Here is a 57671-nt window from a genome sequence, read left to right on the forward strand (position 1 = left end):
TCCGCTGCTGCCCCCGACGCGCCACCGCGATCGTCAAAGCCATCCTCGCCCTACATCACGTCCAGACCAGCCAAAACCCACGATGAAAAGCGCTCCGTGGTGGAAAACCCGTCCGTCCTGGAGATCGCCCTCATTCGCCGAAGCCGGATCCCGCTGGCCTGTACCAGCGGGCAGTTGCGGGCCGTGGACCACGTCCTACTGCAACTGGCCATCCGCTGCGGAGCACACATCCGATACGCCGGCGACATCGACACCGCCGGCCTGCAGATTGCCGACGCGGTCGTCCGTCTCTACAACGCCGAGCTGCTCGCCATGGATCCGATGACCGTACATGCGGCCACCAAGGCGTCCTCAAAAAGCGGCGAAGATCCGACCGGCTCCACCGACGGGCAGAACATCGTCGTCTTTCAGGAACACGACGTAGTCCTGGCCAGGATTTTCGGCAAGATGTAGCACATCCATTCGGCAGTCCCAGAATTCTCACCTGCCCAGGTCCGTCCGGTGGGCGGCGCACCGCGCTTGCCGGCGACCTGGCGGTGGCCCGGCGCCCAGGTGGACGGGCGAGGGTGTGCCTCCCGTGGCCAAGGGCGCCGAGGGTCGGGATGCCCACATCATCCGACACCAAGATCCTTTGAAGACACCGCCAAGCCCCGCTTGCTGAACTCGGTCAGGTCCACGTCCGCCGATATGGCCTTTTTCTGGGTCAGGTCGGACATCTAGCGCTACCGAGGCCGAGGCACGAATCGGCCATTACCGGCCCGAAGGTGAAGCAAACGTCGAGTGGCTCGTTCTGTCTGCGAGGCCTTTCCCGGAGGGTAGGTCCTTTTCTGAGTCAGGGTGAATATGCCGGGTTCTGTCTCGGCGGCGATCGTCAGCTCAACCGGCTCAGCAGTGAACGGTTCTGGAGGACCGCCTTCCCGCTGGCTGCGAGGGTGATCACGGTGCCGGCGAGGACCACCGCAAACAACGTTTTGCGGTGGTCCAGCCGGTCTAGGAACGCCTTGTTTCTGCCGTCGGCTTCGGTCAGCCGTTCAGCGACCAGCAAACGCTGGCCGATCAGACGGTCTCGCTGGTCCGGATCGAGATCGTCTCTCTGCAACTGCGCGTCGATCCCCGCACCTACCGCCTGCCACTCGCGCATCACCTGGTCCTGGCTCTTGTCGTTCGACGCCAGCGTCGCCTGGTGCACTTCACCGAGCGAGGTCGTCGTGTCGGTCACCAGACGCGCAGCTTCTGGAAACTTCTCCAGGAACACTCGGGTCGTGTTCTCGTCCATGGTCGACACCAGGTCCATGTGCACCTCGCCCGTCACGTTTGGATTTCCGCAGCAGGCAGTGTATCCGGGGCGTGCTCCTCCCACCGTTCCATGAAACCGCCCGTCCACCGCGGTGCCGGCGATCGTGCCCCAGACGCTGCACGTGGACGGTCGAGTAGATCCTGACCCTGTTTCGCCAATCGAGATCCGTGGTTTGCCGAAACAAGCCCACGATTGCCGCGTCAGTGGCCGTGCCTGCCCATAGAGTCTTGTGCTCGGGGCCGTGCCGCGGTGGGACCCGGGCGGACCGCGACGAAGGCGTTGCCCGGCTGTGGGACGGGGCGGCACCGGCGTCATCGGCACCGATGGTCTTCACTTCGATGAGTCAGCTGGGCGGGGAAGGACGACAGGTAGCAGCGAGAGCCTGACCACGCGTTGGCGATCCCCGTGCGCATGGAGGAGGTAGTCACGACGGCGCGAAGGCTCCGCGGGCGTAATGGCCTGAAGAAGCCTGGAGTGCTTGGCCAGGCAGGCTGCGGCGCTGTCGATCACCGCGCTGGTGTCCATTCGGTCACGGATGAACAGCATCAACGCGACTCGGGTGTCAGCTGTCGGAGGTGTGCCCGGCCGCGAGCTGTGGCGACCATGGCTGCTCGGTGCCTGCTCGGAGGTCGGGGAACTGACGCGGATGAACCGCTACCCGCGCGGATTCGACCGGAGGTGCGGGATCCGCTTGCCCATCGATGGGCGAGAATTGATGGCTTCGCCACGACGTAGACCTGCAAGAACGCAACCGGATGGGGACGGACTGTCGGGCTTGCGGTCGGACGAGTTTCGGTCGAGTGTTGGTCGTAGAGGTGTGTGCTTGTGGCTTTGCACTACGGATCAGAAGGTTAGGGGTTCGAGTCCCTTCGGGCGCACAAGATCGACAATGCCCTGACCTGCGGTTCCGCAGGTCAGGGCATTGTTCGCTTCTGTCCATGAGGGACGGTTGGCTGCTCGGTGGCTGCTCGTGCGACGAGCATCCCCTGCGTGTCGGACTGTCTGGGGGCGTCCGGTCGAGTTCGCGCGAGCTTGACGATGCCGAAATTCCTACCCTCCTCAATTAATCCACGAAAATTGATTGAGTGCGTGGATAGGCGGGTGGGGTGAGGGCGTGGTTCCGCATCTTGCCGTCGAGTTGGACCAGCGCGGCTTTGCGTTGCGGTACGAGAAGGTGAGCTTGGGGCCGCCAGCGATGACGACGATCTCGTTGAGCCCTGGGGGCATCCGGATCTGGCTCCCCTCTGTGTCAAGACGCTGCCGGGAGGAGAGTTCTATCCTGGGTGGCGGCGGGTCCGGGAAGTGACTTCTCCGAAGAGCCGGCTGGGGGATGTGAGTCGGTCACGCTGGAGCCAGTTGTCGTTCCCTGTTGTCCTCCCGGGCCCGCTGCCGTGGCCGCTGTGGTGTCGTTGATCATGGTCCGGTAGATGATGTCGGACAGGCGTCGTTTCAGCGCCCGCATCGCCTCCATCGATGTCTTGCCGGCTGCCTTCTTGCGGTCGTAGTAGGCGCGGCCTTCGGTGGGGTTGCGTAGCTGGACGGTGGCCATGATGTGCAGCACCCGGTTGATCTGACGGTTGCCTGCTCGGGAGAGTCGGTGGCGGACCTGTTCGCCGGAGGACGCGTCGATGGGGGCGGTGCCGTTCCAGGAGGCGAAGTGAGCCCGGTTCGGGAACCGGGTGATGTCGCCGACCTCGACCAGCAGCCGGGCGGCGCCGGACGGTCCGATGCCGTGCAAATCCATCAAGGTGGTGCCAGTGGACGCCACCAGATCCTTCAACTCTTTGTCTGCCTCCTTGGAACGTCGGTAGACCCGTTCGAGGTCACCGATCAGCTCCGCAGCGACCCGCCGTCGGGCCTTACCGACCGCGTCACGGGGCCGGACGGTGGCCAGCAGCGCCTTGGCCTGGGCGGCGGACAGGCTCTTCTTCGCCCCACCCGGGATGAGTTCCAGCAGCAGTTGATGCAGCTGGGACACCATCCGGGTGTGATCCTCACCCAGACAGCGGCGCCGGTCGACCAGAATCCGCAGCAGAGCCAGTTGCTCATCATTGACCACCGGGCGCAGCCCGGTCATGCGGGTACCGACCAGCGCGATGGAGTGCGCGTCGGTGGCGTCGGTCTTGCGGCCCTGACCGGTGGCGAACACCCGCGCCCTGGCGGACAACTTCGGCGGCACGTCGACGACCTGCTCACCATCGGCCAGCAGCCGGGTGGCGATGTGCCGGCCGATGCCCTGGCAGCCCTCGATCGCCCAGACCCGGTCCGGCCACTGCGTGGCGTAGGTCCTCATCGCCGTGTAGCCGCCGCGGTCGGTGTCGAACCGGCCGCCGCCGACGATGGTCTCGTCGCCGGCCATGACCTCGATCGTTGCCGAGCGCTTGTGCGGGTCCATCCCGATGACCACACGATCTGACGTGAGACTCAACGCGTCCTCCGATGCTCGATCCACCTGTGTTGTCGAGCCGGGAGGGCAACGCTACTTCGAGCCGAGCAAACCCCTCTTGAGCCTCTCCCTGCCCTGAGGCGACGCCCGGGCCGCGCAGGCCAAATGAGAGCCACACGACCAGCGTGGGCAGCCGATGAGAGAGCGACAGCCCGGGCGCCTCGACCGAAGCCTGGCCGGGCCACGGTCGCAGGTCAATGAAACAAGTAGCCGATGAGCGAGCACTTGTCGGGCTTCGGGCCATCAGCGCGGTGGGCGTCCATCGCTCGTCCATCGCTGTGCGGTGCGGGTTCCCCTGCGGATCGGCTACCTGCGCAGGGCGTGGACCGGGGAGGAGGTCGTGGCCTATGGGGTCGGGGTGCTGAGGACCCGAAGCGCTCCTTCGGTCAGGATGTGGCTCGCCTTGACCGCCGCAGGGACGTTCGGCGCGTCCAACCATTCGGGGTCGTGGTCGGGTTCCCATCCGACGATGTCGGTCGCGATGGCCAATGCCTCATCGTCGGGGGAGCGCACGAGGGCGTGCGCCAGGTTCAGGTAGGCACCTTGCAGCGTCCCGTCGAACTCGTCGGCCATGTCGGCGATACGGGCGGCGATGGGGTGTGCGTGGTGGGGGTACAGCGCGGTCAGGCACGCCAATGCGTAGCGGACGGCGGCGGGTTCGATGTCCCACCGGGCGAGCAGCGCGGGAAGCTGCCCACCGACGGTGCGGTGCACCTGCTGGACCTGTTCGTCGACGGCGGGTGGCCGGCCTTTGGCAGCGGCGTAGTCGGCGTCGCCGAGGAACTCCTCGGCGCGCCGGCCGGCCGCGATGAGCAGCCACACGTGCAGGTCGAGCCGCTGGTGTGCCGGCAGCGCCCCGGCGACGATCATGCGGGTCAGGAACGGTAACGCCGGCGCGGTCGCCGAGTAGCAGGTGCCCTGGTGCAGCAGGTCGTCGCCGAACAGTTCGTCGAGCGTCTGCTCCCAGTTGCCGTATGGGTCCGCCAGTGCCCGCACCAGGCCGGGAACATTGTCGGCGGGCCCGTGGGCGTGCTCCAGATCCGCCCAGGCGATCTCGTCCAACCCGGACAGGTCGATCGGCACGTCCCTGACCTGGTCGGGCGTCAGTGCCAGGCTCGCGGGCGGCGGTGCCTCACCGATGACAACGTCGGGCACCGGCGGCCGGGCACCGGGGTTGGTGTACTCGATCGCGGCGCCCGTCGGCCGGATCCGCGCGAGCAGCGAAGGGTCACAGCGGCTACCGCCGTCGGGATAGCCGGCGTGCCGACGTGCCACCACGGCAGCCTGCCGCCCGACCGCGTCGATAGCACGGTGCCCGGCGGCGTCCGGCGGGTAAGGGCCCTCGTCGAAGGCCATGACGGCCCACCCGGCCGTATGGCGGGCCGGTCCGGCGGTGACCAGGGAGAAGCCGTACCCGGCCAATTCCTCTGCCAGCGCCCGCGCCTCGTCCTCGCCCGGCACCACGAAAGCGTGGGTGCCGGCCACCGCAGACCAACCAGTCAATGCCTCGGATCCTTCCACGATCGTCGCCCACCAGCGATCGCCCACTGCTCGGGCAACGGGGAAGCCGCTGCCGTCCCCTTCGGCTCCCACACAGGTCCGGGCGTTGGCGCCGCGCCACCAGCCGCTTGGCCTTCCACCACATATAAAGGGTGAGTGCTCATCAATGAGCACGAAGAGTAGCGCCACGGAGGAGCCCTACCGGGCGCGGGTTCCCGCTGACGTTGACGCCCCAGACAAGGTCGCCTACGGCCTGACCTGGCGGCAACTGGCCATCCGCGCCGCCGCCGGAATGCTGTTCTACACCGCTGGACGGTCCAGCCGTGGGCGGTGCGGTCGGTTTCGGTGCTGTCCAGCCAGTTCTGCCGTGCTCGGTGGGCGGCGGTCTAGGCCGTGTTTCATAGCTCGGGTCGGAGCCACGCGTTGATCGCGGCGATGTGGACCGTGGCCTGGTAGCGCACGGCGAGCTTGTCGAACCTGGTGGCCATGGCTCGATGGCGTTTGAGCTGGTTGATGCCGCACTCCACGGCGTGACGTTGCTGGTAGATGTGGGCGTCGAAGGTCGGCGGTCGGCCGCCCTTGGACCCCTTTCTGCGCCGGCTTGCGGCCTGATCGATCTTGATCGGGATCGTGGCCGGGATACCACGTCGGCGTAGGTGCTCACGGTTGGCGCGGGAGCTGTGTCCGCGAGGACCCGGTCGGGTCGAGTGCGGGGCCGGCCGCCGTCGGGCCGGGGGACCCGGATGCGGGCCAGGACCCGGGTGAACTGCGGACTGTCACCGCGCTGCCCGCCAGTCAGCAGCATCGACAGCGGCTTGCGGCCCTACTCGCAGGCCAGGCGCAGTGTGGTGGTCCAGCCACCCCGCGACCGACCCAGAGCATGATCAGCTGGCTCGTCCTCGACCCCACCGGGTGGCTCCTTCTGCAACACGGGTCGGGTGCGGGCACCGGCGGCGTGCTGATGCGCCCGAGCAATCGTCGAATCGACGCTGACGTCCCAGGTGATCAGACCGGCGGCGTCGGCGCGGGTCTGCAACCCGGTGACGAACCGCTGCCACACCCCGGCACGCTGCCAACGGCGGAACAGCCCGTAGACCGTCTGCCAGGGCCCGTAACACTCCGGAACATCCCGCCAGGGCGAGCCCACCCGGACCCGCCACCGAATCCCATCGATGAGCTGCCGTTTACTCCACTTCAGCGGTCGCCCTGGCTTCTTGCCCCTCGGCAGCAGCGGTTCCAGCGCCGCCCACTGCACGTCAGTCAGGTCGAACCACCTCGTCACCGGTATGGTGGCCACGAGGTCTCCGTGCTGATGGTATGTCTTGGTCGATGAACCATCTACCGGAGACCTCACTGCGTATCGATCACCGACACGCCGAGATCTCCCTGGCCGGGGCTGACTGGCCAACCTCAGCTATGAAACACGGCCTAGTAGTGCTTTGTTAGGTCGGCGTGTCGTGGGGTGGTCTGGGTGGTCCGGGGTAGTTCGATGTTGCGGTGACCCCTGACGAGCTTTCGGTTGTACGGCAACGGCTTGAGGCGTTTGCTGCGGACGTGTTCACCCCGCTGGTGCGGTCGGATCAGCGGGTCAAGGGTGAGACGTATCTGCGGGGGCTGTTGTTGGACGGGCGGCGTAAGTCGATGCAGCCGATGGCGCAGCGGCTCGGGGTGGATCATCAGGGCTTGCAGCAGTTCGTAACGACCTCGACGTGGGACACCACGGAGGTGCGGATGCGGCTGGCCCGCCGGGCGGTCGACGTGGTCGGGCCGGCGGCGTGGGTGGTCGACGACACCGGTTTCCCGAAGGACGGCAAGGGCTCACCGGGTGTGGCCAGGCAGTACTCCGGCACGTTGGGCAAGGTGGCGAACTGCCAGATCGGGGTAAGCGTCCACGCGGTCACCGACACCGCATCGTGCCCTCTGGACTGGCGGCTGTTCCTGCCGATGTCGTGGGACGAGCAGAGCGTCGATGAAGCCGACCGCCCCGAGGTGGCCGCTCGCCGGGCCCGGTGCGGGATACCTGCCAACGAGCATCACCGGCCGAAGTGGGCACTCGTGGTGGAGATGCTCGACGAGCTGGCCGAGCACGGGCTGCGCCCACCGCTGCTGGCCGCCGACGCCGGCTACGGCGACAACAGCCAGTTCCGCAGCGCCCTGGACCAGCGTGGGATCGGCTACATCATGCAGGTCAAAGGCGACGCCCTCGCCCACAAGCCGGACGTGCAACCCGTGCCACGGGTCTGGTCCGGGCGGGGCCGACCACCCACTCGCACCGACCCGCGCTACCCCAAGACCGCGGTCAGCCTGACCGAACACCTCAGCGCCGCCGGACGCGACACCGCAGAGACGATCACCTGGCGGGAAGGCTCGAAAGGCACGATGAGCTCCCAGTTCGTCTTCCTGCGGGTGCGCCCGGCCGGGCACCGCGTCGCCCGCGACACCGACGGCACCCTGCCCGAGCGGTGGCTGATCGCCCAGTGGCCCGACGACCAGCCCGAGCCAATCAAGTACTGGCTGTCCAGCCTGCCCGCCACCACCAGCCACACCGACCTGGTCCGCTACGGCAAGATCCGCTGGCGCATCGAACACGACTACCGCGAACTGAAGACCGGCCTCGGCCTGGACCACTTCGAAGGCCGCTCCTGGATCGGCTGGCACCGCCACGTCACCCTCGTCACCGCCGCGCACCTGTTCATCACCGAACTACGCCTGGACCCAAAAGCGGCTGCGCCGGCCTGACCCTCTACACGGTCATCCGCGAGCTGCAACGACTCCTCGCGACCTGGACCGGCGCCTGCCTCACCTGCCACCAACCCGTGAAACCGCTACACCCCAACAAACGCCACCGAACCTAACATAGCACTACTAGCCGTTGACATCATCGGCGAAGGGTATTCACCGTTCGTCGTGCCGAACGAGGGGCCGGACTTCGAAGTCCCACCGCCGTGAGTGCGCTGTGGACGGTGACGACGAAGTGCAGGGATCTGCCGCTGAGCGGGTGCGCTACCTGCTGGCCGCTGCCTTACGCTGGGTGGCTGGACTTCGGTCCGGCCGACGTCCCGAACTGCCGATGTCAGCGTGTCTGAGCTCAGGGGACCGCAAGAAGATCTTCACACTCCCCGGCTATCGCTTTGCGGCAGTCGCAAGTGGCGGTTCGCCACTATACGTGGGGTGGGGTGACGGTGTTCGTGGGGAATTTCTGGTGGGACATGTCGCGATTGCGGAGGATCTCGTTCTGATGGTCACGGACCCACTGCACGAGGCCGCTCGCGGCCTCGTGCAGTGAGCGGCCGAGTGGCGTCAGTGCGTATTCGACCCTCGGGGGGACTTCCGGGTACGCGGTCCTGGTCGCCAACCCGTCGCGGGTGAGGGCGCGTAGCGTCTGGCTGAGCATCCGCTGGGAGATGCCAGTGACCTGCTCGTGCAGCGCGGTGAAGCGCAGCGGGCCGGACGCCAGAACTGTGATGGTCCACAGCGTCCACTTGTCACCCACCCGTGCCAGCACGTCGCGGCCGAGTTCGATCGTCTGGGTACAGTCTGGCGCGCCCCCGCGTGGTGCATGTTCGGTACTGAGACGGCTTGTCATCGTCTTCTGTTCCTCGTGCGTCAGTAGCTGACTTCGAAGTGCGTGTGGGAGAGCCGGACTAAAACCGCTGGATGCGCGTTTCTTACTGATCGTAACTGACGTGTGGTCACCCGTTCGTGGCCATGACGGTGGGAGGATGACATGGTCCTGCACGACACCTTCACGATCTCGCGGCACCTCGACGTACCGCCGAACGAGGTCTTCACCGCGTTCGCCGACACTGCGATCAGGCAGCGGTGGTTCCGGCTTCCCGGCAGCGAAGCCTCTTACGAGCACGACTTCCGGGTCGGCGGTGGCGAGATGGCGCGCAGCACCTTCACCGGGCTGGACACGGCGCCCGAGCGACTGGAGTACCGGTCGCGGTACATCGACATCGCGGACGCACACCGGATCGTCTACAGCTACGAGGCTGTCGTCGACGGCGAACTGCGATGGATCTCGCTGGTCACCGTCCGCCTCGAAGCCGAGACAGACGGAACCCGCCTGGAACGGACCGAACAGGTGACCTTCCTCAGATACGCGGGGAACGGCAGTACGGACCTGGCGCACCTACGCGGCGGGAGTGTGCTGCAACTGAACGGCCTCGACGCGGCCCTGCAATCCGGCCATCGGCGTCAGTAATTCGCAGTGCACGGCCTTCTAAGCACCTCGCGCGTGAGGATCTCGACCGATCCGTTGATGATCTCGATGGTGACGGTGCCGCCTTCGGTCGGCGCCACGACGCCTATCGCGGGGTCGTACGCGGGCACGGTCAGCGAGTTGTCGGTCATGGCGGGCATCTTGCCTGAGGGTGATGGGTTCCGCTCATGGCCGCCGACCGCGTGCCACGGACGGTGACTGCTCTCGAGCCAGCCAGCGTCCGGACGTGGCCGAGATGAGGGAGGCGTTCGTTGGTGAGTCACCGTAGTGCTGCTGCGAGGTCTGCGGCGTTGTCGAACGCCGGTGCGGCCCTTTCGGACTCGTCTTTCGTGAGCGTGACGGACTGGGCGCGGGCCAGCATCTCGGTCGCGGTCTTCGGATCGTGCAGCACCATCGCGAGTTCGGCGCGGTAGACGAGGACCTCCACCTGCTCGACCGGGTCGTCGTCGGTTTGCGGGCGGGCCAACGCGCCGTCGAGGATCCGAACGGCCTGTCCGACGTTTCCCCGGGAATCGGCCTGCACGACAGCATTCGCTAGGGCCTTGGCCAGCCGCCCGGCAGGCGTGGTGGCCGGCATGGGCGCGGTGGCGGCGCCCCGAAAGACGCGGATCCAGTTGCCACCCGGGTCGATGACACTGAATCCGCCCACCCCGTCGGCGTTCTTCCGCGCCCTGGGCCGGGTCATCCGCGGCGTTCCGGACACCAGTACCTTGCCGTACGCGGCGCGCATGCCGGCGGCGAATGCCCGGTGTAGTCCCTCGATGTCCGTGGTGAGTACGAGACAGGAGCCATAGGACTGCTGCGGGTCGAATCCGGGGATCTCGAAGAACTGTAGATGCAGGTCTTCCCGCTGCACCGCCACGCACGGGTTGGGCTTGCGCTGCTTGTACGTGGTGCGGAAGCCGAGAACTCCGTAGAAGGTTTCGATGTCGTCAATGGATGCGCACGGCAGCAGGGGAACGGTCCGCTCGTTGGTCATGCCTCCTTCCTAGGCGTCGCGGGGTGTCCGTCGCCCATGGAAATAGCCGATCATCGTTGTCGGCCATCCGATCGGCTGATGGCCCAGAACGCAACCCTGCCGGGCCGAGCCCCCAGCGGTTGGCCAGTGGGCCCCGGTGTACGCGATCGTCATCGAGGCACCGGCGGGCTGGTCCTGGACGAGGAGTGGGCCGAACCACGGCCGGGTACGTACCTCTCCGGCACGATGCCGCACTACGATGCCCCGCATGCGGTGGGAGACCGGAGTGATCGCGGCAGTGGTGTTGTGCGTCGACATCGTCGATCCGAACCTGCCCGACCTGCGGATCGTGACCCCGACCCGGCCGGCCGGCACCGTCCCCGTCGAGACTGGCTGACCTCATGAGCCCCGGTGGCACTGATGCGAGCCTGCTGGAGTTGGTGGTGGGCTTCCTCGTCGCGGTCTCGGTCATCGCGGTGATCACGATGATCCTGCGTCGCCGCAGTGGCCGCCAGGACCTGCTGGGCACCCAGGTACGCGAGATGCAGGCACGGGCCGCCGCCGCTGCCTCCCCGGACGCGGACACCCGCCTGCGGGACGCGGCCACCCGGATCGCCGACGCCCGCATCCACGAGGCCGCCTCCCGCGCCCCCGCCGACGCCACTTCTGGCGCCCTGACCTCTGATGCGTCTGCTGCGGATGCGGCGTCACCCGGAGCGGGTTTTCCGGATGCCACGGCGGTGAACCGGTCGGCCCCGGACACCACTGCTCCGCCGAGCGGGTGGCCGTCTGCGGCCGGCGGGAACAGCGACGCGATGGCCGACGCGTTCACCTGGCTCCGGATCGCGGCACTCGTGGAAGCCGGACAGCGTGAGCAGGCGATCGAGCTGCTCAGCAGCACGATGACCATCTCGGCAGACGAGGCGGAGATGCTCGTCGACGGCCTGAACGACGCGGGCGGCGAGCGCCGCCCGGACTGACCCGCGTGTAGTCCGGTCGGCGATGCGCCGGCTCTGCAGTACGCGCGCGTGCGGCGCGACGAGGTCAGGCGATCGAGAACCCGATTCCCGCCGCAGTGGTCAGACCAGCAGACTCTCCCGCATCCGCGCGCCCAGGTTGATCCCGCCGACCACTCGGGGACCGGACGGATCGTGGACGTCGAGCGTGTTGTTGCGGCGCATCACCTCACGGACCGAGGGCGGCAGCCGGGGCGGGTCGTCCATGGCCGCGAGGACCTGACCGGCGGTCGAGATCAGTCGATCGGCCAGGGCTGCGGCATCGGTGTCCACCCGTACCTGGCCGTGCTCCATGCCGACGGTGGTGAGGTCGAGCACCTCGAACACGCGGGTGAGGAGCGGGTTCGGGTCGGTCACCTTGTCGAGCCGAGGTGCGTGGCTGCCGACCACCGCGACGGCGGCGGTCACCTGCGCGTACGGGTGGAGGCCGCACGGGAGCCCGACGAGGGGCCACCGCAGCGCCGGTCCGGCCTCCTTCCACAGCGGCCGGTAGTTGCGGCGGTGCACCAGGAGCCGCCGACCCGTCCGTCGGTACACGTCGTGGGCCTGGGCCTGCAGGTGCGTGTGGGCCTCGTCGGCGGCGTCGCTGACGATCCGGGCCGCCACCACCAGGCCGTCGTCGTCATTCAGCATCCGGATGATCGCTTCGACCTGTTCCGGGAACCGGGCCTGTGAGCCCGCGCCGTACCGGTGCCGCACGTCCCGCAGCAGTGCCTGCTGCCGCTCTGGATCGAGCTGGACTCGCCTGCTACCCAGCAACTGCCGGAGCCAACGCATCTCGCCTCGTTTCAGCCGCTGCGGACCGCGGCAATGCTAGTGCGTCGGACGCCCCTCGTATCGTCTGGGGGTGCTGGGGACTCGCCAACCTTGACGGCGATGTGCGCATATCCGGGGTTCTGCAGAGATCGCTCCGGTGTGGTGGCGGGACTGTTGCTTCCCGCCACCACACCGGAGCGATTTTCGAGTTTGGTTGCCGAGTTCGAGAGGCCGGCCCGGCGCGGGCCGAGTGTCAGGTGAGGTGTCGTGCGAGCGATTCGCCTTCGACGTCGAAGGTCGGCACGACCTTCTGCATCCAGCGGGGCATCCACCAGATCCGCCGGCCGAGGATGAGCATGACGGCGGGAACGATCAGCATGCGGACCAGGAATGCGTCGACGAGGACACCGATGGCCAGCGCGAAACCGATGGTCTTGAGGATGATGTCGTCGGTGAGGGTGAAGCCCGCGAAGACGCCGACCATGATGAGCGCTGCGGCGGCCACCACGCGGGCGCTGTGGGTGAAGCCGTCGATGACCGCCTGGCGTGCCGGGGTGCCGTGGACGTACGCCTCCCGCATGCGGGTGACGAGGAAGACCTCGTAGTCCATGGCCAGGCCGAACAGGATGCCGGTGAGCAGGATCGGCAGCAGGAACAGCACCGGCCCCTCGGTGTCGAGACCGACGAGTTCGTTGAGCCAGCCCCACTGGAAGACCGCGACGGTCGCTCCGAGGGAGACGCCCACGGAGAACAGGAAGCCGAGCGCCGCCTTGACGGGTACCCAGATCGAGCGGAACACGGCGATGAGCAGGATGAGCGCCAGCCCCACCACGACGGCGAGATAGAGCGGGAACACCTCGGTCAGCTCGTTGGAGATGTCGACGCCGACGGCGGTGACACCGGTGACCAGGGCGCGGGCTCCGGTCTGGTCGGGCAGGTCGGAGAGCGTGGCCCGGATGCCGGCGACAAGGTCCTTGGTCGACTCGTTCGCGGGGCCGGACTGGGGGATCACCGTGAGGGTCGCGTACTGCGTCGTGCCGAGCTGCTCTGCGAAGGCCTGCTGGGCCTCCGGGGTGTCACTGGTGATGGGCGGGATCACGGCGGTGATGTTGGAGTCGTCCTCGGCGGCCAGTGCCAGCAACCGCTCGGTGGCGGTCCCGACTGCGGCGGCCGGGTCGGTGGCCTGCGCGGTGTCGATGACGACGAGCAGCGGCCCGTTGGCGCCCGCGCCGAAGTTGTCGGCGATGAGGTCGTAGGCGACCCGTACGTCGCTGCCTGCGGGCTTGGTGCTGTCGTCCGGGAGTGCGAGCTGGAGGGAGGCCACCGGGATGGAGGCGACGACGGCAGCCGCGATGCCGGCGACGAGCGCGGGCCAGCGGACGCGGGCGAGACCTTCGATCCAACGCCGACCGAGGGTACGTGAGGTGCCGGAACTCCGGCCGGCGTCGGTCTCCTCGGCGGCGGCGGCGATCTGCTTCTTCACCACGCGGGCGCCGGCGAAACCGAGCAGTGCGGGGAGCAGCGTCAGCGCGATGAGGACGGCGAGCGCGACGGTGAACGCGGCACCCAGCCCCATCTCGGTGAGGAATCCGATGCCGCAGAGGGCGAGGCCGACGAGAGCGATGACGACGGTGAGGCCGGCGAAGACCACTGCGGAGCCTGCGGTGCCGACGGCCCGGCCGATCGCCTCCTCCAGCGGGCGTCCCTGGCGGACCTCGGCCTGGTAACGAGACAGGATGAACAGCGCGTAGTCGATGCCGACCGCCAGCCCGAGCATGGTGCCGAGCGCGGGGGTGGTGGTGCTCAGCTCGACGAAGCCGGTGAGGGCGGCGATGGAGGCGGCACCGATTCCGACGCCCACCAGCGCGGTCAGCAGCGGCATCCCGGCCGCGACGAGCGACCCGAGGGTGAGGGCCAGCACGACGAAGGCGATGGCGATGCCGATCAGTTCGGCGATGGCGCCACCGATCTCCACACCGAGTACGTCGCCACCGACGGTGGCGGTCAGTCCGGCCCGCTTGGCGACATCGCGGGCGGCCTCCAGCGCCTCCCGGTCCGAGGTGGTCAGGTCGACCGCGCCGCGGGAGTAGCTGACCGAGGCGAAGCCGGTACGCCCGTCCTCGGAGATGGCACCGGCCTCGAACGGGTCGACGATCGACCGGACGTGTTCCGTCCGCAGCGCGGCGAGCGAGTCGGCCACGGCCTGCTGGTTGGCCGGGTCTGCCAGCGTCTCGCCGTCCGGGGCCTGGAACACCACCCGCGCCGTCGCGCCGTTCGGCACCGCCTCGGGGTCCCGCTCCCTGATGAGGTCGAACGCCTGCGTCGACTCGATGCCGGACAGCTCGAAGCCGTCATTCGTCTTGCCGGACAGGGTCGTCGCACCGAGCGCGACGGTGAGGAGCAGCAGGGCCCAGATTCCCGCCACGGTCCAGCGGCGTCGGAACGACCAGCGTCCGAGCCTGAACAAGTGCCATGCCATGCCGTCTCCTCCTGCGTCTCGGTGAACAGGTCCCGCGTGGGCACCTCGCCTGGCTCCAGCCGACGAAGCGCGACCTCACGGCCTGTCGTGCCGCAGACGCTAGCACGAAAATATCCGACTGGATATTTTCGTGGTCGTGGTCATAGGATCGGGCAGGCGGCGCACCATGCCGACCGCCGATCGCTCTGGAGGTGGGCCATGACCGACCCGGAAAAGCGGGACAGCTCGAAGCGGGGGCCGTACGCCAAGGGGCTCGCGCGGCGGCAGCAGATCATCGACGAGGTGTTGGCGGTCTACGACCGGCTGGGATACGAGGGCACCTCGCTGCGCGCCATCGGTGAGGCGATCGGCGTGACGCATCCGGTGCTCAAGCACCACTTCGGCACCCGCGAGCAGCTCTTCATCGAAGTTCTGCGGGAACACGACCGCCGTTTCCTCGAAACCGCGTACGACGGAGACGACAGCTTCGTCGAGCTGATCCATCAGTCGACCGAGCACAGCATGCGCGTACCTGGGCTGATGTCGTTGCTGAACAGCATGGTGGCCCACGCCCTGGAGGCCGGCAACGAGCGCTCGCGCGCCCACTTCTCCGAGCGGTACGCCGACCTGCGCGAGAAGATCGCAGGACTTCTCGCCGAAGGTCAGGAGGCCGGGGCCGTACGCACGGACATCGCCCTGGACCAGGCGGCCTCGCTCGTCCTCGCGGCGGCCGACGGCCTCAGCACCCAGTGGCTGCTCGACGGGAGCGCCGACATCAAGAGCGGCCTGCTACTGCTGCAACGCCTCCTCGCACCACCGGCCCGGCAGGCGGCGCAGACCGACGTCTAGGCGGCAGCAGCAAACCAGTGGCCCCGCAAACCCGTCCGGCGCTACCTTGCAGCAGGAACTCTTCCTCCGACTTCCGCACGAGAGGACATCACCCCGCGTGACGCCGCCCGCTCTGTAGACCTGACACCGCTCCGTGCACCGGTCGCCGACCTCGCCGTCGGCTCTCTTTCCGTGCCTTCCGTCAGGTCTTCAGAGGGATCATGTCTACGCGTCCTCTCATCGTGCCGTCCGCCATCGGTCTACCTGTCCGGCTCTCGCCGCCGACGATTCCCGATGGTCACTGTCAGTCCGACACCCCCTCCGCCCTCGTCATTCATGGCCTTCCCGAACCGCTGATCGTGCGGTGGCGCCGGGGAGAGCGGGAGAGGTTCACTCGTCCGGTGCGAAGCCGTCGCCGCGGGCCCGAGCCGGGGCGAGAGCTGCGGTGGCCTCGCCCGGGGCTGCATCACGCCTCGCTCCGCGCCTGGTCGCGGGTCGCCGAGCGCGACCGATGGCCGGGACCGGTGCGGTTCCGGCGCCGGAGGTGAACGCCTCAAGCGGTCGATCCGACCCTGGCGTGCGCGGGTGCTGCGACCGTGTCGGGCGCTGGCCTGCGCCGCATCGTCGGTCCTGACCTGTTCCGAGTAGTGCGGCCCATTTGTCCGATGGCGATCCAGGCTGCCGCGTTGGCCAGCAGGAGGTGGGTAGATCTGTTGTCGTTGGGGCGACAACAGATCTACCCACCTCCCGGCGCATCCGGCCCTGCGGGTGGGAGTGATGAGTTGTCACGCCCGCGCCCGTCATACCTACGTCAGGACCCGACGAGGCATGAGGATGGCGTGATGGACGAGCAGGTCATAAGCGGTCTGGGTGAGGTCGACGAGTCGGCGTTCTCGGGGCTGGCGGAACGGCACCGGCGGGAGCTGCACGTGCACTGCTACCGGATGCTCGGATCGTTCGAGGACGCCGAGGACACCGTGCAGGAGACGTTCCTGCGAGCCTGGCGGAGGCGGGAGACCTTCGAGGGCCGGTCGACGTTCCGGGCCTGGCTGTACCGGATCGCCACCCACGCCTGCCTGGACCTGCTCGCCAAGCGCCGCCCCGAGCCGGCGACCGGGGGCGAGGTGCTCTGGTTGCAGCCCTACCCGGACCGGCTGCTCGACGAGTTGACCGCCGGAGGCGCGGACGAACCGGAGGCGGTCGCCGTCGCGCGGGAGACGATCGAGCTGGCGTACCTGGTCGCGGTCCAGCATCTCGCGCCGCGCCCACGGGCCGTGCTGATCCTGCGGGACGTGCTCGGCTGGCCGGCGAAGGACGTCGCGGAACTCCTGGGGGACTCCGTCAACTCGGTGAACAGCGCGTTGCAGCGGGCCCGCGCCGGAATGCGGGAGCACCTGCCCGCCGAGCGCCAGGACTGGACCGGCGGGCAGGAGGACGCCGGCACGCGCGAGCTGGTACGCCGTTACACCGACGCCAGCGTGGCCACGGACATCGGTGGGCTCACCGCGCTGTTGCGGGAGGACGTCCGCTGCTCGATGCCGCCCACCCCGGGCCTGTACGTCGGCCGCGACACGGTGGTGAAGGACTGGGTCGACAACGGCTTCGAGGACATGACGAACCTGCGCGCCGTCCCCACCTCGGTGAACCGGCAGCCGGCCATCGGCTTCTATCACCGGCGGGAGGGGGGAAGCGCGTACCTGCCGCTGACCATCGACGTCCTGCGCATCAGCGGTGGTGCGATCACCGAGATCATCACGTTCCACGCCGACCAATTCCCTCGGCTCGGACTGCCCACGTCGCTGCCGGCGGACGACACCGAGCAGTCACGGTCCTGATCCGGCGCGAAACGAGAGGAGGAACGACATGAGCAGCACACATGACGCCGGGGTCGTCGCCGGTCCGGCAGCGGACCGCCCCGGCCGTACCCGTCGATTCGGCCGACTCGTCGGCATCGGTCTCGTCGCCACGCTCGCGGCGATGGTCGTGACCACCCTCGCCGCCGCGCTCGCCCGGGTCGTGGGCGTCGACTTCGAGCTCCCCGACGGTGGCGAGGCGATCCCGTTGAGCGGGTTCGCGGTGTTGACCGGCTTCTTCTCGGTCGTGGGCGTCGTCATCGCCGTCGCCCTGCTCCGCTGGAGCGCCCGTCCCGCCCGACGATTCCTGTGGACGACGGCGTCGCTGACCGCGATCTCGATGATCCCGCCGTTCCTGACCGGGGCGAACGTCGCGACCATCGCCGCCCTCCTCGGGCTGCACCTCGTCCCTGCGGCGGTGATGATCCCCGTCCTCACGCGAGAACTCCGGCGTTGCTGCGGGTGATACTGGTGAAGAAGGATCGCGTCACGAGCCGAGGAATCCCATGTCCGACGCCATTCCCACCGACGACCGGCGACGGTGGACCGACCGAGCGCGTAAGGTCACCAGGCTCGCTGAGCAGGACGCCCAGGCCCGTGGACACGATCACGTCTCCCCGCAGCACTACCTGTTCGCACTTCTGACCGAAGGCGAGAGCGTTGGTCTTCGCGTGCTGGTGTCGATGGGCGTTCCGGTGGGCACCCTGGGCGCGGAACTCGACCAGCAACTCGGTCATGCGGGTGGCGGGAGCAACCGGGCGCCCACTCCCACGACCCAGCTCGATCAGGCGTTGCGAATGGCGCACACCGAGAGCAAGGTCGCGGGGGCAGGCTTTCTTTCGACGGAACATCTCCTCATCGGTCTCGCCTGCGACGCCGGTGTCGGCGCGGCACTCGCACGGTGGGACGTCACGCCGTGCCGGATCCGCGCCAAGATCCACGAATTCCTGAGCGCGTTCTCGCGCAGGTGCCCGCCATCGCGGGAGCGGCGCATGGAGCCAGCCTTCGACGTGCCGGACGACATACGCGAACTCGGTGAGAGGATCGACCGACTCCGGCAGGAGAAGGAACGTGCGGTCGACGCTCAGGACTTCGAGGCAGCCACCGAGATACGCAGTGCCGAGAAGGACATCCTTCGTCGACGGGCCGACCGGATCCGTGAGTGGTCGAGCCAGGTCGACACCGTGACCCTGGCCCAGGAGTACGTCGCGCTGCACGACCGGATTCGCGGGAGTCGTTGACGGCGATCTGCCGAAACGCGGTGAGGTAGAACGACACTCGGAAAGACCTCATGGACGGGACTGGATTCGCCAGGATGTGTGCGGCGGGCATGCAAGGTGGCATCTTCCTGGGAGTACTGGGACCAGGCTGTTGCCGGACCGGATACCTACCGTGGTCGACATGGCGAATTCGAGACTCGGGGGCCTGTTCAGCGCGACCTGCGGCGTCCTGTTGCTCGTGGGTTGCTCCGCCGAGGCGGGCAGTGGTGGTGCCGCTTCCGACGACGCGACGCCGTACTCGGCGACTGCCGCACCGACTGCGACGCCATCCACTGTGACGCCACCGGCGGGGACCGGTGACGTGTCGCCGCACCCGTACGTCGGGATGTGGGTGACGGCCGACGGCCACATCCGGCAGATGCTGCTGCCGAACGGCCGGTACGACGAGGCCCGGGGCGAGCGGGAGAGCGCCTACACGGGTTCCTACCAGGTCGTCGGGACCCGGATCGAGTACGTCGACGACACCGGTTTCAGCGCGGACGGCACCTTCGACGGAGACGTCCTGCACCACGCGGGATACGTCTTCTATCGCGAGGGCAGCGACGCGCACCGGCAAGCGAGGGAGGAACGAGGATGAAGGACAGCGTGACGCAGCACAGCCGGCGAGTGCTCCTGACGGCAGGGATGGCCGGTGGACTGACGGCCCTGGCCGGGGTCGGTGCGGCCTCGGCGGCCCCGGCTCAGCGGGACGGCGGGCGTGGCCCCGGGAAACCGGGCGAGGAGGGCCGCAACCGGGCGGCGGTGTTGCGTGCCTTCGCGCGGCAGAACGCGGGCGGCGACATCTACGAGATCCTGCACGACGACGTCCGGTGGACGATCGTCAACGGTCGTACCTACACCTCCAAGGCCGAGTTCCTGGCGGAGGGTTCGGCACCGATCCTGGACCGACTGTCGTCGATCCTCAGGATGGCGATCAAGGACATGTGGACCGACGGTGACACTGTGATCATCCGGTTCGAGGGTGACGCGACGGCCACCGACGGCGTCGACTACCACAACGAGTACTGCTGGATCTGGCAGCTGCGCGGCGGCAAGGTGGTGCGTTGTCACGCCTTCCTGGACATGATCGCGGTGCGGGAACTCGTCGAGCGCATCGAACTGCCGTGATTCGGCGGTACGAGTCCGGGGTCAGCGGAGCCAACGACTGACGGCCAGGGTGCCCAGCAGCCGCAGTGCCTCGGCGCTGCGGCTGTGCGGCTCCGCCCGGTACACGATCAACTGCTGGCCGGGCGCGTCCCGTACGTCGAACGCGTGGTAGGACAGCGTCAGCTCGCCCACCGCGCCGTGCCGGAACGTCTTCGCCTCGTGCGTCTTGCCCTGCACGTCGTGCCGTCCCCACAGCCTGCGGAACTCCGGGCTCGCGGCGCCCATCTGCTCGACCAGTTCCCGCGCCCGCCGGTCGTGCGGGTCGTGGCCGAGGGCCAGACGCAGGTTCGCCACGCACGCCTCGGCGGTACGACGCCAGTCGGCGAAGAACGTCGTCCCGGCCGGGTCGAGGAAGGCCATCCGGACGAGGTTGTCCGCCTCGGCGAAGTCCGCGTAGAACGCGTCGGCCAGCGCGTTGCCGGCCAGCAGGTCGAGCCGCCGGTCGATGACCACGGCCGGGGTGTCCGGCCAGGCGTCGAGTAGTTCCCGCAGGCTCTGCCCGACCTGCGGTCGAGCGGGAGTCGGCGTACTGCCGGGTGAGAGCCCGGCCAGCCGGAAGAGATGGTCGTGGGCGTCCGGCCCGAGGTCGAGCGCCCGGGCCACGGCGGCCAGCACCGACGAGGACGGGTTGCGCTCGCGGCCCTGTTCGAGCCGGGTGTAGTAGTCGACGCTCACCCCGGCCAGCACCGCGACCTCTTCGCGTCGCAGCCCGGCGACGCGTCGGGTGCCACTGGAGACGAGGCCGACGTCGCCCGGTGTCAACCGGGCGCGTCGGGCGGTGAGGAACGCCCCGAGCGCGGTCGTCGGCATGCCACCAACGGTATCCGTGCAGGCTCCGGCCAGGCAGGGTGCGGCACACCCTGGTTCGGTCCGGCCTGGCTGCCGACTCCGCCGCCGGTGACGGTGGAAACACGAAACCCCACACCAGGAGGTACGCCATGAGCAGCCCCATGCTCGACGAGGCGGTACTGGCGGAGATCGCCGGGAACACCGGTGACCGGCACCGGCCACTGATGTTCGTCAACGCCGCCATCCACACCCTCGACCCGGTGATCGGTGACTTCGCCACGGCTGACCTGTTGGTCGGTACGAACGAGATCGTCGCGGTCGGCACCGGCCTGCACACCGCCGCCGAGGACGACGGCGCGATCGTCATCGACTGCACCGGCCTGGCCATCGTGCCCGCCGTCGTCGACGGTGTCGCCGTCGCCGGCCTGCGCGTTCGTCCGGCCGACCGGGTCGGCGCGCTCACCCCCGGAAATCCGGCCACCTTCGCCCTGATCGCCGGCCCGACCTCCGGCAGGTCAGTGCTGGAGATGATCGTCTGGCGTCCCGAGCAGGCCGCCGCGATCGTCGTCGACGGCGAGATCGCACTGGTCAACGGCCGTCGGCTCACGCCCGCCCCGATCGAGCCCGAGCCGGGACCACGATCGGTCGAGAGCCCCTACCTGGGCATGTGGATCGACGAGACCGGCTTCCTGCACCAGGAACTCACCGCCGACGGTCGGTACGACGAGACGCGGGGCGGCCGACCGCACGCGTACCAGGGGGCGTTCTGGATCGACGGCGACCGGATCGTCTACCGCGACGACCTGGGCTTCTGGGCGTACGGCCGGTTCGTCGACGGGGTCCTGCACCACGCCGGTTACGTCCTGCGCCGCCGGTGAGGCGCAGACAGCGAAGGGAGAGTTCGATGATGTTGTTCAGCGGCGGCACGGTCGTCACCATGGACCCGGCCATCGGTGACCTGGAATCCGGTGACGTGCTGGTCCGCGAGGACCGGATCGTCGCGGTCGGCGCGGACCTGCGGTCTCATCCGGAGGCGGCGGGCGCAACCGTGATCGACACGACCGGCCGGATCGTCAGTCCCGGATTCGTCGACACCCATCGGCACGCCTGGCAGGCGCAGATGCGCCGCAGCATCCCGGACGTGACCGACCTGGGGGCGTACGTGATGTCGACGCTGGCCGGGATCGCGCCCGCGTACACCCCGCACGACATGTACGTCGGCACCCGGCTCGCCGCGCTCACCGCCCTCGACGCCGGCATCACCACGATGCTCGACTTCTCGCACAACTCCCGTACGGCGGCGCACTCGGACGCGGCGATCCAGGCGCTGGTCGACACCGGTATCCGGGGCGTACACGCGTCGATGGGACCGCACTTCGGCGAGTGGGACCGCCAGTGGCCCGGCGACCTGGCCCGGTTGTGCGGGGCGTACCAGGGGGCGAACGATGGTCTGGTGACGCTGCGCCTGGCGGCGTTGGCCACCGACGAGATCGCCGGTCCGGCCCTGGCCTACGGGCCGGAGTTGGCGGCGGTAGCGCGCGATCTCGACCTCGGTGTCAGCGTGGACGCGGTGTTCGGCGTGCCGTCGTCGGCGGCGATCCTGCGCTGGGCCGCCGCCGGGCTGCTCGGCCCGGACCTGACCCTGATCCATGCCACGGGCCTTACCTCGCAGGCGTGGCAGGCGATGGGCGACGCCGGAGTCACCGTGTCGCTGGCCCCGACCTCGGAGGCGCAGATCGGCCTGGAGACGGCGGTACCCGCGATCGACGAGGCGCTTGCCGTCGGCATCCGGCCCGGACTCAGCATCGACGTGGAGGTGGCGCTGGCGAGCGACATGTTCACCCAGATGCGTACCCTGCACGCGATCCAGCGAATGCGTGCGGTGAACGCCGCGTACGGCACGGACACCACGCCGGACCGGATCACCACCCGCGACGTGCTCGACTTCGCCACGACGCAGGGCGCCCGGACCAACGGACTCGGTGACGTCACGGGTTCGCTGACCCCTGGCAAGCAGGCGGACCTGCTGGTCGTCGCCGCCGACGACGTCAACACGATGCCGCTCAACGACGCGGTCGGCACGCTGGTGCTCGGAGCCGACGCCCGCAACATCGAGACCGTCGTGGTAGCCGGCCAGGTACGCAAGCGGAACGGGCAGCTCGTCGGCGTGGACCTGGACGAGCTGCGCCGGCAGGTGACCGAGTCCCGCGACGCGATCCGCAAGTCCGTGGCCAACGCCTGACCCCACGTCTCTCCCGCCCCTGCACGCCCTGCCCGCAGGCGAGACGCATTCGGCGATCATGGAGTTGTGGTAACCGCGAAAAGGGCGAATCAGGCCGAAACTCTAGCCACAACTCCATGATCGACGAGGCGAGATGCCACCCGCACGCCGGAAGCGGCAGCGTGCGGGTGGCTGTTTTGTGGGGGTGACGTTGGGCGGGCTGCCCCGTGTGGGGTGGCCCGGCTGGGTCTGCGCGGGGATGCCGAGTCGCTGAGTCAGGACCTGTCGGCGACGTAGGTGCCACGACCGGTGAACGTGACGACGAGTCCGCGATCCCGCAACAGGCGCATCGCTGCGCGGACGGTCCCACGGGCCACGCCGTATTCCTGCTGCAAGGTGGCCTCGCTCGGGAGCGGCTGACGCGGCTTGAGTTTGCCCTCCTCGATCTGCTTGGCGAGGAGGTCTGCGAGCTGAACGTAGAACGCCACCGGGGACATCTCGTCAACCATGTGCGGACCTTATGAATGGGCCGGACTGCCAGGGCGTGCGATACGGGTAGGACGTCTAAGACATGCTGTACAGGCTGTACGGCATGGACAGGTTGGAGTACCTTCTGTGTGCGTCCGTAAACACGCTGGTGGGAGGTTCGGTGAAGCGCTGGTGGTGGCGTCGTCGTGGTCGTAGGCCGTTGCTCGACCGGGTGGGTCCGGCCACCGCCTATCCGGAGCGGGCGGGTGCGTACCGGGCGGGAGTGTGTCGGTGAACGAGAGCCGCGTCCCGGTCGAGGTCGAGTTGTCCTGGGCGGTCATCGACGGTCACCGGATCCGGCGGTGCCTCCGGTGCCACGCGGACGGCTGGTGTCCGAGGGTGGCGGTCGCCCGAGCGCGGATCCTGGCGTGGCGGCGGGTGCGGGAGCCCTGGCCGTCGGACTGAGGCTCGGGCATGGATGGTGGGCCGGGCTGCCTCGATCTTCCGTGACTCGCGGACAACTCCGAGATTCTGCAACAAACCTGCACATCTCTGCTCTTGCGCCGCGAGTAAGCGCTTTCCTAGCCTGAGATTACATCGATGTTTCGCTCTATGGCCAGTTCGAGGGCTTACGAAACTCAGTCACCTGCGGTGTCGGGCTGTGCAGGACGTGTCTCGCGCCGCGCTCACTCCCGAGGAGTCCATCAGTGAGAACCACAGTGCGACACAGGCTTCTGGCCGGCGGTACCGCCGTGGTCGCGGCGGCCGTGGTGGTCGCGGCGCTGCCGTTGACCCACGCGTCGGGTGCGACCGACGGCCTCGTGGCCGCCTCGGTCGTCGCCAACGCGACCAACCTCAGCATCGGGGCCGGCGCAGACGGCTCCAGCAAGGGCGGTGGCACCAGCTACGGCAGCGTGATCGACGGCGACGTGGGCACATACTGGTCGCCGTCCGGCTCGACCGGCCGCGTCTCGGTCAAGTGGGGTTCCGCCACCACGGTCGGCTCGGTCACCATCCGCGAGGCGTCCGGCGCGGTCGGGGTCATCGGCGGCTGGCGACTTGTCAACAACGACACCGGCGCGACCCTGGCCAGCGGCACCGGGGCCGGGACGATCACCTTCGCCGCCACCTCACTGCGCAAAATCAACTTCGAGATCACCAGCGCGAGCGGTACGCCGAGGGTCGCCGAGTTCGAGACGTACGCCTCCGGGACGACGACCCCGCCGACCACGCCTCCGCCGACGACCGGGCCGACCACCCCGCCGCCGAGCACGCCTCCGCCGACCACCCCGCCGCCGTCGTCGAACACCCTGTACGTGGCGCCGACCGGCACCGACAGCGCGCCGGGGACGCTGGCGAGCCCGACGACGCTCACCTCCGCGATCACCCGGATCACCGCGGGCGGGACGATCTTCCTGCGCGGCGGCACCTACCGCTACTCGCAGACCATCACCATCGGCCAGGGCAACAACGGCACGTCGAGCGCCCGCAAGAACATCTTCGCGTACGCGGGGGAGACGCCGATCCTGAACTTCTCGGCGCAGAGCGAGGACCCGGCCAACCGGGGGCTCGAAATGGGCGGGTCGTGGTGGCACGTCCGGGGCATCGTCGTCGAGCGGGCCGGGGACAACGGCATCCTGCTCGCCGGCAACAACAACATCGTCGAGCGGGTGGTGACCCGCCACAACCGGGACTCCGGGCTCCAGCTCTCGCGGCTGATCGCCAACGCGCCCCGGGACCAGTGGCCCTCGAACAACCTCGTGGTGAGCACGGTGTCGCACGACAACGTGGACTCCGACGGTGAGGACGCCGACGGCTTCGCCCCGAAGCTGACCGTCGGCTCCGGCAACGTCTTCCGCTACACGGTCGCCCACAACAACATCGACGACGGCTACGACCTCTACACCAAGAGCGACACCGGAGCGATCGGTGCGGTGACCATCGAGTCCTCCCTCGCCTACGGCAACGGCACCCTGAGCAACGGTGGCCAGGCCGGCAACGGTGACCGCAACGGCTTCAAGCTCGGCGGCGAGGACATCGCGGTGAACCACACCATCCGGGGCAACATCGCCTACGACAACGGCAAGCACGGGTTCACGTACAACCGCAACCCCGGCACGATGACGGTGTCGAACAACGCCAACATCGGCAACACCGAGCGCAACTTCAACTTCGACGGCGGCTCCTCGGTGTTCCGGAACAACACCTCGTGCAACAGCGGGTCGAACGACCGCATCGTCGGCAACTCCGACAGCTCGAACCAGTTCTGGTCCGGCACCAACGGGTCCCGGTGCTCGTCGTACTCGGGGGCGTTGGGTTGGTCCTTCGCCTCCGACGGCCGGCTGGTCGTGACCTTCGGCGGCCGAGTGGTCACGCCGTAGCGAACCCGGACGACGTCGGCGTCACCGGTGTGGTGACGCCGACGTCGTTCACCGGGGGTTCATCCGAAAATCAAAGCTCGTTCATAGGTACGCCTGTTGGTATTCGTTGGCATCTGTCGCCTACGGATCGGCCAACACCCCATGCTCAACTGGCGCAATCGGGCACCCGCCCGTTCCGCAACGCGTACGCCATCGGCTCCGATCGTCGGGCCCGGCCCGGCTGCGGACCGCGACGATCAGGCCGGGCACGCCCTCCGCGCACCGAGCCGATTGCACGCGTTCAATCGGTACGAGGTCAAATACGTGGTGCCGGTCGGTGACGTGCCGGCGCTGCGTGCCGAACTGGACGCGCGAATGGGTCGCGACAGTCATGGCGACCGGACCGGGTACGGCGTGTGGAGCGTCTACTACGACACCGATCGACTGCGCTTCTACTGGGAGAAGATCGAAGGTCTCCGGTTCCGTCGCAAACTGCGGGTGCGACATTACGGCGACCGTTCCACGATCACCGACGACAGCATCGTGCACGTCGAGATCAAGCAACGGGTCAACCGGGTCACCCAGAAGCGTCGCGTCGCCCTGCCGTACCGCCTGGCCCGTGATTTCTGCGACCGCCGGGAGATGGTCGCGCACCATCCCGACCAGCGGGCCTTCCTCGAAGAGGTGCTGGAGCTGGTCTGCGGACTGGATCTGCGTCCGGTCGCGATGACCGGATATCAGCGGGAGGCGTTCGTCGGACGGGATTCCGACGTCGGCCTGCGAGTCACCCTCGACCATCGGGTACGCGGCCGGGACCGCGACTTCCACCTGGGCGCGGAGGCGGAGAACCGCCTCATCGTGCCGGCCACGCTCGCCGTGGTGGAGATCAAGGCCAACGAGCGGGTGCCGTACTGGCTCACCGACCTGGCTGCCCGGGCGAACCTGTCGATCGTCCGGATGTCGAAGTACTGCCAGAGCGTCGAGGCGTTCGGCCGCGCCCCTCGTTCCGTCTTCCACGTGACGGACGACACCGCCGGTCGACACCTCTCCCATCCCTCCGCCTAGAGAGCGCTGATTCTCATGCCGTTCGAATTCCAGGACCTCTCCGGTACGTTCAGCGTCGGCGACATCGCCCTCGCCCTGTCGCTGTCCTTCCTGCTCAGCGCGATGATCGGCTGGGTCTACCGATTCACCCACCGGAACATCTCGTACAGCCAGTCGTACGTGCAGACGCTCGTCATTCTCGGCATGCTCATCTCGCTGATCATGCTCGTCGTCGGGTCCAACATCGCCCGCGCGTTCGCGCTGGTCGGTGCGCTGTCCGTGGTGCGGTTCCGGAACGCCATCAAGGAGACCCGGGACGTCGGCTTCATCTTCCTGGTGATGGGTGTCGGCATGGCCTGTGGCACCCGGTTCTACATTCTGGCCGTGGTCGCCGCCGTCGTGATCAGCATGATCATCGTGTTGATGTACCGGTTCAACTGGTTCGCCTCGAACGTGCAGCGGCAGGTGGTGAAGGTGCAGGTCCCGCCGGTGGCGAACTACACCGAGCCCATCCAGGACGTGTTGGTCCGGCACACCAGCGAGTTCGAGCTGGTGAGCATGGAGACGATTCGTGGCGGCGCGTTGACCGAGATCATGTACACGGTGCGGCTCAAGAAGGGCACGGAGCCCGGTGAGCTGATCGCCGCGCTGGCCGAGCGCACCGGCGGTCAGCGGGTCACGGTGCTGACCGGCTACGACCAGACGGACCTGTGATGAGGCTCAAGCACCGGATCCCGGTCCGGGTCCGGCACTACTGGAAGTTCCTGGCCGGCTGCGTCGCCTTCCTGCTCGTCCTCACGGTGACGCTCAGCACGGTGCGCATCCGCCCGTACGTCACCAGCAGCGCGGTCGGCGGTGACCTGGTCACCCAGGACATCGCCGGCACCGTCGACCTGTTCGACGAGACCGTCGCACACAGCATCACGCTCGTCTTCCGCGACGCGGACTACCAGCGGATGCTGGACACCTTCTATGCCGAGGGCGAGAAGGACTACATCGAGGCGGACCTGGTCGTCGACGGCACCAGCGTGCCCAGCGTCGGCATCCGCCTGAAGGGGAACTCCACGCTGCGCAGCCTGAGCCGCAACGGTGAGACCCCGCAGGGCGGACCGGGCGGCGCGGCACCTGACGGTGCTGGTCCCATGCCGCCCGGCGCCGATCGCGACGGTGCCGGTCCTGTGCCGGATGGCGCCGATCGCGACGGTGCTGGTCCCGGGCCGAACGGCGGCGGGATGTCGCGGATCTCGCTCCAGGCCGAGGAACCGGAGAATCTGCCCTGGCTCGTCCGCTTCGACGAGTACGTCGACGGTCGCCGCTATCAGGGGCACCGGGAAATCTCCCTGCGCGTCGCCGGCATGGGCGGCGGCTCCACCGTGCTCAACGAGGCGGTGACGCTCGACCTGCTCGGTGATGCCGGTGAGGTGGCCCAGGAGTACTCGTACACCAGCTTCACCGTCAACGACCGGCCGACCACGGCCCGGCTGGTGGTGGAACACCCCGACGAGAACTTCACCGCGAAGGTCGACGGCAGTGGCGTGCTCTACAAGTCGCTGGCCACCGGCAGTTTCACCGACCAGGGCGACGACCCGACCGCCTACGCCGACGACTTCAAACAGATCACCATGAAGGGCAGTCAGGACCTGCAACCGGTCATCGACCTAGTCAGGTGGGTCGAGAACGCCAGCGACACCGACTTCGACGAACAGCTCGCCGACCGGGTCGACGTGGAGTCCTTCGCCCGCTACGTGGCCTGGCAGAACCTGCTGCTCAACTTCGACGACATGTCCGGTCCGGGGCGCAACTACTACCTCTGGTACGACCTGACCAGCAAGAAGTTCACCGTGGTTGGCTGGGACTACAACCTGACCTTCAGCGGCGACGCCGGTCAGGGCCCACACGAGCAGGGGCGCCTCGGTGGTGGTTTCCGAGGCGGCGGTGCCCCCCGCCCGACGACCGGCCAGCAGGATGCCGACACCGAAGGCGCGGCCCCTCCGGGCTTCACCGCCCCGGGATCAGCTCCGCCGGGTGTCGCCTCCGACGCCCCGGACAGGAGGCCGGACCGTGCGGGCCGTCCCGACCTCGGTGGGCCCGGCATCGGTGGGCCCGGGGGCGGTGGGCCCGGGGGCGGCGGTCACCTTCTCAAGGAGCGCTTCCTCACCAGCGAGACGTTCACGCAGGTGTACGAGGACGCGTACCGCGAGATCTATCGGCAGGTCTACGCCGACGGCGCGGCCCTGAAGGCGCTCGACGGCATCACCGAGGTGCTGTCCACCGTCGACGGGCACGACGCGCAGACCGTGACGGACGACGCGGCTCGTCTGCGTACCCTGATCGGTCAACGCACCGAGAGCCTCGCCGCGGACCCGGTGATCACCCAGAGCTGAGCCGGCGTGGCCCTCCGTCGATGCCCTGCCGGGAGGCCCATCGACCTGACATGTTCCTCACGTCCGCTCGCGAGGCTGGCTGCGGCCGGGCCGAGAACCGGCCGCAGCGGCCCGGGAATGTCCCGGACCGATCGGACGAAAGGCGTTGTCATGCGCAGGAACCGAACGCTGTTGATGGGTGCCGTCATGCTGATCGCGTTGTCGGCCTGCGGGGCGACGGCGGAGGAGAAGAAGACGGACGACGGCGCTGGACAGGTGGCCTCGTTGGCCACCCCTGGGCCGGAACGGACCGGTTCGGCGCAGCCGAAGGAGGAACGTCCGCGCGAGCGGCTCGACACCACGCCGGAGGAGTACGAGGCGTTGCTCGGGCCGTACCGCAAGTGCCTGAAGCAGCAGGGTATCCCGGACAAGTTGACCGCAGGCCACCCGGGCCGGCCGTCCGGAGAGACCAACGCCAAGGAGGCGGAGGCGTACGAGGCGGCGAACCGGATCTGTGAGCCGAAGTACTATCCGCTGCCGCCGTGGGAGAAGGACCCGGCCAACCCGGAGGCGCGGGACTTCGCGGTCGCCGTCGTGAAGTGCCTCAAGGACAAGGGCGTCAAGTACGTGGAGGTCTCCGAGGACGGCATCTCGCTCGCCTTCGGCGGGGACCAGAACCACTCCCGCTCGATCAGCATGGGCCTGGAATTCGCATCCGAGTGCGAGCGCAAGGTCGCCGCGCAGAACTGACGGCGCCCGCCGAGATGTAAGCAGGGGTCCCTTCCTATACACGAGGCGTTAGGAAGGGACCCCTCCTTACACACAAGCACCGGCCGCCGCGCTCTTTCGTGTCCGCCCGTCGGTGGGATCAGGCGGCGGCGAGGGCCTGCGTCGGGGGCAGCCGGGCCGCGCGTACGCAGGGATAGACACCGGCTAGCACCCCGATCGCCACGGCGCCGCCCACCCCGAGGACCGCGGCCTGTCCGGGCAGCACCAGCGGCCACCCCTGCCAGGCCGCGTACCCGACGGTGGCGAGCAGCCCCACCGCCGTACCCACCAGACCGCCGAGTGCCGCCAACACGGTCGACTCGGTCAGGAACTGGCTGCGGATCTGTCCACGAGTGGCCCCGAGCGCCCGTCGCAGGCCGATCTCGGCGCGGCGCTCCAGGACCGAGACGACCATCGTGTTGGCCACCCCGATGCCTCCGACCAGGAGGGAGACCGCAGCCAGCGCCAGGAAGAGTACGGAGAAGTTGCCCTCGGTGGCCCGCTTCGCGGCCAATGCGTCGGAGGGACGGCTCACCACCACCGTGCCGGGGCGCTCCGGCGAGATCGTCTCCGCCAGCACACCGCGTACCGCCTCCAGTTGCGACTCCTCGCAGCGTATGTAGATCACCGTCGGGTGGCCGTCGAACCGCAGCTCGCTGCGCGCCGCCGACCAGCCGACCAGCACCGACCGGTCGATGTCCGGAGACAGCGGGGTCTCGGCCAGGATGCCGATCACGGTGAACCGGCGGTCCGCGATCGTCACCTGGGGCGCAGGCTCTCCGGCGGGCAGGTCGGCGATGCCGAGCCGGGTGGCGGCCACCGAGCCGAGTACGACGGTGGGGAAGTCCGCCGTGGCCGGGTTCAGCCAACTGCCGGCGCTGATCCGTGCGTTGATGGTGGGCAACAGGTCCAGGCGGGCGGCCAGCACGGTGAGGCCGGAGCCGTCGGTGGGATCGAGGAGGTCGTTGCGGCGTACCACGGTGCGGGTATTGCCGACCGCGCTGGCCGCCGTGACCGGGCCGATCCGCTGCACCATCCCCACGGCTGATTCCGGCAGCTTGACCGGTGGATCACGGTCCGGTGCCGCCACCGCCTGCAGGGAGTTCGTGCCGAGCGCGGTCAACTCGGTCAGCAGCGCGGCCTGGCCGGCGGCCGGGATGCCGGTGACCACGATCATCGTGGCGATGCCGATCGCGATGCCCAGTGCCGAGAGCACCGCCCGCAGCGGACGGGCTCGCAGGCCGGTCAGCCCGAGCGCGAGCAGGTCCGGTACGGCCAGTCGGGCCGGCCGTGGTGCCCGGTCGATCAGCCCGGTCACCGGCCCGACACCACGGACCGAGCCGGGCCGGGCGACACCACGGCGGGAGCCGGTACGGCCGAGGACGCCGTGTCGTCGCGAATCAGCCGTCCGTCGCGGATCTCGATCTGCCGGGGCAGGGACGCGGCGATGCCCCGGTCGTGGGTGATCAGCACGATGGTGGTGCCTTCCTCGTTGAGTCGGCGCAGCAGCCGCAGCACGGACTGCCCGGTGGCGGTGTCGAGTGCGCCGGTGGGTTCGTCGGCCAGCACCAGCGACGGCCGGTTGGCCAGCGCGCGGGCGATCGCGACGCGTTGCTTCTCGCCTCCGGACAACTGCCCCGGGCGGTGGCCGGTGCGGTGGGCCAGGCCGACCCGGGCCAGGGCGCGCAGGGCGTGGTCCCGCCGCTGCCGCCGTGGCACCCCGGCGTAGAGCAGGCCGGTGGCGACGTTGTCGACGGCGCTGAGCCCGTCGGCGAGGTGGAACTGTTGGAAGACGAAGCCGATCTCCCGGGCCCGCAGTGCCGACAGCCGCCGGTCCCCGAGTGTCGCGACGTCCTGACCGGCGATGTGGACGGTGCCCGAGGTGGGCCGGTCCAACGTGCCGATGATGTTGAGCAGGGTCGACTTGCCTGATCCGGACGGGCCGACGACGGCCACCAACTCCCCGGCGGCGACGTCCAGGCTCACGTCGGACAGCGCGGTCACCCCGCCGGGATAGACCATGGACGCGTGGCGCACCGAGAGCACCGGCCCGGTCATGAGGGCACCACCACCTCGGTGCCCTCGGTCAGCCCGTCGCCGGTGATCTCCACCCAGCCGTCGGCGAACAGACCGGTGCGCACCGCGACCAGCCCGCCGGGTCCCTGCACCGCGTAGCCGCCCTCACGCAACGCCACCAGCGCCTCGACCGGCGCGACCAGGACGTCGACGGCGGTACGCCCGGTGAAGTGCACCTGCACCTCGCCGGAGTCGAGGTCGGCGATGGCCTGCGGCTTGTCGACGGCCACCGTCACGGTCAGCAGGGGCGGGCCGCTCGCGATGCCGCTGTCGCTGGCGACGAGATCACGGCCGACGGAGACGACCCGGGCGGGGACCTTGCGGTCGTCGGGCAGGCCGACCTGGATCCGGTCCCCGCGCTTGATGGTGGCGGCGTCGGTGAGTTCGGCACCGACCGTGATCACCTTGCGGACCGAGGTCACCGCCATCAGTGGCGTCTCGGCCGGGTCACCGGGCTGTGCGGTCACCGAGTCCACCCGGACCGCTCCGCTCGCCACCTCGACGTGCCCCACCGGGATCGTGCCGGTGGCCGGCACACCGAGGTCGGTCTGCCAGCGTTTGATCGCCGCTACCAGGGCCGGCGTGAGGACGCCCTCGCCGCTGCGTACCCGATGCGATGCTGCCGGGGACCCCACTGCCGGCGTCGGCTCGTCATCGTCGCCGTCGGCGGCGCTCCGGGCCGGCGACCGGGGCGTCACCCACTCGCCGGGGGACGGCTGCCGGCCGATCGAGTAGCCGAGCGCCCGCAGGTTGTCGGCGATCACCCGGACGTCCCGGCCGACCAGGTTCGTGCCGGCGATGTCCCGGTACATCGGGATGCTTCCGTAGAACAGCACCACCGGCTGGTCGTCGGCCCGGAACAGTTGCCCGCCCCGCTTGACGGTGGTGCCGGCACGCGGCAACCAGGTCACCGTTGCCGCCAGGTGTCCGGCCAGCGGGCGCGTCGGGCCGTATCCGATGCTGCCGGGCAGCGTCCGGGTGGTCGACAGGTCGCGGCGCACGATCGGCGTGGTCGCGACGACGTCCGTGGTGTCCGCCACCGGCTGGGCGTCGGCCCGGTGACGGGTCACCACGATCCCGGTACCCACCGTCAGCACCGCCACCACGAGCACCACGGCGAGCCACCGCAGACCGCGTCGCCGTACCGGCGGATCGGACACACGCGGTATGAACTCGGTCGGGGCGTCATGCTTCGGATCCATGCCGACGAGGGTGTCCAGCGGTCGTTAGAAACCTGTCAGGTATCGCCGCCGGAGCACTACCGGCGGGGATCCAGACCTATCATCGCCGCCATGTGTGCACAGGTTCTGGTCGCCGACGACGATCCTCGACAGGCCGAGGTGGTACGCCGATACCTGACCGCCGAGGGCCATGACGCCGTGGTGGTGCACGACGGCCGGGCGGCGCTGGACACCGCCCGTCGGCTCCGCCCCGACCTGCTGGTCCTGGACGTGATGATGCCGGAGTTGGACGGCCTCCAGGTGTGTCAGACCCTGCGTGGGGAGTCCGACGTGCTGGTGTTGATGCTGACCGCCCGGTCCACCGAGGACGACATGCTGACCGGGCTGGATCTCGGCGCCGACGACTACCTGACCAAGCCGTACAGCCCACGGGAGCTGATGGCCCGGGTCCGTACCCTGCTGCGGCGGGCCAGACCGGGCACGTCGCCGCCCGCCGGGGCCGGGCTGCTGCGGGTCGGACCGATCGAGGTCGACCCGACCGCGCACCAGGTGACCGTCGACGGCGTTCCGGTCGCCTGTACCCGGGGCGAGTTCGCCATCCTGGCGGCGATGGTGAAGCAGCCGAACCGGGTCTTCACCCGAGGTCAACTGCTGCACCACACCCGTGGTCTCGACCGCAGCTCGACCGAGCGGACCATCGACGTCCACGTGATGAACCTGCGCCGCAAGATAGAACGCGATCCGCAGCGTCCAGCCTGGTTGGTCACCGTCTTCGGGGTCGGCTACAAGCTGGCCGGCGGTCCGGCGACATCCCGATGAGCGCCCGGCGGGTGCCGATCCGGCACAGTCTGGTGACCCGGCTGCTGGTCACCTCGGTGCTGATCGCGATCGCCGCGATCACGTCCACCGCATGGCTCGCCACCCGGACCGCGACCCGGGCGATCAGCCAGGAGCAGGGTCGCTCACTCGCCGAGAACACCGAGGTCTACAACGAGCTGATCGGGTACGCGGCCACCCACCCGGACTGGTCCGGGGTGTCGCCGCTCATCGAGCAGCGGGCCGCCGCGCTGGACCGGCGGATCACCCTGATGACCGACGATCGGACGATCGTGGCCGACACGTTCGACGGTCCGCCGCTGCACTCCGCCCGCCCGGCTGCCGTGGTCGATCCGCTGAACCTGGATCTCGGCCTCACCGGCGGCACCGACCGCATCGACCCTCGGGCGGTCGGCCCGTTCCGGGTACCGGACGACGTCCGCGACGAACTGCTCGCGAGGGCCAAGGAACAGTTGGCGTGCCTGCGGGGGAGTCGCCTGGACGGAGAGATCAAGCCGCTGCCCGACGGGCGTTTCACCGTCGTGTTGACCACGCCGGATCCGCGCGGGTCGGCAGGTCGATGCGAGGCGAAGCCCGTGACGGCCAGCAATGCCGAGGAAAAGTCGCTGCGGTCCCTGGGGCAGCTGGCAGGGAAGTGCCTCGACCTGGACGAGGACGAGGGGCTGGAGATCACGCCCGACTTCAGCGCCTACCTGACCAACATGTGGGTCGACGAGCGCAGTGTCCGCCCCGCCCCCCGGGAGACCTTTCGAGTCGACGTGGACGCGGACGAGGCGGCCCGGATCAGCGAGTGTGTGGAGAAGTCGCGGCGGAGCATGCTCCAGCCGCATGTGGCCCCGGCCGTGCTGCTGTTCATCACCGCCCCGGACAGCGGCGCCGACCAGACCACGTTCACGCTGTCCGGTGAGAACACCGTCCGCATCGTCACGGTGACCGGCGCGGTGCTGGTCGCCACCATCATCGTGACGGTGCTGGTCGGCCGTCGGCTGGTCCGTCCGTTGCGGACGCTCACCGACGCCGTCGACCGGCAGCGACCGGCCCCGGTCTCCGCCCCGGACGAGATCGGCCGGCTGGCCCGGGCGCTGAACGACTCGATCCATCGCCGGGACCGCGCCGAGGCGCAGCGCCGCGCCATGGTCAGCGACGTCGCACACGAACTGCGTACGCCACTGACCAACATCCGCAGTTGGCTGGAGGCGGCCCAGGACGACCTCGCACCGACCGACGCCCAACTGCTCGGTCTGCTACACGAGGAGGCGGTGCTGCTCCAGCACATCATCGACGACCTCGCCGACCTGGCCGCCGCGGACGCGGGCACGCTGCGGATTCACCCCGAGCCGACCTATGTCCGGGACGTCGTGACGCAGGTGGTGGACAGTCATCGGGGTACGGCACAGGCGGCCGGAATCGCGCTGACCATGCAGATCGAGGACGATCCCGTGCTGCCGGCCGACGCGGTCCGGCTACGGCAGATCGTCGGCAACCTGGTCTCGAACGCGATCCGGTACACCCCGCCCGGCGGGTCGGTCACCGTCGCCGCTCAGGGCACCACGATCACCGTACGGGACACCGGGGTGGGCATCGCGGCCGAGCACCTGCCGAAGATCTTCGACCGGTTCTGGCGGGCGGACGGGTCGCGTACCCGGGCGACCGGCGGCAGCGGCCTCGGCCTGGCGATCACCCAGCACCTGGTCAGGGCACACGGCGGCACGATCGACGTGCAGAGCACCCTGGGCGAGGGCAGCCTGTTCACCGTCCGGCTGCCGGACACCGTGGTAACTCCGCGCCGGTGACCGGGACGGGGGACCGGGGAGACGGCACACCGGCCCGAATCAGATCGTCGGTGGTGCCGTGCTCTGCCGGACCATGAGGGTCGTGGCCAGTTCCAGCCCGAGCCGCGGCGTCCGCTCGCCGCGCCCTAGCGCGAGCGCCAGCTCGGTGGCCATGACTGCCATCTCGACGAGGGGCTGGTGAACGGTGGTCAACGGAGGATCGACCAGGGCTGCCAACGGCAGGTCGTCGAAGCCCGCCACGCTCACATCCGTCGGGATGCGGAGCCCCAGCCGCCGCGCCGCCTGATAGACGCCGAGTGCCTGTAGGTCGTTGGCGGCGAAGATCGCGGTCGGCGGATTCGGGCGGCTCAACAGGTCCAGCGCGGCCACCTCGCCGCCCTCCAGGGTCAGTGCGGCGCGGACGACCAGGTCGGATTCCGCAGTCAGGCCGGCGGCGTCACACGCGGAGCGATAGCCGTCCAGTCGGGCCCGGCAACACAGGATCGGTTCCGGGGCCGCGATCATCGCGATCCGCCGGTGTCCCAGTTCGATCAGGTGGCGGGCCGCAGACCGACCGCCGGCCCAGTTCGTTGCTCCGACGAAGGGGACATCGGCGGGTAACTCGACGGTGGGGTCGAAGACCACGAACGGGATCCCCCGGGCGCGTAGCTGGTGGCGTTGCTCTTCGTCCAGCTGAGCCACGGTCACGAGGCAGTCCGGGCGGCGGGAGAGGGTGTCGTCGATCCAGTACCGGATGGAGTTGCGCTCTGGGCCGAACTCGGTCAGGACGACACCGACGCCCTGTTGCCGGGCCACCCGTTCGACGCCGCGGATGATCTGTAGGCCCCACAGGTCCTCGATCTCGTCGAACACGAGTTCCATCATGTTGGACCGGGTGGCCGGCGACGGCCTGCGGTAGCCGTACTGGTTGATCACCGCCTCGACGCGGGCCCGGGTCTCGGCCGCCACGCCGGACCGCCCGTTGATGACCTTGGAGACGGTCGGGGCCGACACCCCGGCCGACTCGGCGATGGTGGCGATCGTCACCGGTCTCGACGGATCACCGAGCTGCGGTGTCAGGTCGACCCCCTTCTCCCCTGACCCTCGTGACTCGCCGCCGGCCATGTCTGCGCAGCCGGTCGCCGCGACGTCGGTTCAGGCCGCAAGGATAACCGTTTGTCGGCATCGGGCTCGCGCTGAGACGGACCCGCCGAACAGCGACCGTCGGGGGCGGTCCCAGCGCGAGACATTGACATTAATCGACGGTGGTTATAGTGTCGCGCCCGGAAACTTTCTGGGCATTGTGAACGAAAGTTTCCATGCGGGAGCCCACTACAGCTCGTCGCGGAAGCTCCGGGCAGCCTCCGCGTACCCCTCACCTTCCGTATGCGCGCGGTCGGGCGACCAACCAGGTGTGCCGTCGCGTGGCCGCCGCGCATCCCGTCGTGAAGGACGCTGGAGGCCCCATGTCTGTGTTCGCCGAGTTCCGCAATGGCAGTCCGAGTTCGCAGCACGTACGAAGAACCCGCTGGCGCGTCGGCGTGATCGCCGGCGGTGTGGCCGCGCTCCTGGTGGCGGGCACGATGGTGACCGTCAACGCCCACGCGGCCGCCGGCTGCCGGGTCGCGTACGCGGTCTCTTCCCAGTGGCCGGGCGGCTTCACCGCCAATGTGAACGTGACCAACCTCGGTGACCCGATCACCGGCTGGAATCTGTCCTGGGCGTTTCCGTCCGGTCAGCGCGTCACCCAGGCGTGGAATGCGACGGTCACCTCGTCGGGTGGTCAGGTCACCGCGACCAGCATGAGCTACAACGGCGCTGTCGGCACGAACGCGACGGTCTCCTTCGGCTTCAACGGGTCCTGGACGGGCAACAACACCGCACCCACCTCGTTCACGCTGAACGGCGTCACGTGTACCGGCGGAGTCGGTCCCACGACGACGCCGACGCCCACCGTGTCACCAACGGTCTCGCCGACCGTGTCCCCGCCTGCGGGGAATCGGATGGAGATGGTGGCGGCGATGCAGCCCGGCTGGAACCTGGGCAACACGCTCGACGCCATCCCCGACGAGACCGCGTGGGGCAACCCACGGACGACCCGGGAGATGCTGCACCACATCCGGTCGCAGGGGTACAACAGCATCAGGCTCCCCGTCACCTGGAGCAACCATCACGGACCGGCGCCGGACTACACCATCGATCCGACCTGGCTGAACCGCATCCGCGAGGTGGTCGACTGGTCCCTGGCAGAGGGCTTCTACGTGATGATCAACCTGCATCACGACTCGTGGCAGTGGATCAACACTTACCCCACCGAACGGACTGCGGTGATGAGCCGGTACAAGGCACTGTGGGGCCAACTCGCCACCACGTTCCGCAGCCACTCGTCGAAACTGGTCTTCGAGAGCATCAACGAGCCGCAGTTCGCCGGCACGTCCGACGCCGAAGGCGACCAGGTGCTGCACGAGCTCAACGGAGAGTTCGTCCGCCTCGTGCGTCGGTCGGGCGGGAACAACGCCACTCGCCTGCTGGTGCTGCCCACCCTGCACACCAGCGGGGAGCAGGCCCGGATGGACGCGTTGACGACCACGTTCGACCAGCTCAACGACCCCAACCTCGTCGCGACCATCCACTTCTACGGATGGTGGCCGTTCAGCGTCAACATCGCGGGCGGCACCCGCTACGACAGCAACGTCGAGCAGGACATCACCGGCACCTTCGACCGGGCGTACCACACCTTCGTGTCCCGTGGCATCCCGGTGATCATCGGGGAGTGGGCCCTGCTCAGCTACGACTACACCCGCCCCGGCATCATCCAACGGGGTGAACTGCTGAAGTTCTTCGAAGCCGTCGGCTATCACGCCCGCACCCGACAGCTCACCACCATGCTGTGGGACGCGGGTTCGTTCCTGCACCGGCCCGAGTTGCGATGGCGGGACCAGGGCATCTACGAGATGATGAAGGCGAGCCTGACGACCCGCTCCGCCACCGCGTCCTCGGACCAGATCTATGTGCCTCGCACCGGCGGAATCACCAGCAGGTCGCTCACCCTCAACCTCAACGGTGTCTCGTTCCGGAGTCTCTGGCACGGCAACACCCAACTGGCAAATGGCACCGACTACACCGTCTCGGGGAACACACTCACGTTAACCCAGGCGGCGATGACCCGGCTGGTCGGCAACCGCGCCCACGGTGTCAACGCCACCATCGAGGCGCGGTTCTCCCAGGGTGTGCCGTGGCAGATCAACGTCGTCAGCTACGACCCGCCCCTCCAGGCCGCCGCCACCGGTACGACCGGCGGGCTCACCGTTCCCACTCAGTTCCGTGGCGACGAACTCGCCACCATGGAGGCCAGGTACGCCGACGGCAGCGCCGCCGGGCCGGCCAACTGGACCACCTACAAGGAGTTCTGGACCAACTTCCGACCTGACTACGGCGCGAACACCATCCTGCTGACGCCCGAGTTCTTCAACGAGGTCAACGACGGCACGATCACGCTCACGTTCCACTTCAGAAGCGGTGCGCAGCTCACGTACCGCCTGACGAAGTCCGGCAGTTCGGTCACCGGCAGCCCGGCCTGACGATCGCGAGGTACGGCCGGTGCGGGGTGGTCAACCTCGCACCGGCCGTACCCTTGTCGCTCAGCAGGATGCTGTCGACGAGTTCACGGTGCCGGTTGGCTAGCGAACCCGCAGCTTCTGGTGCACCTCTGCGGTGGGCGCGTAGGTCCGGTCACCGGAGTAGGCGACGTGGACCTCGTACGACCCGGCGGACAGCCCGGTGGTCGGCAGCTTCACGACGGCCTTGCCCTTGTTCAGCGTCACCACGTGCGTGGTGCCGGCGAAGGTCACGGTGATCTCGCCGGTCGGCGTCGGGGACTTCTTGTGCTGGGTCTGTGCCCGCACCTCGACGTCGAGCGTGAACGTGCGCCCGGCGGGGACCGACGCGGGCGCGGCCTTCGCCTTGACCTTGGCGCGGGCGTCACCGACCGTGTCGACGCCCGTCCAGAGGTGGTCGCGGGCGAAGATCGTGAAGAGCTGGCTCGCGGTCATGCCGTCGTGCGCGCCGGGGACCTGGGTGGTGTGGGCGGTGTACCCACGGGCCCGGAAGTTGTCGGCGATGGCGTTCTGGTTGTTGAGGTTGCCCTCGAAGACGCCGTTGCCGAGGAAGACGAGGAGGTCGTCGTCGCCGACCGCGTTCGCGACGTTGTCGTAGTCCTGGGCGCTCAGCGACGGGTTGCCGGAGAAGTGACCGTAGTACCCGAACGTGGTCGGGTAGCCCCGGATCACGTGGGCGCCGGTCATGCCGCCGTAGGAGAACCCGGCGTAGGCCCGTCCGGACCGGTCGGTGGCGACGTTGTACCGCTCCTCGATGAGCGGCAGGATCGTCTGGACCAGGTTGTTGGCGGCATTGGTCTGGTTGTACGACGCAAAGCCGAGGCTGGTGCCGGTGAAGTGGTTGCCCATGGTGACGACCACGGTGGGCTCGATCTCGCCCTTCGCGGTCATGTTGTCCAGGATGTTCGGGACGTTTGCCGGCACCATGAAGTCGGTCTCGTCACCGAAGATGCCGTGCGCCATGTACGCCACCTTGTACGGCTGCGCGCGCTTGGCGTCGTAGCCGGGCGGCAGGTAGACACCGAGGTAGTGGCCGCTGTCGCCGAGGATGGTGGTGTACGGGACGTACCGGACGGTGCCCCGGTCCTTGGGCTTGGCCGGCAGCTCGTACTCGGCACGGCCCTTGAGCACCGGGTCGTTCTGCTTCGCCGCGTACGGCACGTACACGGCGTCAAGGACGTCGTTGTTCCGGGTCCGGAACGAGGACTCACCCGGCGGACGCGGGTTCGTCGAGGCCGGGTCCCAGATGCGCTTGTTCTCCCAGCCCTGGGTCGGGTCCCAGACCCGGTACCAGTAGCTGATGCCGCCCGCGTGCAGCGGCAGCGAGACCGACCAGTTGCCCTTCTTGTCCCGGGCCATATCGCGGAGGAACTCGGTCCCCCCGGCGTGGTACCGACCCGGCTGCCACTCCTCCGGCTGGTACCGCGTGTTGCCGGTGTTGACGTCGAGCAGGGTCAGGTCACCGGCGAGACGGACCTGGGTGGCGTTCGGATTGCGGTAGACGAACGTGACGGTGTATCCGGTCGGTGAGTGCTTGTCCGCCTTGACGGTGGCACCCTCCTTGGACGCGGGCTTGGCCGAGGCGGCAGCCGGCGCGGAGACGACGAGGCCGACTCCGAGTGACATGGTGGCGAGCAACGAGACGGTACGCCTGAGCCTGCGCCTTCCGGTCTCTGTCTTCAACTGAGCACACTCCTCTACAACCGCTTCTCGCGGTGCTGTTCGGATCTCGTGGTCGTGGGGGTCAGACCCTGGCTCTCGGCTCCGGCTCACTGCCGCAGGAGCCGCTGAAGGTGGGTGAGGTCCGCGCGACGAGGCGCGGGGTGATCGGACATGGAGAGCCTCCTCCTGGGCCACGTGGGCTACTGCCCGGTGGGGGGTTATGACCCGTTTCGGTACTCTGTGGACCTGGCCCTGTGCTAAATCGAATTAGCATCGGTAGTGTGGCGGGGGTCGCCTTTCGATGTCAAGGGTGTTCCAGGGCTGTTACGGCTCGGGTCGCTCCTGGTCAGGACCGTGCAAAGATCGACACGCCGTCACCGCGACGGAGTCTCGGCTCGCCCGGGTGGGCGTCCGGCTCACGTCTCACGAGGAGCCCGGTGGCGTGCACCGGTGCCGTCATTCGTAGATGCGGAAGTTGTCGAACTCGTAGGCGCCGACGCTGGTCGCGATGACCCCCGTGGTGCCGTCCGGGAAGTCCACGGCGTCGACGGTCTTCACTTTCGTGCCGTTGATGTAGAGATCGAGCTGATCGCCGTTGCCGACGATGGCGAGGCTGTTCCAGCCGTCGGCGGTTATCTTCTCGGAACGCTCGGTCAGCCGGTAGGAGAATCCGAGGGCGTCGCTGCGCGCCACGAACGAATAGGTGCCGTCTCCGGAGAGCAGGAAAGCGTAGTACCGCTTCGGTTGTCCGGACCAGCGGTACATCAGTCCGGCCGCGCTCGTGGAGCGGCTCCGCTTCGCGATTCGTACGTCGACGGAGACCGGCCTGTCGGTCATGTCGACCGGCACCCGGTCACCGGCGTTGGTCGCGTTGAGCCAGATGTAGCGCACCTGGCTGGAGCCGGTCTGGTTGGAGAGCCGGAACAGGCCCTGGGCGGTGTCGACCTCGCTCCGCCACACGTCGTCGTCGCCGTCCTCGGTGTCGACCCAGAGCGCGTACCTCTGCCGGACCTCGTCCGGATCGCTCGCCGTCGAGGTGAACGGCTCGGTGAACAACGCCTGCCGGAACGGGTCCGACGGCTGCTCCTTGGGCATCAGCGCCGCGATGCCGGCGACGATCCCGACCAGGCCGGCGACGATGCCGATCAGCCCCGGGACCGACCTCAACGCGCGACGGAGTCGCTGCCGACGGGTGCGGGTCACCGGGGCGTCGGTCTCCGGCGGCGCGGTCGGGGAGTGCGGCGCGGTTGGGGAGGGCTGCGCGGTTGGGGAGGGCTGCGCGGTCAACTCCTCGCTGCCGTGCGGCGTGCGCTGCTCGACGATGTCGGGCGTGCCGTCCGGGTCGGCGGGATCGGTCTCGGCGCTTTCTCCCTCCGGAAGTGAAAGGTCCTCTCGGCGGGTCCCGTCGTCGTTGAGCGGGGAAGGATGCTCACTTCTCATCAGCGGCTGTCCTTTCCGGTCGGACGTGGAATTTCCACGATGTCGACGGGGAGCCGAGTCGCCGGGAACGGCGGTTCGATCGGATCGTAGCGAGGCGTGTGGGCCACTCCCGGAATTCGACGCGAATACGACCCGAGAATGTGCCGTGCGAACCATTCGTAGCGCACTGTTCGCCTGGCCGACGCCCCGAGGCGGTGGCGTGGTTGCATCGCCATACGTCTATGTGTGCTCATGAGTGGACACCCGGACCCGCACCACTGTCACCACGACCACCGGTCCACAGACGAGGTGCCGTAGGGCCAGGTCGACGGCGCCTCGTCAATCGGTCGGCGGTCGTTGCTGGGTGGTGCCGGCATGCCTCAACGCCGGATGGCGTCCGGGCCTGACCGGGGTCACCGACGAGCACGGCACGACCTGGGGCTTCCACGGGGGCAAGGGCCGCAGCGGCCTGTGGGTCACCGAGAACACCCGCGCCGCCGACGGTGACTGGGTGGTCCTGCGGATCTCCGACCCGGCCCTGCCCAGCGGCACGCCGGGTCCGGTCGGGCACCCCTGCAACGACTTCGGCGTGGCCTACACCAGCCCGTGGTGGTGGCGACCCTGATCCGCCCCGAGTCCGCCGGTGCCGGCGGGTCGACCGGTGCCGGCGGGTCGCAGGGTGCCGGCGGGTCGACCGTGGCCGTCGTCATCCGTGGTCGACCAGCTCGACGGTCACGGTGACGGTGTCGCCCACGTCGAGCGCCTCGGCGGTGCGGACGGCCCGCTTGACCGGAAGGACATAGCAACCGCGGGTGCTGTCGGGGAACACCGAGGTGGTCCACCGGCTCCCGCCGATGGCGGCCCGGACGCGTACCGCACCGAAACCCCGACGCGTCCCGCCGGAGATCTCGCGGATCTCCTCGGACGCCCCGACCGGCAGGCTGACGAAGGTCCAGCTCTCGTCACGGCGGGCCGCCCAGGTCCACAACTCACTGTCGAACGTCACGATCACGACAGTCAGCATCACATCCGGGACCGACAGCGCCGACGACCTGCCGGACCGGGGCCGCGGTCGCAGCTACCGGACGCCCTACGGCCACTGCGTGGCGCGCGATCATGCGCGCCACGCAGTCGTTGTCCGGAGGTGCTCAGTGGGTCAGGACGACGGTGGAGATGCTGCGCGCACCTACGTTGACCGAGACCTGCCCGCCGTTGACGCTGGTCGGCTGGCTGGCCGCGTTGGCGCTCAGCGAGGTCAGATAGTGCTCCGCCCGGGTGACGGACTGCGGCACCTGGATCACGGCGTTGTTGACCGCGCTGGTCGAGCGGTTGAGGATCACCAGCGTGGTCTTGCCGCCACCCTGGTACGCGGTCACCTCCAACGGCGAGGCCTTGGAACTCTTGGCCAGGGCGACGCGCTGGTAGCCGGGGCGGACGTACTTGGAGTACTGCGAGAAGGCGTATCCGCGCTTGAGCGGCGCGCCGGCCGTGGTGCCGAAGGCGGCCTCACCGTCACCGATGAAGGAGTAGTAGCGCTTGCCGTACCACCAGACGTAGGCGGTCCAGTTCGCCTCCATCGACCGGTGGACCGTACGCATGATGTCGTCGAGCGTCTCGTTCCAGACCGTCTGGTTGCCGGGGTTGCCCCAGATGTTGGAGCCGTTGCCGTCGGCCGCGTGCAGGTTCCACTCGGTCATCCACACCGGCTTGTTGTGCTGGTCGGCCAGCGGGTACGACCGCAGCCGCCCGGACGCCTCGGTGCCGTACAGGTGCCCGCCGATGTAGCCGATGTTGTTGCGGGCGGTCGTGTCGTTGAGCGTCGGGTCGGTGTAGGTGTAGTTCAGGTTCACCGCCTCGGCGACCATCAGCTTGGTGTTCTGCACCCGTGTGCCGTGGTCGCGTACGAAGTTGCGCAGCTCGGTGCCGCTCCAGTCCATTGAGTCGTAGTCCGGGTGCCAGTCCGGCTCGTTCTGCACCGAGGTGACGTCGATCGGCACGCCCTGCCCGCGCATGTACTGGACGTAGCTGTTCAGGTGGTTGGCGTAGTCGTCGTAGTAGTCGGTCCGCAGCTTGCCGCCGTTGATCCGGCTGTTGTTCGTCTTCCACGCCGCCGGTGCCGTCCACGGCGAGGCGAGGATCTTCACGCCCGACCCGTACGACTTTGCGGTCCGCAGTGCGTTGACCTGGGTCGGCCACTCGCCGGAGACCGGCGAGATGCCCGTGCGCACGATCGACAGGCCGAGTTGGTTGTTGCCCAGCCCGACCAGCGTCTGGGTCTCGGCGGTCGACCACGCGCTGCCCCAGATCGACACGGCGGCCCCGAACCCGTCGACCGTCTGGTGGCGGGTGGCATTGTTGACCGTGATGTCCGCCGCGCCGGTGGGCGGCGGCGTGGTGGGCGGCGGGGTGGTGGGCGGCGGGGTCGTCGGCGGTGGCGTGGTGGGCGTGGTGCCGCCGGTGCAGGCCACCCCGTTGAGCGCGAAGCTGGTCGGCACCGGGTTGCTGCTGGTCCACGATCCGTTGAAGCCGAACGACGTGTTGCCGTTGGTGGGGATGGCGCCGTTGTAGCTGACGTTCCGGGCGGTGACGGCGGCGCCGCTCTGGCTCACCGTGGCGTTCCACGCCTGGTCGACGGTCTGTCCGGCGTTGTAGGACCAGGTCAGGGTCCAGTTGGTGATCGGGTCACCGAGGTTGGTGATGGTGACGTTGGCGCCGAAGCCGCCCTGCCACTGGGACGACACGGTGTAGTTCACCGAGCAGCCGGCTGCCGCCGCACCGGCCGGCATCGCCACGGCGACGCCGGCCGACGCCAGGAGTACGGCACCGGCGGTCACCCGGGCCGCATTGTGTGTGAACGCTCTCATTCGTCTTTTCATCGCTGCTCCGGTCCTCCTCGGAATTGGATGCCTCGACCTGCCGTCGATGACGACGCAGAGACGGGAGCGCTCCCACAGTGCGGCGAAGGCCGCCCAGCTGTGCCCAGGACGGGGGCGGTGATGAAAGCGCTTGCCAGATCGGCACGAATGTATGCCGTGTCAACGATCCATGTCAATGTTGCAACGTGTCGCCTCCGAGGTGACCGTCCGCAACCTGGTTGTCCCTCCGGCCGGCGCCCGAGATGTAAGGAGGGGTCCCCTACTAACGCCTGGTGTATTGAAAGGGTCCCTTCCTTACACCGGGGCGGCGCTGGGGTGTTCACTGCCGGTGACGCGGCGTGCGGATCGGGGTGCCGGTCGGGTGGGGCGGCCCACCCTGGTCACGTGCAACAACCGGTCCGGTGCCACGTCCAACAGCGTGCCGAGCGCCGTCCGAGTGGCCGCGACGTCGACGAGTTGGCTCAGCGGGTGCGCCGCCAACCCGGCCGCGTGCAGCGTCAACCAGCACCGCAGCAGCACCCGCCCGAACTCCACCTGCCCGGTCCGGTCCAGCCCTTCCGGCGCGACCAGGACCAGCACGTCGCCGCCTCGGGCGAGCGGATTGTCGGCAGCGGCGAGCAGCCTCGGCAACCCCAGCCGCCGTAGCGCCGGATACGCGGCCAGCGCCGCCCGCAGCCCGTTCGCGGCCGGGCGGGAGAGCCCGAGGCAGCGGTCGGTGAGGCCGTCGGCGCGGTAGTCGGGATGCGCGGAGGTCAGCCGCAGCCAGCGGCGCAGTTCGGCGACGACCGCCGGGTCCGCGTACACCTGCCGGTCGGCCTCGCGTAGGAGCGCGCCGAGGCGGTCGGCGTGCGGCACGGTCCGGACGCTGCCGCCGACCTGCCGGGCGACCGCGTCCACTGCCGCGAGCGCGTCGCTGTCCGGCCCGTCGACGAAACCGCCCCGGTGGGTACGCCGATCCCAGACCTCGGTGGTGCGGAAGGGCGTCGGGTAGCGGCTCGGTGCCGGCCGGAGCCGGCCCACCCACGGGTCGTCGTGGTCGGCGACGTACTCCAGCGACAGGTCGGCGTCGGCGGCGACGATCAGGCAGGTCTCCACGAACGCGCCCAGGGACAGGCGCAGGTCCCGGCCGGTGGGGTCGGCCGCCGGCAGGGTGTACGCCGGGTTCCACCCGACCCGGATCTGCCCGGGCTCGTACCGCAGCCGCCACGGCTGGGTGTTGTGCGCGCTCGGTGCCCGCCAGCAGAGCGGTTCGAGGGCGCGGAACGCGGCGACGTCCACCTACCGCTCCTTGGCATAGAAGGTGTAGCCGTGCAACGGGCGGCCACCGAGCCGCCGGTACTGGGCCGCCGACGCCGGGTTGTCCCGACCGACGTAGGTGCTGCGCAGCGCGGTGTAGCCGGCGGTGTGCAGGTTGTGGTGCAGGTGTGTGGAGAGCAACCGCTGGTAGCCGCGCCCCTGGTACTCCGGGACCACACCCTTGACGATCAGCACCGCCTCCCGCCGGTAGCGGCGGCGGGTGCCGAGCAGCCGGATCTGGTTGACCAGGTGCAGGTCGCCCCGGACCGCCACCATGAACTCGCTGATGTCCGGTACGCACAGCGTGAACGCCACCGGTTGACCGTCCCGGGTCAGATAGAGCAGCAACGACTCGTCCAGCAGGTACGCCAGCCCGTCGGTCTGCCGCCGGAGCTGCCAGGCGCAGATCGGGGTGTAGTACCCGAGCTGGGCGAAGGAGTCGTTCAACATGCCGCGCAGCAGGTCGAGTTGGTCGTCGAGACGCCGTACGTCACCCCGGTGCAGCTCGATCCGCGCCCCGTCCGGGTCGACGCGTACCGGTGGCGCCGCTTCGGCCGGGGTGGGCACCGGGCAGATCCAGGTGTCCGACTCGAACCGGCGCTGGAACCCGTACGCCTCGTACGCCGCCGCGTAGTGCGCCGGGTTCCAGGCGCTGTCGACGAAGCCGCGCTCGGCGTACCCGGAGGTGATCACGCCACCGGCCTGGTTGGGCAGTAGCGCCACCGGGCCGAAGAGCAGGTCCCGGTCGGGATCGGCGTGCGCGGAGATCGCGTCGAACAACGGTCGAGCGGCCGGGGCGGTGAACTCGGTCAGCCCGAAGAGTTGGCACCGGCGGCCGATCTTGGCGTCGAAGGCCGCGTCGGTGTGTAGGGTGGTCCGGCCGACCACCGTGCCGGTGGCGTCCCGCAGCACGTACATCGGTATGCCGTCCTGCCACCACTGCCGGATCTGCTGGCGCGGGGTGGGCACGTGGCGCGGCTCGTCGGCGTAGAGGCGGTCGGTGAGCCCGAGGAACTCCCGCAGGCCACGGCGGCAGGTGACCCGCTCGAAGCGGTACGCGTCGGAACTCACCGGATCACCGCCGGGCCGGTCGTCTCCGCACCGAGCGGCGTGAACGTGTCGATGTGCCCCATCTCCGGCCCCTCGGCGCGCCAGGTGCCGTTGGAGTACCCGTCCGGCGAGGCCGTGTAGAGCCGGATGAACCCGGCGGTCGCGTTGCGGGTGCCGTCGGTCAGCCAGGCCATCAGCTTCCGATGGTGGCGGGTACGCGCGAAGCGCAGCATCGCGTCGCGGTCGGTGAAGAACGCGATCGTGCCGAGCGTGAGCGGGAACTGCCAGTAGACGGTGTGCCAGCAGTAGCCCGACATCCGGCGCATGTCACGGACCATCCGGAACCAGTCCGGGGCCAGTCGCAGCAGCACCAGCGGATTGGCGTAGCGGGTCCCGCCGATGAACATGGCGCCGGCGCGGGCCTGCGCGGGCGCGCGGGAGAAGTCACGGGTACGCATGATCACCTCACCAGGTAGACGTTCTTGATCTTCTGTTCGCCGGTGAACGGGCCGCTGCCCGGCTCGTGCAGCTCCACCCGCAGGTCACCGGCGGTCGGGTCCTCCAGCAGCGACTGCGCGAAGTCCCGGGAGACCGAGGTGAGGTGCCGGCGTACGCCGCTGCGGCAGGCGGCGACGAGCGCGTCGCGCTGCGACTCGGGCAGCGGGCGGCGCAGTTCGATGTGGATCACCGGCCGGGTCTCCAGCGACGCGTCCTCGACCAGCGTCAGGCAGAAGCGGTTGATCTCGGCGGCGTGCGGGTTGCCGGTGTAGAGGCCGTACTCGACGTCCTGGGGATAGAGGTTCGCTCCCAGGTAGGAGACGGTGGAGTCGCGCCGGCCGAACAACAGCAGCACCGGCAGGGTCATCCGCTCGACGGAGACGGCGGTGCGGAACTCGGCCCGGCGGACCGGATCGGCGTGTGCCAGCTCCACGATCCGCTGGTACGGCACCAGCACCGCCTCGTCGCCGATGTTGTAGCGCAGTCGGGGCTGGAGCACGTCACCGGTGACCGTGCACACCAGCTCCCGGCGGTCGTTCGTCTCCAGGTAGGTGGAGAACGGGTTGTACTGGAACACCATCGGCAGCCGCTGCTCGTCGGCACCGAGCAGCTCGGCACGCAGCCCACGGTCGGTCTGCAACCGCCGCCGCAGCCACACCGTGAACCGGGTCTCGGCACCGATGCCGATGGTCAGGTCCGAGGCCCCGTACGCGGAGCGGACCAGGGCGAACCGCTGCTCCAGGTAGTCGCGCAGCGCCTCGGTCATGCCCTCGCCCCCGCAACTGGCGAAGACGCGGTACTTCCCCCACTCGAAGCCGCCGGCGTCGAGCCGGTCCCGCAGGTGCTTGAGGAACGGCGGGTAGGCGGTCACCAGGTAGTCGTAGTCGGGACCGAACTCGTGCAGCGTGTCGACGATCTTCCCGAGGTCCGGGCCGGTGTTCTTCACGACCGCGATCCGGGACATCGCCGCGCCGGTCGTGGTCCCGGTGGCCCAGGCCCCCATCGAGTACGCGTTGATGACGAACGGTCGGCGCATCGGGAAGACCAGTCCGGTGTAGCCGGCGATGTCCCGGTGCACCGCGCGCAGTTCCCGGTCGCCCCGGGGCCAGTTGAACGGCCGCCCGGACGAACCGGCCGACTCGTCGACCACCACTCCCCGGGTCGGCATGCGTCCCTGCCAGCAGCGTGCGGCGGCGTCGTAGGCCGTCACGTACCCGTGCTTGTCGGTCTCCGGAAAGTCGGCCAGCCGGCGGCGGGCACGGGCCGGGCGGGTGCGCAGGAAGGACCGGTACGCGGGGACCTGTCGGGCGGCCCGCTCGCAGACCGCCTGGGCGTTCGCCGCGGCCAGCCGGTCCAGGAGCGGGTGGTGCCGCCGGGCCAGCCACCGCCATCCGGCGGGGTGACGACCGGCGAGCCGGGTCAGCGCGGCGACCGCGCGGCCGCCGGTCGCCAGCGTCGTCTGTCGGCACCGCGCGGCCAGCGCCGGCAACGGTGACTCGGCGGTACCCAGGGCGATGTGTCGGTGCGGCAGTTCGGCCATGTCGCCAATCCTGTTCGCGCCGACGCGCCGACACCTGAGCGCGCGGGCCGGACCGGGTTGAGTACGCGTACCCAGGTGCGCGTGGGCGTCGGCACCGGCCTCGGTTGGGCGCAAAGACCTAAATCGCATCCATCGGCGTCAAAGGTTGAGGGGTTGGGAGCGCTCCCGTAGCATGCCTGACACGTATGTTAACGCTCACCTAACAATGACCTTCGCGAATGCGCTGGTCGATTCCGTGCTGGGAAGGATGCTTTATGGCTAGATCCAGAATGTTCAATGCCAGTCTGGTGTCGGCCGGCGTGGCGATGCTGGCGACGTCGGCGGTGGCCGTCGTCGCGCCGCCGGCCGGCGCCGCAGCGGCAGGTTGTTCGGTCACGTACGCCGTGTCGTCGCAGTGGCAGGGTGGATTCGGCGCCAACGTGTCGATCACGAATCTCGGCGATCCGTTGAGCAGTTGGACGTTGACCTGGTCTTTCGGCGCCGGGCAGACGGTGACGCAGTCCTGGAACACCACGTTGACGCAGAGCGGCACGGCGGTGACCGCGAGGAACGTGAGCTACAACGGCGCGATTCCGACCAACGGCTCGGTGTCCTTCGGGTTCAACGGCTCCTGGACGAGCAGCAACCCGGCACCGACCAGCTTCGCTCTCAACGGCGTGACCTGCAACGGCGGCACGACTCCGACGACCCCGCCGCCGACCACGCCGCCGCCGACCACCCCGCCCCCGACCACTCCGCCGCCGTCGGGTAACTGCTCGCTGCCGTCGTCGTACCGGTGGTCCTCGACCGGCGCGTTGGCGCAGCCGCGTGCGGGTTGGGTGTCGTTGAAGGACTTCACCCACGCGCCCTACAACGGTCAGCAGCTCGTCTACGCCACCACCCACGACACCGGCACGAGCTGGGGGTCGATGAACTTCGGCCTGTTCTCCAACTGGAACCAGATGGGCTCGGCCAGCCAGAACCAGATGCCGTTCTCCGCCGTGGCCCCGTCGCTGTTCTACTTCGCGCCGCGCAACGTCTGGGTCCTGGCATACCAGTGGGGTGGCCCGGCGTTCTCGTACCGCACCTCCACCAACCCCACCAACGTGAACAGTTGGTCCGCACCGCAGACGCTGTTCAGCGGCAGCATCTCCAACTCCAACACCGGCCCCATCGACCAGGCCGTCATCGGCGACAGCCAGAACATGTACCTCTTCTTCGCCGGGGACAACGGCCGCATCTACCGGGCCAGCATGCCGATCGGGAACTTCCCGGGTAGCTTCGGCTCGAACTACACGACGATCATGACCGACACCACGAACAACCTCTTCGAGGGCGTGCAGGTCTACAAGCTCGAAGGTGAGAACCGGTACCTCATGCTCGTCGAGGCCATCGGCTCGCAGGGACGCTACTTCCGGTCGTTCACCGCCACCAGCCTGGGCGGCACCTGGACCCCGCAGGCGGCCACCGAGAGCAACCCCTTCGCCGGTAAGGCCAACAGCGGCGCCACCTGGACCAACGACATCAGCCACGGTGAGCTGCTGCGCACCAACGCCGACCAGACCATGACCGTGAACGCCTGCAACCTGCAACTGCTCTACCAGGGCCGTTCACCGAACTCGGGCGGCGACTACGGTCTCCTGCCGTACCGTCCCGGACTGCTCACCCTGCAACGCTGAGCCACCACCATGCACCCGACGGGCCTACGACCGGCCCGTCGGGTGCATGGCTGTCAGTGCGATCAGGGTCAGGTCAGAACGTCAGCACGACGTGCGCGACGCCGAAATAGATGATCAATCCGGTGGCGTCGACGAGCGTGGTCACCATCGGCGCGGAGACGACCGCCGGGTCGATGCGGAGCCGCTTGGCCAACAGCGGCATGGTGGCGCCGACGGTGGCGGCCCAGGCGCAGATGATCACCAGCGAGACGCCGACGACCAGGGCGATCTCGCCGCCGACCACGACCACGCCGACGACCAGACCGACCGCTGCCAGCAACGCGCCGAGCAGCAGACCGACCCGGGACTCCCGCCAGATCACCGCCGGCAGGTCCGAGCCGCGCAACTCACCCAGCGCGAGAGCGCGTACGGCGGAGGTGGTGGCCTGGGCACCCGCGTTCCCGCCGGTGCCCACGAGCAGCGGGATGAACAGGGCCAGCGCGGTCACCTGCGACAGCGTGGCCTCGAACGCCTGGAGCACGTTGACGGTGAGCACCGAGGCGACGATGAGCAGCAGCAACCAGGGTGCCCGGGAGCGGGCCAACCGCCAGACGCTCACCGCCATGTAGTGACCGGGCCAGGGCGCGGTACCGGCCTGACGGGCCACGTCCTCGGTGTCCGCCGCCTCGATGATCTCCATCGCGTCGTCGATGGTGAGCAGGCCGACGAGTCGGTCCTCGCTGTCCACCACCGGCAGGGCGATGGTGTTGGTCTCCCGCATCAGGCGGGCGGCCTCCTCGGCCGGGTCGGTGGCGCGGGCCCGGAACACGTGGGTGTCGACCAGATCGGCCACCGGCACGTCGGCGGCGCTCAGCACCAGGTCCCGCAACTCCACCACGCCGACCAGGCGGCGGCCCGGGTCGACCACCGGCAACACGTACACGGTCTCGGCCTCGGCGCCCTTGCGCCGCACCACGTCGAGCGCCTGGGCGGCAGTCACCTGTCGGGGCAGCGCGACCGCCTCCGGCGTCATGATCTGCCCGACCGAGCCGGGCGGATAACCGAGCAGCTCGGCGGTCATCTGTCGCTCGCGCGGCGACAGCCCGGCCAGGACGCGCCGGGCGACCTTGGCCGGCGCCTCGGTGAGCATGCGGGCCCGGTCGTCCGGGTCCATCTCCTCGACCAGTTCGTGGAACGCCTGGTCGCGCAGCCCCACCAGGATGCGCTGCTGGTCCACCGGATCCAGTTCCTCGAAGACGGCGAGTGCCGGGTCCTTGTCGAGCAGCCGGAACGGCACACCGGCGGCGACCGCGTCGAGTCGGGCGAGTTCGTCGGCGATCTCGTACGGCGGTCTGCTGTCCAACCACCCACGGATCATCTCGAGGTCGTTGCGGTCGACGAGCTGCTGCAACGTCCCGGTCATCAGATCACCTCCGCAGGTGGCGCTGGTCGGTGCAAAGTTCCGTAGCTACCCGGCACACATGCCGAGTACGCCGACAATCCGCCCGGCGTGGCCCAGGCCATACCGATCGGCAGCCGGGTGCGCGGCCTCGACGGTGGGTGTGTCCGCTCCGTACACCGCGATCGCTGTCGGTGACGTGCCGCGACGCCCTCGGTGATCTCCACCACGGTCGCGCCCGGGCCGGTGTCGCCCACCTCGTGCGGAGCGGGCGGGGTGCCGTCATGCCGACGCGCCGCGCGCCGACGCCTGGCGGCCGGGGTCGGCCTGTCCTAACCTTGGCGGTACGAGGGGAGTACTTCCCACGAACCATACCGGTCAGTACGGCGCACCCCGGGTGTGCCTCGGGTGGTTGCCCACGAACGGTGGGTGAAGGAGACCTCGAACATGCACGGTGTTCGAGGAAGGCCCATGCCCGAATTGTCTTACTCCGCCGGTGAACTTCACTCCGTGGGCACGCCGTTGCTCTGGACGGTGACCATCGTCGGGGTGCTGGCCCTCCTGGTGCTCGACTTCGCGGTCACCCATCGCCCGCACCGGGTGTCGCTGAAGGAAGCGTTGGGCTGGTCGGCCTTCTACATCGCGCTGCCGCTGATCTTCGGTGCCTGGGTGTGGTCCGAGTTCGGCTCCGAGCAGGGCGTCCACTTCCTCACCGGCTATCTGGTCGAGAAGTCGCTGTCGGTGGACAACCTGTTCGTGTTCATGCTGCTGCTGGCGGCGTTCGCGGTGCCGACCGAGCTGGCCCAGCGGGTGCTGCTCTTCGGCATCGCCGGGGCGTTGGTGCTGCGGAGCGTCTTCATCGCGTTGGGTGCGGCGGCGTTGCAGACGCTGGACTTCGCGTTCCTGATCTTCGCGTTGATCCTCTTGTTCACCGCCGCGAAGCTGCTGCGGGACGCGTTCACCGGACACGAGCAGACGGTGGACATCGGCACCATGCGCTCGGTGCGGCTACTGCGCAAGTTCATGCCGGTGGTGCACGAGTACCACGGCACCAAGATGATCGTCCGGGTGAACGGCCGTCGGGCGTTGACGCCGCTGGCGCTGGTGGTGGTGGCGGTCTTCGCCACCGATGCGGTCTTCGCGGTGGACTCGGTGCCGGCGGTCTACGGCATCACCGAGGACCCGTACCTCGTCTTCGCCACCAACGCCTTCGCGCTGCTGGGCCTGCGGGCGCTCTACTTCGTGCTGCACGCGGCACTGAGCCGCCTGGTCCACCTCAGCTACGGCCTGGCCGTGATCCTGGCGTTCATCGGCGTCAAGCTCGGCCTGCACTGGGCGCACGGTGTCTGGGAAGGCGTCCCGCTGATCCCGACGGCGGCGTCGTTGCTGGTCATCATCGGTGTGCTGACGGTCGTGACGATCACCAGCCTGCGCGCCACCCGCAACGTGGTGCCGGGCTCCAAGGAGGTCGTCACCGAACGGCGGTGACCCGTCGACCGGTGGAGCCAGTCGACGTAAAAACGGTCAAAAGCCCCCATATCGGTTCTATGCTCCGCCCCGAGAGGGGTGGAGATGACGCGATCAGTCGAACGCGCCGGGACGATCCTGACGGGCCGGTTCCGCGATGACGTCGAAGGGCTGCGCGGTCTCGCGCTCGTGCTGGTGCTGGTCGGGCATGCCGGCGTGGCAGCGCTGCCGGGATTCTTCGTCGCCGTCGACGTCTTCTTCGTGATCTCCGGCTTCCTGATCACCGGTCTGCTCGTCGACGAGATGCGCCGGACCGGCAGGATCTCCATCATCGCGTTCTACGTACGGCGCGCCAAGCGACTGTTGCCCGCCGCCAGCGTCGTCGTCGTGGCGAGCATGCTGCTCACGTACCTCTTCCTGCCGCCGATCCGGTGGTCCGAGACCGCTCGGGACGCCCTGGCCAGCGCGGTCTACGCGATGAACTGGCGGCTGGTCGAGCAGTCGACCGACTACCTGCGGTCGGAGGAGGCGCCGAGCATCCTCCAGCACTTCTGGTCGCTCGCCGTCGAGGAGCAGTTCTATCTGGTCTGGCCGCTGCTCCTGCTGACCGCCGTGGCGCTCGGTCGCCGACGGGCGCAGTCGGTCGAGGCGCGATCGCCGGTGGACGTCCGTGGTCGGCACCGCCGACGGTTCTTCGTCGACCGGACGTCCGTGCCGGTGCTCGTGGCGATCGCTCTGGTCGGCGTACCGTCGCTGGCCTGGTCGGTGCACCTGAGCCAGACCGAGCCCGCGCGGGCGTACCTGGTCACCACCACCCGGATGTGGGAACTGGCGCTGGGCGGTGCGCTGGCGATCCTGAGCGGCCACCTCTCCCGGCTGCCCCGACCGGCCGCGGTCACGCTCGGCTGGGCAGGCATGGCCATGATCGCCATCGGCGCGGTGCTGATCGGGCCGGATGCGGCCTATCCGGGACACCTCGCGCTGCTGCCCACCCTCGGCGCGGTGGCGATCATCGCGGCCGGTCCCGGGGCCGGGCGGTACGGGCCCGCGCTGCTGCTGGAGAGGCGGTCGATGCGGGCGGTCGGGGTCGTCTCGTACTCCTGGTATCTCTGGCACTGGCCGTTGCTGGTCGTCGCCGAGGCGCGCTGGGGCCCGTTGGGGACCGGTGCCGGCCTGGCGATGATCCTCTGCTCCGCGGTCCCGGCGGTGCTGACCCACTACCTGGTGGAGAACCCGTTCCGGTACGCGCAGTTCTCCCCGGCCCGCACCCTGCGGATGGGACTGGTCGCCACCAGCCTGACCGTCCTGGCCGGTGTCGGCCTGAGCCTCGCGGTACGGCCGCCGGCCGCACCGGGCCCCACGCAGCTCGCCGGTGCCGGTCCGGCGTCGCCCGGCGGCGATCCGGCGCTGGTGGACCGCTTCGCCCGGATCACGCCCGACCCGCTCCACGCTCGGGACGACCTGTCCGACGTCTACCGGGACGACTGTGTCACGCAGGCGCAGGAGTCGAGCCTGCGCACCTGCGTCTACGGCGACCGTGACTCGCCGGTGGAGGTCGCGCTGGCCGGCGACTCGCACGCGGCGCACTGGGTGCCGGCGTTGCAGCAGGTCGCGACGGAACGTGGCTGGCGGTTGGTCACCTACATCAAGACCGCCTGTTCGCTCATGACCGCCCCGACGGTCGTCGGCGGACGGGTCGACGAGAGCTGTACGGAATGGAACCGCGAACTGCGGACGGCGCTCACCGGCGAGCGACGACCCCGGCTGCTGATCGCCTCCAGCGTGACCCAGATCCCGCTGATGGATGGCGCTACGCCGGCACCCGGGCCGTCGACGGCCGACGCGCAGACGGAGGCGCTCGCCCGGACCTGGTCCGAGTTGACCGGGGCAGGGGTGCCGCTGGTGGTCATCCGAGCCACTCCGGCGTTCCGGGTGGACATGGCCGAGTGCGTCTCCGCCAACCGGGAACGGCTCAGCGCCTGCGCCCAGCCGCGCCAACCCGCGCTCGTCTGGGGCGTACCGCAGGAGCGGGCGGCGGCCACCGTGGCGCAGATGCATCTGGCCGACTTCAACGACGCGATCTGTCCGGGCGAGCGCTGTCCCGCGGTGATCGACGGGGTGCTCGTCTATCGGGACGCGCACCACCTGACGGCCACGTACGCGCGCCGTCTCGCGCCACGACTTGACGACTTCCTGCTCCGGCACACCGCGCGGCACCTGTCGTGAGGCGGCACAGCGGATTCAGTCTTCTGGGTTATTTGGGAAGTTTTTGCCTACTTGTCCGGATCGGTGGTGTGATGCTGGGCGACGTACGAGAAGTCGAACGTCGCGGGCGGTCCTGAGCCTGGTCGGCACCCGGCCGGGTGCAACAGGACGCCCTCCGATCTCGCCGTCTCCTCGTGGACCCGAGGAGACGACACGAGCCGGCCGATTCCGGACAGCATCCGGGTACGCGCCGCAGAGGTCGCCACGCCGCGTTCGGGCTCCGCCCAGAGGTGACCCGCGCCTGCGCCGGTTCATCGGCCCGGGTCGGTGCACTGTGGACAATGGTCGACGGTCTGCTCGGACATCTGCCCAGCGGCGGTCGTGGTGCGAGTCGGCCACGACCGCCGCTGGCGGCCGTCATGGGGTCCGCTGCCGCCTGCCCGTCGCGTGCAGAGTGGACAAATCACGAAAATCGGGATGAAAGCCGCGAATATGCCGATACTGCATGTGTCACATGCGGCGGTCGGCACGACGACTCGACCTCCGTTCGGATCTGGTCGGAAAAGGAGTCGTCACGTGCAGGCGTGGTTCAACACAGGGCGCTCGCCGACGCTGCAGGACAGATACTCGGCCCAGCGCAACGCGTTCGGCGCGCTGCGCCTGGCGATGGCGTGCGGAGTGATCATCGCCCATGCCGGGCCGATCGGATTCGGGGTGGGCAATCTCGGGACGGGCCTCTTCGCGGGCCAGAGCGACATCGGCACGATCTCCCTCTACGGTTTCTTCCTGATCTCCGGGTTCCTCATCACCGACAGCGCGTTGCGCTCGTCCCTGCCGCAGTACATCCGCGCCCGCCTGCTGCGGGTGTTTCCCGGCCTGTGGGTCTGCCTGCTGGTCACGGCCTTCGTCATCGCGCCGCTGGTGGCCCTCTACGAGAACGGCAACCTCGACGGCTTCTGGGGACACCCGGAGGGCCCGTTCGACTACGTCACCACGAACATTCTCGCCTCGATGGAGCAGTTCCCGATCTCCGGTCTGCTCGCCGACACGCCGTACGGGCGGCTCGGTGGCGGTCCGAGCGCGTTCGACGGCTCGCTCTGGACCCTCCGGTACGACCTGGCGTTCTACGGCGTGGTGGCCCTGCTGATGATGACCGCGGTGCTGCGCCGGTCGCCGCGTGCCGTCCTGCTGTTGACGTTCGTCTGCTATGCGCTGATCCTGTGGGACTTCCTCAACGGACCGACCATCACCTCACGCCCGCCGCAGCACGGCGCGATCGGGCCGTTCCCGCTGCTCGGTGCCTTCGCCGCCGACTGGACGCTGATGCTCGGCTTCCTGTTCCTGCTCGGCACGGCCGCCCGTC

Annotated in this window: 50 protein-coding genes and 2 pseudogenes (1 of these 52 running past the window's edge); 28 read left to right on the plus strand and 24 right to left on the minus strand. The window is 69.0% G+C overall.

Annotated features, from left to right (window positions below; translation table 11 throughout):
* The coding region (locus tag ABT008_RS25060; protein ID WP_350698975.1) for a DUF2399 domain-containing protein at positions 1–453 on the plus strand (453 nt) is incomplete at its 5' end.
* 418 nt (positions 454–871) lie between these two features.
* Here ABT008_RS25060 and ABT008_RS25065 read toward each other — a convergent pair.
* The 3 genes from ABT008_RS25065 to ABT008_RS25075 form a co-directional block, all read right to left on the minus strand.
* Entirely contained in the window at positions 872–1312 is a 441-nt protein-coding gene (locus ABT008_RS25065; protein WP_350698977.1) for a hypothetical protein, read from the minus strand.
* Between the two features lie 1234 nt (positions 1313–2546).
* Positions 2547–3692: an IS110 family RNA-guided transposase gene (locus ABT008_RS25070; protein WP_502890505.1), complete on the minus strand. Its 1146-nt coding sequence runs from the start codon at positions 3690–3692 to the stop codon at positions 2547–2549.
* Positions 3693–4088: 396 nt separating this feature from the next.
* Positions 4089–5246 (minus strand): hypothetical protein, encoded by a 1158-nt coding sequence (locus ABT008_RS25075; protein WP_350698981.1) that lies wholly within the window; start codon positions 5244–5246, stop codon positions 4089–4091.
* 163 nt (positions 5247–5409) lie between these two features.
* Here ABT008_RS25075 and ABT008_RS25080 point away from each other — a divergent pair.
* Positions 5410–5553, plus strand: a pseudogene (locus tag ABT008_RS25080) (PrgI family protein); the annotation flags it as partial.
* Positions 5554–5641: 88 nt separating this feature from the next.
* On the opposite strand, the pseudogene ABT008_RS25085 reads toward ABT008_RS25080, so the two are convergent.
* Positions 5642–6540 (minus strand): annotated as a pseudogene (locus tag ABT008_RS25085) (IS5 family transposase).
* A gap of 200 nt (positions 6541–6740) precedes the next feature.
* Here ABT008_RS25085 and ABT008_RS25090 point away from each other — a divergent pair.
* Positions 6741–7982 (plus strand): IS701 family transposase, encoded by a 1242-nt coding sequence (locus tag ABT008_RS25090; protein WP_350698983.1) that lies wholly within the window; start codon positions 6741–6743, stop codon positions 7980–7982.
* Positions 7983–8403: 421 nt separating this feature from the next.
* Here the strand turns inward: ABT008_RS25090 and ABT008_RS25095 are convergent, their stop codons facing one another.
* Positions 8404–8736 (minus strand): winged helix-turn-helix transcriptional regulator, encoded by a 333-nt coding sequence (locus ABT008_RS25095; RefSeq protein WP_350698985.1) that lies wholly within the window; start codon positions 8734–8736, stop codon positions 8404–8406.
* A gap of 234 nt (positions 8737–8970) precedes the next feature.
* On the opposite strand from ABT008_RS25095, the gene ABT008_RS25100 reads away from it, so the two are divergent.
* A complete protein-coding gene (locus ABT008_RS25100) occupies positions 8971–9450 on the plus strand; it encodes an SRPBCC domain-containing protein (RefSeq protein ID WP_350698987.1) in 480 nt (159 codons plus the stop codon).
* Here ABT008_RS25100 and ABT008_RS25105 read toward each other — a convergent pair.
* Entirely contained in the window at positions 9444–9599 is a 156-nt protein-coding gene (locus tag ABT008_RS25105) for a hypothetical protein (RefSeq protein ID WP_350698989.1), read from the minus strand. The genes ABT008_RS25100 and ABT008_RS25105 overlap by 7 nt on opposite strands.
* Before the next feature lie 128 nt (positions 9600–9727).
* Positions 9728–10447 carry a DUF8817 family protein gene (locus ABT008_RS25110; RefSeq protein ID WP_350698991.1) on the minus strand — a complete coding sequence of 240 codons (720 nt, stop codon included), beginning with the start codon at positions 10445–10447 and terminating at the stop codon, positions 9728–9730.
* Positions 10448–10694: 247 nt separating this feature from the next.
* On the opposite strand from ABT008_RS25110, the gene ABT008_RS25115 reads away from it, so the two are divergent.
* Both ABT008_RS25115 and ABT008_RS25120 read left to right on the plus strand, forming a co-directional pair.
* The gene (locus tag ABT008_RS25115; RefSeq protein ID WP_350698992.1) at positions 10695–10823 is read left to right on the plus strand and encodes a hypothetical protein; all 129 of its coding nucleotides are present in this window, start codon (positions 10695–10697) and stop codon (positions 10821–10823) included.
* A gap of 4 nt (positions 10824–10827) precedes the next feature.
* A complete protein-coding gene (locus ABT008_RS25120; RefSeq protein ID WP_350698994.1) occupies positions 10828–11406 on the plus strand; it encodes a hypothetical protein in 579 nt (192 codons plus the stop codon).
* A gap of 99 nt (positions 11407–11505) precedes the next feature.
* Here ABT008_RS25120 and ABT008_RS25125 read toward each other — a convergent pair whose 3' ends face one another.
* Both ABT008_RS25125 and ABT008_RS25130 read right to left on the minus strand, forming a co-directional pair.
* Complete coding sequence (locus ABT008_RS25125) at positions 11506–12219, minus strand: hypothetical protein (protein WP_350698996.1); 714 nt, start codon at positions 12217–12219, stop codon at positions 11506–11508.
* A gap of 232 nt (positions 12220–12451) precedes the next feature.
* Positions 12452–14677: an MMPL family transporter gene (locus ABT008_RS25130; protein WP_350698998.1), complete on the minus strand. Its 2226-nt coding sequence runs from the start codon at positions 14675–14677 to the stop codon at positions 12452–12454.
* Between the two features lie 198 nt (positions 14678–14875).
* Between ABT008_RS25130 and ABT008_RS25135 the strand changes: the two genes are divergently transcribed.
* The 6 genes from ABT008_RS25135 (at position 14876) to ABT008_RS25160 (ending at position 19724) form a co-directional block, all read left to right on the plus strand.
* Positions 14876–15505 (plus strand): TetR/AcrR family transcriptional regulator, encoded by a 630-nt coding sequence (locus ABT008_RS25135; RefSeq protein WP_350699000.1) that lies wholly within the window; start codon positions 14876–14878, stop codon positions 15503–15505.
* A gap of 821 nt (positions 15506–16326) precedes the next feature.
* A complete protein-coding gene (locus ABT008_RS25140) occupies positions 16327–17319 on the plus strand; it encodes an RNA polymerase subunit sigma-70 (protein ID WP_350699001.1) in 993 nt (330 codons plus the stop codon).
* Positions 17320–17347: 28 nt separating this feature from the next.
* Positions 17348–17803, plus strand: coding sequence for a DUF6069 family protein (locus tag ABT008_RS25145; RefSeq protein WP_350699003.1), 456 nt, complete (start codon positions 17348–17350; stop codon positions 17801–17803).
* Between the two features lie 40 nt (positions 17804–17843).
* Positions 17844–18578 carry a Clp protease N-terminal domain-containing protein gene (locus ABT008_RS25150; protein ID WP_350699005.1) on the plus strand — a complete coding sequence of 245 codons (735 nt, stop codon included), beginning with the start codon at positions 17844–17846 and terminating at the stop codon, positions 18576–18578.
* A gap of 160 nt (positions 18579–18738) precedes the next feature.
* On the plus strand, positions 18739–19194 hold the full coding sequence (locus ABT008_RS25155) for an Atu4866 domain-containing protein (RefSeq protein ID WP_350699006.1): 456 nt from the start codon (positions 18739–18741) through the stop codon (positions 19192–19194).
* Positions 19191–19724, plus strand: coding sequence for a nuclear transport factor 2 family protein (locus ABT008_RS25160; RefSeq protein WP_350699008.1), 534 nt, complete (start codon positions 19191–19193; stop codon positions 19722–19724). Before ABT008_RS25155 ends, ABT008_RS25160 begins: the two co-directional genes overlap by 4 nt.
* Before the next feature lie 21 nt (positions 19725–19745).
* Here the strand turns inward: ABT008_RS25160 and ABT008_RS25165 are convergent, their stop codons facing one another.
* Positions 19746–20573, minus strand: a complete 828-nt coding sequence (locus ABT008_RS25165) for a helix-turn-helix domain-containing protein (protein ID WP_350699010.1) — start codon at positions 20571–20573, stop codon at positions 19746–19748.
* A 128-nt stretch (positions 20574–20701) separates the two neighbouring features.
* Between ABT008_RS25165 and ABT008_RS25170 the strand changes: the two genes are divergently transcribed.
* Positions 20702–21430 carry an Atu4866 domain-containing protein gene (locus ABT008_RS25170; RefSeq protein ID WP_350699011.1) on the plus strand — a complete coding sequence of 243 codons (729 nt, stop codon included), beginning with the start codon at positions 20702–20704 and terminating at the stop codon, positions 21428–21430.
* Between the two features lie 26 nt (positions 21431–21456).
* Positions 21457–22794: an amidohydrolase family protein gene (locus ABT008_RS25175; RefSeq protein WP_350699013.1), complete on the plus strand. Its 1338-nt coding sequence runs from the start codon at positions 21457–21459 to the stop codon at positions 22792–22794.
* A 254-nt stretch (positions 22795–23048) separates the two neighbouring features.
* Here the strand turns inward: ABT008_RS25175 and ABT008_RS25180 are convergent, their stop codons facing one another.
* Positions 23049–23282: a GntR family transcriptional regulator gene (locus ABT008_RS25180; protein ID WP_350699015.1), complete on the minus strand. Its 234-nt coding sequence runs from the start codon at positions 23280–23282 to the stop codon at positions 23049–23051.
* Between the two features lie 250 nt (positions 23283–23532).
* Here ABT008_RS25180 and ABT008_RS25185 point away from each other — a divergent pair, with 250 nt between their 5' ends.
* The 6 genes from ABT008_RS25185 to ABT008_RS25210 all read left to right on the plus strand — a co-directional run bounded on the left by ABT008_RS25185 (position 23533) and on the right by ABT008_RS25210 (position 29758).
* Positions 23533–23706: a hypothetical protein gene (locus ABT008_RS25185; RefSeq protein ID WP_350699017.1), complete on the plus strand. Its 174-nt coding sequence runs from the start codon at positions 23533–23535 to the stop codon at positions 23704–23706.
* A gap of 242 nt (positions 23707–23948) precedes the next feature.
* Complete coding sequence (locus ABT008_RS25190) at positions 23949–25622, plus strand: right-handed parallel beta-helix repeat-containing protein (RefSeq protein ID WP_350699018.1); 1674 nt, start codon at positions 23949–23951, stop codon at positions 25620–25622.
* 270 nt (positions 25623–25892) lie between these two features.
* Positions 25893–26666 (plus strand): polyphosphate polymerase domain-containing protein, encoded by a 774-nt coding sequence (locus ABT008_RS25195; RefSeq protein ID WP_350699020.1) that lies wholly within the window; start codon positions 25893–25895, stop codon positions 26664–26666.
* A 15-nt stretch (positions 26667–26681) separates the two neighbouring features.
* Positions 26682–27359, plus strand: coding sequence for a DUF4956 domain-containing protein (locus ABT008_RS25200; protein WP_350699021.1), 678 nt, complete (start codon positions 26682–26684; stop codon positions 27357–27359).
* A complete protein-coding gene (locus ABT008_RS25205; protein WP_350699023.1) occupies positions 27359–29029 on the plus strand; it encodes a CotH kinase family protein in 1671 nt (556 codons plus the stop codon). Before ABT008_RS25200 ends, ABT008_RS25205 begins: the two co-directional genes overlap by 1 nt.
* A 150-nt stretch (positions 29030–29179) precedes the next feature.
* A complete protein-coding gene (locus ABT008_RS25210) occupies positions 29180–29758 on the plus strand; it encodes a hypothetical protein (RefSeq protein ID WP_350699024.1) in 579 nt (192 codons plus the stop codon).
* A 118-nt stretch (positions 29759–29876) separates the two neighbouring features.
* On the opposite strand, the gene ABT008_RS25215 is transcribed toward ABT008_RS25210, so the two are convergent.
* From ABT008_RS25215 to ABT008_RS25225, 3 genes are read right to left on the minus strand one after another with little or no spacing between them, the layout of a single operon-like run.
* A complete protein-coding gene (locus tag ABT008_RS25215; protein ID WP_350699026.1) occupies positions 29877–31094 on the minus strand; it encodes an ABC transporter permease in 1218 nt (405 codons plus the stop codon).
* Positions 31091–31834 carry an ABC transporter ATP-binding protein gene (locus ABT008_RS25220; protein ID WP_350699028.1) on the minus strand — a complete coding sequence of 248 codons (744 nt, stop codon included), beginning with the start codon at positions 31832–31834 and terminating at the stop codon, positions 31091–31093. The genes ABT008_RS25215 and ABT008_RS25220 overlap by 4 nt, the downstream gene beginning before the upstream one ends.
* Positions 31831–33054, minus strand: a complete 1224-nt coding sequence (locus ABT008_RS25225) for an efflux RND transporter periplasmic adaptor subunit (protein ID WP_350699029.1) — start codon at positions 33052–33054, stop codon at positions 31831–31833. Before ABT008_RS25225 ends, ABT008_RS25220 begins: the two co-directional genes overlap by 4 nt.
* A gap of 90 nt (positions 33055–33144) precedes the next feature.
* On the opposite strand from ABT008_RS25225, the gene ABT008_RS25230 reads away from it, so the two are divergent.
* On the plus strand, positions 33145–33852 hold the full coding sequence (locus ABT008_RS25230; protein WP_350699031.1) for a response regulator: 708 nt from the start codon (positions 33145–33147) through the stop codon (positions 33850–33852).
* Positions 33849–35663, plus strand: coding sequence for a sensor histidine kinase (locus ABT008_RS25235; RefSeq protein ID WP_350699033.1), 1815 nt, complete (start codon positions 33849–33851; stop codon positions 35661–35663). The genes ABT008_RS25230 and ABT008_RS25235 overlap by 4 nt, the downstream gene beginning before the upstream one ends.
* A 39-nt stretch (positions 35664–35702) precedes the next feature.
* Here the strand turns inward: ABT008_RS25235 and ABT008_RS25240 are convergent, their stop codons facing one another.
* Complete coding sequence (locus ABT008_RS25240) at positions 35703–36689, minus strand: LacI family DNA-binding transcriptional regulator (RefSeq protein WP_350699035.1); 987 nt, start codon at positions 36687–36689, stop codon at positions 35703–35705.
* Positions 36690–37108: 419 nt separating this feature from the next.
* Between ABT008_RS25240 and ABT008_RS25245 the strand changes: the two genes are divergently transcribed.
* Positions 37109–39223, plus strand: coding sequence for a cellulase family glycosylhydrolase (locus tag ABT008_RS25245; protein WP_350699037.1), 2115 nt, complete (start codon positions 37109–37111; stop codon positions 39221–39223).
* A gap of 99 nt (positions 39224–39322) precedes the next feature.
* Here the strand turns inward: ABT008_RS25245 and ABT008_RS25250 are convergent, their stop codons facing one another.
* On the minus strand, positions 39323–40885 hold the full coding sequence (locus ABT008_RS25250) for an alpha/beta hydrolase-fold protein (protein WP_350699038.1): 1563 nt from the start codon (positions 40883–40885) through the stop codon (positions 39323–39325).
* A gap of 492 nt (positions 40886–41377) precedes the next feature.
* Complete coding sequence (locus ABT008_RS25255) at positions 41378–42361, minus strand: LamG-like jellyroll fold domain-containing protein (RefSeq protein WP_350699040.1); 984 nt, start codon at positions 42359–42361, stop codon at positions 41378–41380.
* 343 nt (positions 42362–42704) lie between these two features.
* Here ABT008_RS25255 and ABT008_RS25260 point away from each other — a divergent pair, with 343 nt between their 5' ends.
* On the plus strand, positions 42705–42965 hold the full coding sequence (locus ABT008_RS25260; RefSeq protein ID WP_350699042.1) for a hypothetical protein: 261 nt from the start codon (positions 42705–42707) through the stop codon (positions 42963–42965).
* An 81-nt stretch (positions 42966–43046) separates the two neighbouring features.
* On the opposite strand, the gene ABT008_RS25265 is transcribed toward ABT008_RS25260, so the two are convergent.
* From ABT008_RS25265 to ABT008_RS25290, 6 genes are all read right to left on the minus strand, one after another.
* The gene (locus ABT008_RS25265) at positions 43047–43352 is read right to left on the minus strand and encodes a DUF1905 domain-containing protein (protein WP_350699044.1); all 306 of its coding nucleotides are present in this window, start codon (positions 43350–43352) and stop codon (positions 43047–43049) included.
* Between the two features lie 136 nt (positions 43353–43488).
* Positions 43489–45204 (minus strand): cellulose binding domain-containing protein, encoded by a 1716-nt coding sequence (locus tag ABT008_RS25270; RefSeq protein ID WP_350699046.1) that lies wholly within the window; start codon positions 45202–45204, stop codon positions 43489–43491.
* A gap of 306 nt (positions 45205–45510) precedes the next feature.
* Positions 45511–46494 (minus strand): nitroreductase family protein, encoded by a 984-nt coding sequence (locus tag ABT008_RS25275; RefSeq protein ID WP_350699047.1) that lies wholly within the window; start codon positions 46492–46494, stop codon positions 45511–45513.
* A complete protein-coding gene (locus ABT008_RS25280; protein WP_350699049.1) occupies positions 46495–47583 on the minus strand; it encodes a GNAT family N-acetyltransferase in 1089 nt (362 codons plus the stop codon).
* A complete protein-coding gene (locus ABT008_RS25285) occupies positions 47580–48020 on the minus strand; it encodes a DUF4188 domain-containing protein (protein WP_350699051.1) in 441 nt (146 codons plus the stop codon). Before ABT008_RS25285 ends, ABT008_RS25280 begins: the two co-directional genes overlap by 4 nt.
* Before the next feature lie 2 nt (positions 48021–48022).
* Positions 48023–49600 (minus strand): phenylacetate--CoA ligase family protein, encoded by a 1578-nt coding sequence (locus tag ABT008_RS25290; protein WP_350699053.1) that lies wholly within the window; start codon positions 49598–49600, stop codon positions 48023–48025.
* Between the two features lie 254 nt (positions 49601–49854).
* Between ABT008_RS25290 and ABT008_RS25295 the strand changes: the two genes are divergently transcribed.
* A complete protein-coding gene (locus ABT008_RS25295; protein ID WP_350699055.1) occupies positions 49855–51258 on the plus strand; it encodes a glycoside hydrolase family 62 protein in 1404 nt (467 codons plus the stop codon).
* A 73-nt stretch (positions 51259–51331) separates the two neighbouring features.
* Here the strand turns inward: ABT008_RS25295 and mgtE are convergent, their stop codons facing one another.
* Positions 51332–52660: a magnesium transporter gene (gene mgtE, locus ABT008_RS25300; protein ID WP_350699057.1), complete on the minus strand. Its 1329-nt coding sequence runs from the start codon at positions 52658–52660 to the stop codon at positions 51332–51334.
* Between the two features lie 447 nt (positions 52661–53107).
* Here mgtE and ABT008_RS25305 point away from each other — a divergent pair, with 447 nt between their 5' ends.
* The 3 genes from ABT008_RS25305 to ABT008_RS25315 all read left to right on the plus strand — a co-directional run.
* Positions 53108–54124 (plus strand): TerC/Alx family metal homeostasis membrane protein, encoded by a 1017-nt coding sequence (locus ABT008_RS25305; protein WP_350699059.1) that lies wholly within the window; start codon positions 53108–53110, stop codon positions 54122–54124.
* Positions 54125–54208: 84 nt separating this feature from the next.
* Positions 54209–56329, plus strand: coding sequence for an acyltransferase family protein (locus ABT008_RS25310; RefSeq protein WP_350699061.1), 2121 nt, complete (start codon positions 54209–54211; stop codon positions 56327–56329).
* Positions 56330–56884: 555 nt separating this feature from the next.
* On the plus strand, positions 56885–57671 hold the 5' portion of the coding sequence (locus tag ABT008_RS25315) for an acyltransferase family protein (protein ID WP_350699063.1). It continues 419 nt past the right edge of the window; 787 of the gene's 1206 nt are visible here — the first part of the coding sequence; its start codon is at positions 56885–56887; its stop codon lies off the right edge, out of view.

It is taken from the genome of Micromonospora sp. NPDC002389 (assembly GCF_040296095.1).
GTDB lineage: Bacteria > Actinomycetota > Actinomycetes > Mycobacteriales > Micromonosporaceae > Micromonospora.

Coding starts and splice junctions, on each gene's coding strand:
- ABT008_RS25070 (WP_502890505.1), bottom strand. CDS start 3,692: ATGGACCCGCACAAGCGCTCGGCAACGATCGAGGTCATGGCCGGCGAC.
- ABT008_RS25100 (WP_350698987.1), top strand. CDS start 8,971: ATGGTCCTGCACGACACCTTCACGATCTCGCGGCACCTCGACGTACCG.
- ABT008_RS25105 (WP_350698989.1), bottom strand. CDS start 9,599: ATGACCGACAACTCGCTGACCGTGCCCGCGTACGACCCCGCGATAGGC.
- ABT008_RS25110 (WP_350698991.1), bottom strand. CDS start 10,447: ATGACCAACGAGCGGACCGTTCCCCTGCTGCCGTGCGCATCCATTGAC.
- ABT008_RS25115 (WP_350698992.1), top strand. CDS start 10,695: ATGCGGTGGGAGACCGGAGTGATCGCGGCAGTGGTGTTGTGCGTCGAC.
- ABT008_RS25120 (WP_350698994.1), top strand. CDS start 10,828: ATGAGCCCCGGTGGCACTGATGCGAGCCTGCTGGAGTTGGTGGTGGGC.
- ABT008_RS25125 (WP_350698996.1), bottom strand. CDS start 12,219: ATGCGTTGGCTCCGGCAGTTGCTGGGTAGCAGGCGAGTCCAGCTCGAT.
- ABT008_RS25130 (WP_350698998.1), bottom strand. CDS start 14,677: ATGGCATGGCACTTGTTCAGGCTCGGACGCTGGTCGTTCCGACGCCGC.
- ABT008_RS25135 (WP_350699000.1), top strand. CDS start 14,876: ATGACCGACCCGGAAAAGCGGGACAGCTCGAAGCGGGGGCCGTACGCC.
- ABT008_RS25140 (WP_350699001.1), top strand. CDS start 16,327: ATGGACGAGCAGGTCATAAGCGGTCTGGGTGAGGTCGACGAGTCGGCG.
- ABT008_RS25145 (WP_350699003.1), top strand. CDS start 17,348: ATGAGCAGCACACATGACGCCGGGGTCGTCGCCGGTCCGGCAGCGGAC.
- ABT008_RS25150 (WP_350699005.1), top strand. CDS start 17,844: ATGTCCGACGCCATTCCCACCGACGACCGGCGACGGTGGACCGACCGA.
- ABT008_RS25155 (WP_350699006.1), top strand. CDS start 18,739: ATGGCGAATTCGAGACTCGGGGGCCTGTTCAGCGCGACCTGCGGCGTC.
- ABT008_RS25160 (WP_350699008.1), top strand. CDS start 19,191: ATGAAGGACAGCGTGACGCAGCACAGCCGGCGAGTGCTCCTGACGGCA.
- ABT008_RS25165 (WP_350699010.1), bottom strand. CDS start 20,573: ATGCCGACGACCGCGCTCGGGGCGTTCCTCACCGCCCGACGCGCCCGG.
- ABT008_RS25170 (WP_350699011.1), top strand. CDS start 20,702: ATGAGCAGCCCCATGCTCGACGAGGCGGTACTGGCGGAGATCGCCGGG.
- ABT008_RS25175 (WP_350699013.1), top strand. CDS start 21,457: ATGATGTTGTTCAGCGGCGGCACGGTCGTCACCATGGACCCGGCCATC.
- ABT008_RS25180 (WP_350699015.1), bottom strand. CDS start 23,282: ATGGTTGACGAGATGTCCCCGGTGGCGTTCTACGTTCAGCTCGCAGAC.
- ABT008_RS25200 (WP_350699021.1), top strand. CDS start 26,682: ATGCCGTTCGAATTCCAGGACCTCTCCGGTACGTTCAGCGTCGGCGAC.
- ABT008_RS25205 (WP_350699023.1), top strand. CDS start 27,359: ATGAGGCTCAAGCACCGGATCCCGGTCCGGGTCCGGCACTACTGGAAG.
- ABT008_RS25210 (WP_350699024.1), top strand. CDS start 29,180: ATGCGCAGGAACCGAACGCTGTTGATGGGTGCCGTCATGCTGATCGCG.
- ABT008_RS25220 (WP_350699028.1), bottom strand. CDS start 31,834: ATGACCGGGCCGGTGCTCTCGGTGCGCCACGCGTCCATGGTCTATCCC.
- ABT008_RS25225 (WP_350699029.1), bottom strand. CDS start 33,054: ATGGATCCGAAGCATGACGCCCCGACCGAGTTCATACCGCGTGTGTCC.
- ABT008_RS25230 (WP_350699031.1), top strand. CDS start 33,145: ATGTGTGCACAGGTTCTGGTCGCCGACGACGATCCTCGACAGGCCGAG.
- ABT008_RS25235 (WP_350699033.1), top strand. CDS start 33,849: ATGAGCGCCCGGCGGGTGCCGATCCGGCACAGTCTGGTGACCCGGCTG.
- ABT008_RS25245 (WP_350699037.1), top strand. CDS start 37,109: ATGTCTGTGTTCGCCGAGTTCCGCAATGGCAGTCCGAGTTCGCAGCAC.
- ABT008_RS25250 (WP_350699038.1), bottom strand. CDS start 40,885: ATGTCACTCGGAGTCGGCCTCGTCGTCTCCGCGCCGGCTGCCGCCTCG.
- ABT008_RS25255 (WP_350699040.1), bottom strand. CDS start 42,361: ATGAGAAGTGAGCATCCTTCCCCGCTCAACGACGACGGGACCCGCCGA.
- ABT008_RS25270 (WP_350699046.1), bottom strand. CDS start 45,204: ATGAGAGCGTTCACACACAATGCGGCCCGGGTGACCGCCGGTGCCGTA.
- ABT008_RS25285 (WP_350699051.1), bottom strand. CDS start 48,020: ATGCGTACCCGTGACTTCTCCCGCGCGCCCGCGCAGGCCCGCGCCGGC.
- ABT008_RS25290 (WP_350699053.1), bottom strand. CDS start 49,600: ATGGCCGAACTGCCGCACCGACACATCGCCCTGGGTACCGCCGAGTCA.
- ABT008_RS25295 (WP_350699055.1), top strand. CDS start 49,855: ATGGCTAGATCCAGAATGTTCAATGCCAGTCTGGTGTCGGCCGGCGTG.
- mgtE (WP_350699057.1), bottom strand. CDS start 52,660: ATGACCGGGACGTTGCAGCAGCTCGTCGACCGCAACGACCTCGAGATG.
- ABT008_RS25305 (WP_350699059.1), top strand. CDS start 53,108: ATGCCCGAATTGTCTTACTCCGCCGGTGAACTTCACTCCGTGGGCACG.
- ABT008_RS25310 (WP_350699061.1), top strand. CDS start 54,209: ATGACGCGATCAGTCGAACGCGCCGGGACGATCCTGACGGGCCGGTTC.